At 54.6% G+C, this 57,671-nt stretch carries 41 protein-coding genes, 1 tRNA gene and 2 pseudogenes (2 of these 44 cut by a window edge); 26 read left to right on the top strand and 18 right to left on the bottom strand.

Annotated features, from left to right (window positions below; translation table 11 throughout):
- From VK574_RS04515 to VK574_RS04470, 10 genes are all read left to right on the top strand, one after another.
- On the top strand, nucleotides 1–1,057 hold the 3' portion of the coding sequence (locus tag VK574_RS04515; protein WP_472798614.1) for a GumC family protein. It extends 1,133 nt beyond the left edge of the window; the window shows 1,057 of its 2,190 coding nt (coding positions 1,134–2,190); its start codon lies off the left edge, out of view; its stop codon occupies nucleotides 1,055–1,057.
- A gap of 235 nt (nucleotides 1,058–1,292) precedes the next feature.
- Entirely contained in the window at nucleotides 1,293–2,543 is a 1,251-nt protein-coding gene (locus tag VK574_RS04510; RefSeq protein WP_472798613.1) for a glycosyltransferase family 4 protein, read from the top strand.
- Between the two features lie 212 nt (nucleotides 2,544–2,755).
- A complete protein-coding gene (locus tag VK574_RS04505) occupies nucleotides 2,756–3,490 on the top strand; it encodes a class I SAM-dependent methyltransferase (RefSeq protein WP_472798612.1) in 735 nt (244 codons plus the stop codon).
- Nucleotides 3,491–3,765: 275 nt separating this feature from the next.
- Nucleotides 3,766–5,091: an oligosaccharide flippase family protein gene (locus VK574_RS04500; protein WP_472798611.1), complete on the top strand. Its 1,326-nt coding sequence runs from the start codon at nucleotides 3,766–3,768 to the stop codon at nucleotides 5,089–5,091.
- Nucleotides 5,092–5,180: 89 nt separating this feature from the next.
- Nucleotides 5,181–5,741, top strand: a complete 561-nt coding sequence (locus VK574_RS04495; protein ID WP_472798610.1) for an acyltransferase — start codon at nucleotides 5,181–5,183, stop codon at nucleotides 5,739–5,741.
- A gap of 11 nt (nucleotides 5,742–5,752) precedes the next feature.
- Nucleotides 5,753–6,532 carry a class I SAM-dependent methyltransferase gene (locus VK574_RS04490; RefSeq protein ID WP_472798609.1) on the top strand — a complete coding sequence of 260 codons (780 nt, stop codon included), beginning with the start codon at nucleotides 5,753–5,755 and terminating at the stop codon, nucleotides 6,530–6,532.
- A 542-nt stretch (nucleotides 6,533–7,074) separates the two neighbouring features.
- A complete protein-coding gene (locus VK574_RS04485; protein WP_472798608.1) occupies nucleotides 7,075–8,037 on the top strand; it encodes an FkbM family methyltransferase in 963 nt (320 codons plus the stop codon).
- Nucleotides 8,038–8,103: 66 nt separating this feature from the next.
- Nucleotides 8,104–9,234, top strand: a complete 1,131-nt coding sequence (locus VK574_RS04480; protein WP_472798607.1) for a glycosyltransferase family 4 protein — start codon at nucleotides 8,104–8,106, stop codon at nucleotides 9,232–9,234.
- A gap of 83 nt (nucleotides 9,235–9,317) precedes the next feature.
- A complete protein-coding gene (locus tag VK574_RS04475; RefSeq protein WP_472798606.1) occupies nucleotides 9,318–10,628 on the top strand; it encodes a hypothetical protein in 1,311 nt (436 codons plus the stop codon).
- Between the two features lie 291 nt (nucleotides 10,629–10,919).
- Nucleotides 10,920–12,077 carry a glycosyltransferase gene (locus tag VK574_RS04470; protein WP_472798605.1) on the top strand — a complete coding sequence of 386 codons (1,158 nt, stop codon included), beginning with the start codon at nucleotides 10,920–10,922 and terminating at the stop codon, nucleotides 12,075–12,077.
- Nucleotides 12,078–13,497: 1,420 nt separating this feature from the next.
- Here VK574_RS04470 and VK574_RS04465 read toward each other — a convergent pair.
- The 3 genes from VK574_RS04465 to VK574_RS04455 all read right to left on the bottom strand — a co-directional run bounded on the left by VK574_RS04465 (nucleotide 13,498) and on the right by VK574_RS04455 (nucleotide 15,141).
- Nucleotides 13,498–13,725, bottom strand: a complete 228-nt coding sequence (locus VK574_RS04465; RefSeq protein WP_472798766.1) for a hypothetical protein — start codon at nucleotides 13,723–13,725, stop codon at nucleotides 13,498–13,500.
- A 331-nt stretch (nucleotides 13,726–14,056) separates the two neighbouring features.
- On the bottom strand, nucleotides 14,057–14,722 hold the full coding sequence (locus VK574_RS04460) for an FG-GAP repeat domain-containing protein (protein ID WP_472798604.1): 666 nt from the start codon (nucleotides 14,720–14,722) through the stop codon (nucleotides 14,057–14,059).
- A 254-nt stretch (nucleotides 14,723–14,976) separates the two neighbouring features.
- Nucleotides 14,977–15,141, bottom strand: a complete 165-nt coding sequence (locus VK574_RS04455) for a zinc-ribbon domain containing protein (RefSeq protein ID WP_472798765.1) — start codon at nucleotides 15,139–15,141, stop codon at nucleotides 14,977–14,979.
- Nucleotides 15,142–17,009: 1,868 nt separating this feature from the next.
- Between VK574_RS04455 and VK574_RS04450 the strand changes: the two genes are divergently transcribed.
- The 3 genes from VK574_RS04450 (at nucleotide 17,010) to VK574_RS04440 (ending at nucleotide 23,916) form a co-directional block, all read left to right on the top strand.
- Nucleotides 17,010–19,514: a hypothetical protein gene (locus VK574_RS04450; protein ID WP_472798603.1), complete on the top strand. Its 2,505-nt coding sequence runs from the start codon at nucleotides 17,010–17,012 to the stop codon at nucleotides 19,512–19,514.
- Between the two features lie 722 nt (nucleotides 19,515–20,236).
- A complete protein-coding gene (locus VK574_RS04445; RefSeq protein WP_472798602.1) occupies nucleotides 20,237–22,786 on the top strand; it encodes a Kelch repeat-containing protein in 2,550 nt (849 codons plus the stop codon).
- An 812-nt stretch (nucleotides 22,787–23,598) separates the two neighbouring features.
- The gene (locus VK574_RS04440; RefSeq protein ID WP_472798601.1) at nucleotides 23,599–23,916 is read left to right on the top strand and encodes a hypothetical protein; all 318 of its coding nucleotides are present in this window, start codon (nucleotides 23,599–23,601) and stop codon (nucleotides 23,914–23,916) included.
- Between the two features lie 103 nt (nucleotides 23,917–24,019).
- Here VK574_RS04440 and VK574_RS04435 read toward each other — a convergent pair whose 3' ends face one another.
- Nucleotides 24,020–25,783: a capsule assembly Wzi family protein gene (locus VK574_RS04435; RefSeq protein WP_472798600.1), complete on the bottom strand. Its 1,764-nt coding sequence runs from the start codon at nucleotides 25,781–25,783 to the stop codon at nucleotides 24,020–24,022.
- A gap of 231 nt (nucleotides 25,784–26,014) precedes the next feature.
- On the opposite strand from VK574_RS04435, the pseudogene VK574_RS04430 reads away from it, so the two are divergent.
- Nucleotides 26,015–26,227 (top strand): annotated as a pseudogene (locus VK574_RS04430) (integrase core domain-containing protein); the annotation flags it as partial.
- Between the two features lie 88 nt (nucleotides 26,228–26,315).
- Nucleotides 26,316–26,711 carry a Rap1a/Tai family immunity protein gene (locus VK574_RS04425; RefSeq protein WP_472798599.1) on the top strand — a complete coding sequence of 132 codons (396 nt, stop codon included), beginning with the start codon at nucleotides 26,316–26,318 and terminating at the stop codon, nucleotides 26,709–26,711.
- Nucleotides 26,712–26,897: 186 nt separating this feature from the next.
- On the opposite strand, the gene VK574_RS04420 is transcribed toward VK574_RS04425, so the two are convergent.
- Nucleotides 26,898–27,236, bottom strand: coding sequence for a hypothetical protein (locus VK574_RS04420; RefSeq protein ID WP_472798598.1), 339 nt, complete (start codon nucleotides 27,234–27,236; stop codon nucleotides 26,898–26,900).
- A 788-nt stretch (nucleotides 27,237–28,024) separates the two neighbouring features.
- Here VK574_RS04420 and VK574_RS04415 point away from each other — a divergent pair.
- Entirely contained in the window at nucleotides 28,025–30,607 is a 2,583-nt protein-coding gene (locus VK574_RS04415; protein WP_472798597.1) for a hypothetical protein, read from the top strand.
- Between the two features lie 67 nt (nucleotides 30,608–30,674).
- Entirely contained in the window at nucleotides 30,675–30,857 is a 183-nt protein-coding gene (locus VK574_RS04410; protein ID WP_472798596.1) for a hypothetical protein, read from the top strand.
- Between the two features lie 27 nt (nucleotides 30,858–30,884).
- Here VK574_RS04410 and VK574_RS04405 read toward each other — a convergent pair whose 3' ends face one another.
- Nucleotides 30,885–31,562 (bottom strand): class I SAM-dependent methyltransferase, encoded by a 678-nt coding sequence (locus tag VK574_RS04405; protein ID WP_472798595.1) that lies wholly within the window; start codon nucleotides 31,560–31,562, stop codon nucleotides 30,885–30,887.
- Nucleotides 31,563–31,888: 326 nt separating this feature from the next.
- Nucleotides 31,889–32,650 carry a chitobiase/beta-hexosaminidase C-terminal domain-containing protein gene (locus tag VK574_RS04400; RefSeq protein ID WP_472798594.1) on the bottom strand — a complete coding sequence of 254 codons (762 nt, stop codon included), beginning with the start codon at nucleotides 32,648–32,650 and terminating at the stop codon, nucleotides 31,889–31,891.
- Between the two features lie 444 nt (nucleotides 32,651–33,094).
- On the opposite strand from VK574_RS04400, the gene VK574_RS04395 reads away from it, so the two are divergent.
- Together VK574_RS04395 and VK574_RS04390 are read left to right on the top strand one after the other, a co-directional pair.
- A complete protein-coding gene (locus VK574_RS04395) occupies nucleotides 33,095–33,661 on the top strand; it encodes a ParB/Srx family N-terminal domain-containing protein (protein ID WP_472798593.1) in 567 nt (188 codons plus the stop codon).
- A complete protein-coding gene (locus tag VK574_RS04390; protein WP_472798592.1) occupies nucleotides 33,658–34,773 on the top strand; it encodes a hypothetical protein in 1,116 nt (371 codons plus the stop codon). The genes VK574_RS04395 and VK574_RS04390 overlap by 4 nt, the downstream gene beginning before the upstream one ends.
- 395 nt (nucleotides 34,774–35,168) lie before the next feature.
- On the opposite strand, the gene VK574_RS04385 is transcribed toward VK574_RS04390, so the two are convergent.
- The 3 genes from VK574_RS04385 to VK574_RS04375 all read right to left on the bottom strand — a co-directional run bounded on the left by VK574_RS04385 (nucleotide 35,169) and on the right by VK574_RS04375 (nucleotide 37,637).
- A tRNA-Ser gene (locus VK574_RS04385) sits at nucleotides 35,169–35,258 on the bottom strand.
- A gap of 75 nt (nucleotides 35,259–35,333) precedes the next feature.
- Complete coding sequence (locus VK574_RS04380) at nucleotides 35,334–36,077, bottom strand: HpcH/HpaI aldolase family protein (RefSeq protein ID WP_472798591.1); 744 nt, start codon at nucleotides 36,075–36,077, stop codon at nucleotides 35,334–35,336.
- A 48-nt stretch (nucleotides 36,078–36,125) separates the two neighbouring features.
- Nucleotides 36,126–37,637 (bottom strand): TolB family protein, encoded by a 1,512-nt coding sequence (locus tag VK574_RS04375; RefSeq protein WP_472798590.1) that lies wholly within the window; start codon nucleotides 37,635–37,637, stop codon nucleotides 36,126–36,128.
- Between the two features lie 160 nt (nucleotides 37,638–37,797).
- Between VK574_RS04375 and VK574_RS04370 the strand changes: the two genes are divergently transcribed.
- The gene (locus VK574_RS04370; RefSeq protein ID WP_472798589.1) at nucleotides 37,798–38,871 is read left to right on the top strand and encodes a LacI family DNA-binding transcriptional regulator; all 1,074 of its coding nucleotides are present in this window, start codon (nucleotides 37,798–37,800) and stop codon (nucleotides 38,869–38,871) included.
- Nucleotides 38,872–38,878: 7 nt separating this feature from the next.
- On the top strand, nucleotides 38,879–40,030 hold the full coding sequence (locus VK574_RS04365; RefSeq protein ID WP_472798588.1) for an MFS transporter: 1,152 nt from the start codon (nucleotides 38,879–38,881) through the stop codon (nucleotides 40,028–40,030).
- Nucleotides 40,031–40,277: 247 nt separating this feature from the next.
- Here VK574_RS04365 and VK574_RS04360 read toward each other — a convergent pair.
- Together VK574_RS04360 and VK574_RS04355 are read right to left on the bottom strand one after the other, a co-directional pair.
- Nucleotides 40,278–42,238, bottom strand: a pseudogene (locus VK574_RS04360) (S46 family peptidase).
- A 255-nt stretch (nucleotides 42,239–42,493) separates the two neighbouring features.
- Nucleotides 42,494–44,419: a CocE/NonD family hydrolase gene (locus VK574_RS04355; protein WP_472798587.1), complete on the bottom strand. Its 1,926-nt coding sequence runs from the start codon at nucleotides 44,417–44,419 to the stop codon at nucleotides 42,494–42,496.
- A 161-nt stretch (nucleotides 44,420–44,580) separates the two neighbouring features.
- Here VK574_RS04355 and VK574_RS04350 point away from each other — a divergent pair, with 161 nt between their 5' ends.
- The 3 genes from VK574_RS04350 (at nucleotide 44,581) to VK574_RS04340 (ending at nucleotide 49,345) form a co-directional block, all read left to right on the top strand.
- Nucleotides 44,581–46,383, top strand: coding sequence for a VWA domain-containing protein (locus VK574_RS04350; RefSeq protein WP_472798586.1), 1,803 nt, complete (start codon nucleotides 44,581–44,583; stop codon nucleotides 46,381–46,383).
- A gap of 11 nt (nucleotides 46,384–46,394) precedes the next feature.
- Nucleotides 46,395–46,796 carry a DUF1801 domain-containing protein gene (locus tag VK574_RS04345; RefSeq protein WP_472798585.1) on the top strand — a complete coding sequence of 134 codons (402 nt, stop codon included), beginning with the start codon at nucleotides 46,395–46,397 and terminating at the stop codon, nucleotides 46,794–46,796.
- A gap of 233 nt (nucleotides 46,797–47,029) precedes the next feature.
- Complete coding sequence (locus VK574_RS04340; protein WP_472798584.1) at nucleotides 47,030–49,345, top strand: TonB-dependent receptor; 2,316 nt, start codon at nucleotides 47,030–47,032, stop codon at nucleotides 49,343–49,345.
- A gap of 2,541 nt (nucleotides 49,346–51,886) precedes the next feature.
- Here the strand turns inward: VK574_RS04340 and VK574_RS04335 are convergent.
- The 6 genes from VK574_RS04335 to VK574_RS04310 form a co-directional block, all read right to left on the bottom strand.
- Nucleotides 51,887–52,804 carry a trypsin-like peptidase domain-containing protein gene (locus VK574_RS04335; RefSeq protein ID WP_472798583.1) on the bottom strand — a complete coding sequence of 306 codons (918 nt, stop codon included), beginning with the start codon at nucleotides 52,802–52,804 and terminating at the stop codon, nucleotides 51,887–51,889.
- 124 nt (nucleotides 52,805–52,928) lie between these two features.
- On the bottom strand, nucleotides 52,929–53,204 hold the full coding sequence (locus VK574_RS04330; RefSeq protein WP_472798582.1) for a hypothetical protein: 276 nt from the start codon (nucleotides 53,202–53,204) through the stop codon (nucleotides 52,929–52,931).
- Nucleotide 53,205: 1 nt separating this feature from the next.
- Nucleotides 53,206–53,688 (bottom strand): helix-turn-helix domain-containing protein, encoded by a 483-nt coding sequence (locus tag VK574_RS04325; protein WP_472798581.1) that lies wholly within the window; start codon nucleotides 53,686–53,688, stop codon nucleotides 53,206–53,208.
- Nucleotides 53,676–54,146 carry a hypothetical protein gene (locus tag VK574_RS04320; RefSeq protein WP_472798580.1) on the bottom strand — a complete coding sequence of 157 codons (471 nt, stop codon included), beginning with the start codon at nucleotides 54,144–54,146 and terminating at the stop codon, nucleotides 53,676–53,678. The genes VK574_RS04325 and VK574_RS04320 overlap by 13 nt, the downstream gene beginning before the upstream one ends.
- 239 nt (nucleotides 54,147–54,385) lie before the next feature.
- Nucleotides 54,386–55,372, bottom strand: coding sequence for an IS1595 family transposase (locus VK574_RS04315; RefSeq protein ID WP_472798579.1), 987 nt, complete (start codon nucleotides 55,370–55,372; stop codon nucleotides 54,386–54,388).
- Between the two features lie 350 nt (nucleotides 55,373–55,722).
- Complete coding sequence (locus tag VK574_RS04310) at nucleotides 55,723–56,058, bottom strand: hypothetical protein (protein WP_472798578.1); 336 nt, start codon at nucleotides 56,056–56,058, stop codon at nucleotides 55,723–55,725.
- Between the two features lie 213 nt (nucleotides 56,059–56,271).
- On the opposite strand from VK574_RS04310, the gene VK574_RS04305 reads away from it, so the two are divergent.
- Together VK574_RS04305 and VK574_RS04300 are read left to right on the top strand one after the other, a co-directional pair.
- Nucleotides 56,272–56,934, top strand: coding sequence for a TonB family protein (locus VK574_RS04305; RefSeq protein WP_472798577.1), 663 nt, complete (start codon nucleotides 56,272–56,274; stop codon nucleotides 56,932–56,934).
- 529 nt (nucleotides 56,935–57,463) lie between these two features.
- Nucleotides 57,464–57,671, top strand: partial view of a CHAT domain-containing tetratricopeptide repeat protein gene (locus tag VK574_RS04300; protein ID WP_472798576.1) — the beginning only. The gene runs 3,197 nt beyond the window's last position; the window shows 208 of its 3,405 coding nt (coding positions 1–208); its start codon is at nucleotides 57,464–57,466; the stop codon falls past the right edge of the window.

Below are 57,671 nucleotides of genomic sequence, written 5' to 3'. Positions count from 1 at the left end.
TGAGAAAGCAGTCGAGTACGAACTAGCTCGAAGCGAATACGAAACAAATCGACTGCTCTATGACGGTCTCCAGCAGCGTTTAGAGGAAGCTAGCATAATGGCTGGTCTGCATTCGACCTTGATTCATACATTGGACACTGCGGATGTTCCGTCTTTTCCAAGTAGTCCGCGCACGAGATTTAACCTCGCAATTGGTGTCGGGCTTGGATTTGCATTTGGTCTAGGATTGGCCCTCCTGCTTGAAGCAATGGACACGAACCTCAAAACGATGTCGGACATCGAGAGCAGTTTGCAGGCTCCCCTCATTGCTGCAATTCCCGAGGTGGATGCTGATCACCTTGTACCGGCCCAGTTTAAACAGCATGCAATGGCGCCGGGAGGATCTTCTTGGTCGAGGATTGCTGAAGCCCTCCGCGGCATGCGGACATCCATTCTTCTTTCGAGTCCCGGAGCCCCTCCGAAGGTGATCATGCTGGTCAGTACGCGCCCACAAGAGGGAAAGACATCAATTTCAGCGCTCACAGCAATAACCTTTGGGTTGAATGGCTCAAGAGTACTGCTGATTGACGGTGACCTCCGCCGGCCCGCCATTCATCTTCGATTTCGGATCGGCAAGGGGCTCGGACTGTCTTCGGTGCTCTCCGGCAAAGCCGCACTGAAGGATGCAATAGTTGAGTGGCCCGATCTGCCTAGTTTGCATATTCTCCCATCTGGGCCGGTGCCTCCTTTGCCCTCTGAATTGCTCGGCTCGAAACAGATGGAAGATCTGCTTAGGCAGGCGCGAGATGAGTATGACTTTGTTGTGCTCGATACTGCCCCCGTTTTGGCAGTTACCGATGCTTCCGTACTCGGGCGTCTTGTGGATGGTGTGATCCTGGTGCTCCGCTACGGTGCAGTGCAAAGGCAAGTTGCGAGGCGCGTTATCGATATGCTCGATCGATCAGGCGCACACCTGCTCGGCGTTGCAGTCAACGTAGTGAACTACTCTTCGCCAGACTATTCCGAATACTACGGTCGCAAATACTACGATTATTACGGCGAGCGTAATGCGGAATAGCTTGAACTAATCCGACTATAACTCTGGAGATTGTACCGTGGAGTGAGATTTAGAAACACTTGGCGCGGCTCTTCCTATGCGCGCTCAAGGGATTCATGAGGAGAAAGTGTATGGCGAAGGGGATCACGGCGCCAGACATTTTGGTTGTTTAGAACTATCCGTCCCACTCTCTGCCAAGCTGCTGTGAAGATGGTTTTGAGAGATACTCCGTGGCAGCGCTCACAGGAAACGAGCAATGAAAGTAATCATTTCAAGCGGCTTGGGCAAGCTTCACTTCCACGAAACAGTGAGGGCGGCCGCTTTAGCTGGAGTTGATGTTGAATTCATCGCCGGCTGGATTCCCTCCAGGAGTCAGTCTCGATGGGTAGATGCGCTGGGACATCTGCTTGGAGAGGTATCCCTGGCCTCGCGCATGCAGGCCCGAATCGTCGATCATCCACGAGTCACGATGAGATCAAATGCTCTTGCCGAGTTTGGTGGCAGAGCGATTACCTTTCTCTTGAAACCAATCGCCTCGAGCGAAGATCTCTCTGGAATTGCGTTCGCGATCACCGGAGCGCGTAGCCGCAAGTGGCTGCACGATGCTGACATTTTCCAAGTTCGCAGTGGTGCCGGACAGGGTGGCGCTATATGTACAGCCAGAGCGCATGGGATGCGAGTTCTGACGGACCATTCCATCGCACATCCCGCTTACGTTGACGAAATACTTGGTCCCGAGCACCGCCGCCTTGGATTGGCTTATAAGACGTGGGCGACGGATGGACTATGGACACGAGTCCTGCGGGATTGTCATGACGCCGATCGCCTTCTGGTGAATTCAGACTTCGTCAAGCGCACATTTGTCGAGAGGGGATTCTCTCGGGACAGGATCGACGTCGCTTATCTTGGTGTCAAGGAACAGTTCTTTTCACTAAAAAAAGACTACTCGATCAAGGGGCCGGTTCGCCTTCTCTTCACGGGTAATTTTGGCGTTCGAAAGGGGGTGGCGACCCTTCTCGAATCTGTCAGAATTCTCAGGCGCCGCGGGCTTGAGGTGCATTTGCGGCTGGTTGGCAATCTCTCTGATGGTTCGATCTGCCTGCGCGATTCCGATTCGGATTTTTTTACACATAGGCCATTCGTACCCCCAGAGCATTTGTCGCAAGAGTTGGCTGAGGCCGATCTGTTTGTCTTTCCAACCTTGGTGGAGGGCTCGTCTCGGTCTGCAATGGAGGCGGCAGCTGCCGGCTTGCCAATTGTGACCACAGAGAACTGCGGTTTACCTCTCAGGGCTGAAAAGCAGGAAGTCGTCTACGTGCCTCTGTCGAATCCCGATGCTCTGGCAACTGCAGTATCAGAACTGGCGTCCGATGAACAGCGGCGTTCGGAGATCGGCCGAAATGCAGCGTCACACATACAGCGGGACTTCACTTGGCCAGGATACGGTACACAATTGATGCAAGTTTATTCGAATCTACTTCGTTTGACCGAGAATCACTCGGCGTGAAATTTTTGCACGAGGTTTTCATTCTAGCGGCCGATCTTATCCACTGGCGAACGTCTTCGACGAGGACGGTAATTTGGGGGGCACAAACAAACTGAACTGCTTAGACACTCAGGAACAGAAGCAGCCAGTTCTCCCGATAAGAAACGAAATTGAAGCGGGGTTTGTGCCAATTGGCTTTGGTGAGATATGAACAGTATGGAGGACAGCAGGCGATGAGAGATCTTAAGGCCTCGACTGAGGCCGCCATTGAAATCCAAAGACGATATTATGCAGAAACCGCGGAACGGTATGACAACATTCACGGGAACAGTAATGTGGAGCATAATTTTGCCTTGCAGTTCATGATCTCGGCGTGCAGGTATCTGGGAATAAGGTCGATACTGGATGTTGGCAGTGGGACAGGCAGGGCGCTTTTGGAGGTCAAATCAGCAATTCAGGATATTTCAGTCGTAGGAGTTGAGCCCTCTCACGACCTTCGAAAAGTTGGACATTCAAAAGGACTAGGAGATACTGAGCTAGTCGACGGCGATGCGATGAAACTGAACTACCAGGACGGCTCATTCGATCTGGTTTGCGAGTTTGGAGCCCTTCATCATATTCCCGTCCCATCTGAAGCCGTAGCGGAGATGTTGCGTGTCGCACGAACGGCAATCTTTATTTCAGACTGTAATAACTTTGGACAAGGTAGTCGTTTATCTCGCCTTGTTAAACAAATGATCAACGCAGCCGGACTTTGGTCCCTATTGTACCGAGTAAGGACTAAAGGGAAAGGCTATACAATCTCAGCGAACGACGGATTAGCCTACTCTTACTCCGTTTTCAATGATTTTGCGCAGATCGAAAAGAGCTGTGCGTCGGTCCATATGCTGAACCCTTTGGCTGCCGGACCGAACCTGTATCGCACTGCCTCACATGTCGCGCTTTTGGGACTGAAGTTTCCATCATGAGATGCAGGCGATTGCGCGAAAGTAAATGACACACTGAGTGCTGAATCCGTTTCGATGCTCTTCTGCGGTTGGTTGGCAAACAATCAACACCATTTCGGATGAAGAACTTAACTTAACCAAATGTTCTTGACCTTGCTTCAGTTGCGACACAGATACCGACTATGGACAAATTCTCACTTATCCGAAGTATCGCTTTCCAGGTTATTTCTATCTTCCGTCGCCGGCCAGGGGATGCAGAATCTGCTCATTTTCGCTCGCGAGAGCGCTTTCGGAGAATGGCGCTGACTAGCGTTGCGTCCCTCGGGGCGCGTGCCGTCACACTCCTTACGTCGCTGGTTAGTATTCCTCTCACGTATCGGTATCTTGGAGCCGAGCGGTACGGAATCTGGATGGTATTGACTTCCATCATTGGAGCGATGGCATTCGCAGATCTCGGCATCGGAAATGGCGTTGTAAACGCGATTTCTGAAGCCTATGGCAAGGGAGATCGCGAGTTGGCTTGTCGTCACCTGACCAGTGCTATGACGCTCTTGCTCAGTATTGCAACTATCATCTGCGCGGCGGGTTTCGCATCCTATCCATTCATCCCGTGGATGCGTGTGTTCAATGTTGGCTCCGCCTCCATTGCACAAGAGGGCGCTAAGGCGTTCCTCGTGCTCTTTCTCTGGTTTGTCGTGAATATCCCGCTCGGAATCGTGGCGCGTGTGCAGGCTGGTTTCCAAGAAGCTTACTGGTCGCAAGCGGTCGCAGCGTGCGGTAGTGTGCTATCTCTCGCGGCTCTCGTGGTTGCGGTCATCATTCGCGGGACGCTTCCTCTTCTGGTTTTCGCCTCAACTTTCGGAACCATTCTGGGAGTCTTTGTCAATGCATGGCTCCTGTTTCGTCGCCGCTCCTGGTTGCTTCCTAGGCGGAGTGCCCTCAGCGCTGATTCAGCCATAATGATACTGAAGCTTGGCTTGATGTTCTTTGTGCTTCAATTTGCTTCCACTCTAGGTTTTGCCTCAGATAATATCGTGATCACGCAGATCCTTGGTGCCGCTGCCGTTGCCGTCTACGCCGTTCCCCAGAAACTCTTCAGCCTTGTTTCCGTTCTCGTTACGATCGGGTCGGGACCGTTGTGGCCGGCGTACGGCGAAGCCATTGTGCGAGGCGACGTCGAATGGGTGCGGAAGACGTTTTGGGGCTCGCTCCGTTGGGTGATGCTGGCTGTAGCTCCGATTTGTGTATTCTTGGCGTTGCTCGGTCCCTGGATCATTCGCGTGATGATGGGTAAGTCTCTTCTGGTTCCGGTCTCTCTCTTCATCGCCCTGGCCGTTTGGGGGGTTGTTTCCGCGGCGTCCGGTTTAGTGGCGGTTTTACTCAACGGTACAGGCGTTCTCAGAGGCCAGATGATAATCGCCGTCATAGCGGCGTTGAGCAACCTTGCCCTTTCTATTCTTTTGACCAGGCGATTCGGAGTCGTCGGTGTGTGTCTTGGCTCTATTATTGCCCAGTTGGCGATTACGCTTCCCGCCAGTGCATTCCTGATCCATGGTCTCTTTTCAAGGATGGCAGAGGCGCAGCCCAAACGGGCGTCCGGTGTTCTGCTGCCTGACAACTGAGTTTCACAATCCGACTTACAGCTGTTGTCGTGATGTGGAAAAATGAACAAAGTCTTAGGTAGGCGAGTCTGTTTATGAGGCGGCTAGCAATGTCGGTTCTGGATTGGTACGCCAAGATGCGCCTAAGAAACCACCAGCATCTCAAGATCGCCCCTTCGGCAAAAGTCTCCTATAAAAGGCTCAAACTCCGTCCCAACGATCGTCTGTCCGTCGGTGAAGGAAGTGTAATCGGGGGAATGATCTCCTTCGAACGAGATGGAGCAGAGGTCATAGTTGGAAGGGATAGCTGGGTTGGAGCTTCTCACATAGTATGTGCGTCGCGCGTGGAAATCGGAGACGATGTGCTAATCGCGTGGGGCTGCACGATCGACGATCACAACTCCCATCCGATCTCATGGTCCAAACGAATGAATGACGTTCGCGAGGCCTATCAAGGGAAGAAGGACTGGACACATGTCATCACGGGCCCCGTAAAGCTCGGAGATAAATGTTGGATCGGGATGCATGCGATCATTCTTAAGGGCGTGGAGATTGGCGAGGGTGCAATCGTCGCAGCTGGAGCCGTTGTCACAAAGAGCGTCCCTGCTTGGACAATCGTCGGCGGAAACCCTGCAAAGGTCATCCGCACGATTCCCCCCGATGAACGGTGAGGTCAAACAAAATGTCAGAGAAGTCCCCCGAGATTTGTAGGGTCTGCCACTCTCCGTCTCTCCTTCACGGAGAAGCGGCTGTTCTCAAGAAACACAGAGTAAGTTACTTCCGCTGTGTCGAGTGCGGTTTCATTCAAACCGAGGAACCATATTGGCTTGAAGAAGCCTACTCGGCTGCGATAGCCGGTCAAGATGTCGGTATTATAGGCAGGAATCTCAACAACTCGGAAGTGGTCTCGGCCATCCTTGGTCTCCTATTCCCTAACACCAAGGATGCGATCGATTTTGGCGCTGGACACGGCATTTTGGTCCGCATGATGCGAGATCGAGGTTTCAACTTCTTCTGGCTTGACCGATATGCTACCAATGATTATGCACGTGGATTCGATGCACCTCCAGGGAGGAGATTCGATTTCTTGACTGCTTTTGAAGTTCTCGAACACCTTACCGATCCGGTAGCTGAGATTTCTAACCTCATGGAACTGTCTGAGAATGTTCTGGTCTCAACTGGACTTGTGCCAAATCCGGCGCCAAGGGTCGGAGAGTGGTGGTACTTCATGCCCAGCTGTGGTCAGCATATATCTTTCTACACTGAGAAGAGTCTCCAGTTAATTGCGAGACGGTTCAATAGGCACTTGCTCTCCTGCAACACGTATCACCTTTTCAGCGCAAAGCCAAAAAACAGGATGCTGTTCAAGTTGGCTACACGGCCTCGCGCCGCAAGATTGGTGAATCTCTTCTTCCGCCGCCCGAGCTTGGTGCCCCGCGACCTCGCAACGATGACTCGGTAGCGTTCTCCGAATTTAGGGATCGCTGTCCGATCCCGTCATTATGCGCGTCTCTTACGATCAGCAAGTCCTTTCGAGCAATTTGAATGGATCTTTTCAAGGTATTTCATTGTGCTAGCCTCTCGATTATGCGAATTGTCGGAGATTCACCTAAAATTTTCGCCGCTCCTTTAACCGGATCACCCGAGCATCTGGAGCAGTTAGACGAGATCGGAAACGTAAGCTCGTGAGCTTTATTGGCAAGCGATGGCGCGATGCTGAAAGCTGCCGTTCCGAAAAGTGCTATGGTGACTGTTGGCGGAGACGATGCACCTTGGGATGTGCGCTGTCAGCTTAATTCGGCCCATGGATCATCCGAGTAGTCATGGTCAAGTCTCAATCGGTTTCCGTCTGTTCATTGTGCTGGGCGTTCGAGAAGTTGTCTCGGAAGCCGCCAATTTAGTAGCAGTGTTTCTTAATGTTCCAGATATACGTAGATGCCAGAAGATAAATGCCATCATTGTCGGCTGGAGCAAACTTGCCCAAACGATCCCTGAGGAAATCGGATGAAGGAATCACCTTTCGCTGAAGCAGTATTGAACTCTCTAGTTCAGACATGTCCGAATGGCCTAATCGGCAAGCTGAAGTATAGGTCCCTCTCGAAGGCGCGGGCAATGCTGGCGCACAATGAGAAACGTCTGGTGCGCTACCGGCTGGACGGAACAGAACTCCTATTGCCACTTTCGCATGAACTGCCGCTGTTCCGCCGCAGTCATCCCCAGTATTCGTGCAACATCGGTCGCATTACTTCCAGCGTGCTGCAAAAATATCCGTCCGCCACTATTATCGACATAGGGGCGAACGTCGGAGATACGGCAGCCATCATTCGGGCGAACAGCAAAGCCCCTATTTTATGTATCGAAGGCGATGCATATTTCTTCAGGCTGTTGCAAATTAACGTCGCGCGGAGCGGGATGCGTGACATAGAGGCCTGCTTTGCATTCGTTGGCGCCGAGCAATGCGAGATAAGGGGTGGCCTTCGGCACGCGAGCGGCACGGCGTCGTATTCATCGAGCGCAGCGCAATCTACCAACCAGATTCCCCTATCTGATATTCTCGAGAAGTTCCCGAACTTCAGACAGTCCAAATTACTGAAGATCGATACGGATGGATTTGACTGCCAGATTGTGGCTGCAGAACTCAAATGGATATCCGAGGCTCGCCCAGTCACATTCATTGAATACGATCCGTATTTGACGCGGGCCCAAGGTTATAGCTCCAGTAACATCTTCTCTGAAATGGCATCGGTAGGCTATGAGCTTGCTGTGTTTTGGGAAAATACAGGTGAGTATATGTTGACAGCCAAACTCGCTGATCATACGCTGATCGAGGATATTCACCTTCGCTACTCGCGCAGCCTGGGCCGCAGTTATGTCGATATTGCATTTATCCATGAGGAAGATCGGGAACTAGCCTGGAAAATCAGGGAAGCAGAAAAAGCCATCTCAATCGATCAAGTTAGTGCTTGATTACCTATAAGAGTACGGTTGGAGAATGGCTGTAATTCGTGCGGGAGAGGGGCCGCACTTGCACAGATGCGCGTCATCTACGATCATCAGGTGTTTTCAAACAACGGGAAATCAGGTATTTCACGGTATTTTGTTGAGTTAGCATCGCAATTGAGCAAATTTCCGGATGTTCGACTAAAAATCGTCGCTCCGATTAGCCGGAGTCCACTTCTTTCAGAGCAGCGCGGTCAGTGCGCAACCCTTGGGGTTGACCTTGTAGGCGTACCGATGGCGACGAGTTTGCCAGACAGGTTAGTCCGGCTTATCAATGAGCTTCTTGTGCGCGAGTACGCCAGATTCACCGTTCCCGATATTTTTCACGAAACATTTTATGCCACGGCACGGACGGCTCCCAGAGGCTCTCGGATCGTGGCCACAGTGCATGACACAATCCCCGAACGAGTGCCTGGTGTAACTTCGAACTTGATTCGTTATCATGCAGAGAGACAGAGAGTCCTTAGTCGTGCAGATTGGTTAATATGCGTGTCAGAGTCGACGCGAAGCGATCTGCTTGAACTTTACGATGTCGATCCTTTGCGGGTGTCTGTAGTGCGTCTCGCTTCATCTCTTACCATCTCAAGAGAAGGGCCTATCGACATCGGCGCGCCTTACCTTTTGCACGTTGGCAACAGATTTCCACACAAGAACTTTAATCGGATCATCCATGCATTTGGAGATGCAAAACTGCATCGGACACATAAACTCGTGAGTTTCACTAACAAGCAATGGAGTGGAGACGAGTTGAACGTGATGCGAAGCGCGGGCGTTCCGGAGAGTGCGATGGTGACAGTTAGTGGAAACGATGCACTCCTGGCACGATTTTATGCAGGCGCAGACGCCCTTGCTTTTCCATCCTTATATGAGGGATTCGGCATTCCGCTGGTTGAAGCCATGCGCGTTGGTTGTCCGATTGTAACTAGCAAAACCAGCAGCATGCCCGAGGTTGCCGGCAATGCAGCAATCTATGTGGATCCGAAAGACTCCAGCGCTATCGCAGATGCCCTTATGCAAGTAACATCGTCCGCGGAAACAAGATTGCATTTGATTGCACTTGGAAGGGCCCAATCCCTTAAGTTTTCCTGGGAGCAATGCGCCGCTGAAACATATGCAGTGTATAAGAATCTCCTCGCGGGCGACCTGAACACGAGCACAAAATGATGGGACGAAAACACTTCGGAATGAGAACCACTCGATCGAGATTCGTGCGCTCTGTGCAGTTTGCGAGGCCAGTCTCCCGCCTCATGATAGAGGGATTCCTTGTTGCTTTGGGCATTTCGAGCAGTGTGGTGGTTCGCCTCGTTGGGGATCTCTTTGTCGCTGAGATCGCGATGATCGTCACGTTTCCATTTGTGCTTGCTTTTTCCATCCGGCGATTGCAAAGACCCTACCTCATACGCCTCTTCGTACTGCTCGGCCTATGGTTTCTAGCTCAGGTCCTCTCCGACGCGTACAACCACACTGTATGGCTGGATCGGATGCGTGGAATGGCGGGGATCATCGTCTTCACTACAGAGATAGCCTTCCTTGCTATGGTTGTTGCTGAAAATGAGCGACGAAAGACCATTTTCATCACTGCATTTGCCATTGGATCCGTCGTTCTGACCCGGTATCAGCCAAACGTTGCAGCGATTGGCTTAGAGGGCGCAGATGCTTGGAAGTGGAGTTATTCATTCGGAGTCACTATACTTGCTTTGCTTGCGAGCTCTCTCCTCGCTGCGCGCGGAAGGCAAGTATTTGCTCTTCTCCTGCTCATCGGAGTTTCTGCCATTGACCTTTTGATGAATTCTCGATCCGCATTTCTAATGCTTCTCGTCTCTACTGTGCTGGCTTTTCCAATCATTCCCGATCAGATCGGTAGATTTGGACTTCTTCCCCAGAGGAACAATCTGTTCCGTGTTGCAATGGTCGTCGTGCTTGCCTTGGCGGCTGGATGGTCGGCCAACCAACTCTTGCGCCTAGTCACTCGATCCGGTCTCATTAGCGAAGAGGCTCAGGAGAAGAACGAATCGGAGGCGCAAGCGGGGAACCTTCTTCTGGGCGGAAGACCCGAGGTTTTCATCGGTCTGCATGCAGTGATGGACAGCCCAGTTCTTGGGCATGGTTCCTGGGCCAGGGACATGAAGTACACCGAGATGCAGTATGACCTGATGCAAGAATACGGAATTAACGGTGATTTGACCGATACCGAGGCAGACACACGGGGTTTGATTCCATCTCACTCTCACATCATTGGTGCTTGGGTCTATGCTGGGCTCTTCGGCGCCATCTTCTGGGGATATGTCATCTGGCTTCTGACGAACGCCATCGTCATAGTTGCAGTTCGCCGTCCACCTATGGCGCCGGTTTACTCATGGCTCCTCGTCGGTTTCTTTTGGAATATATTATTCTCCCCTTTCGGAAGCACCTCCCGAATCTTCGAAGCCTTCATCCTCATAGCCATTGTGGATCTTCTTAAATTGAGAGTCCCAGCGGATCGGACGTTACGCGGCAAGGCGAGTTGGCATCGTGTACCAATTACCCGTCCCTCACTCGCAGGTGGTCACGTTGGCTGACTACCGAGCGAGAGCATCAGGAACGTGAAAGTCCAAAACAAGCTATTATCAAAATGAACCTACTAAAGTCCTCGTCAATCTCCATCTTTTTCTATCGGCCTTCGTCCATGGAGCCCGCACGTCTCTCGTGGAAGTTCCGATGAAGAACATGAGTGGAAGAAGCCGCGATTACTACTTTTATCGGGGGTGCGTTGGGTGGACGACTGCGGCTTTCAAAGGCATCTAACTGTGGGAATTCTCGAGAATTTTTCAGCTGTCCCGGAAACTCAGTAATTCTTTAATCTGGAGCAGATGAGGCTATTACATTTAATTCATACCGCCAATCCCGCGAGCGGCGGCCCGATCGAAGGCATAAAGCAAATCGCCTCGGTTGGCTTGGCCCGCAACATCGAGATCGAAATTCTCACGCTCGATCCACCCAATGCCTCATATCTAAGGAACTTTCCTGTCAAGATTCGGGCACTCGGTGCCGTAGGGGCCAGCAAATATGGTTATTCAAGTCAATTCGTTCCTTGGCTCCGGCAGAATCATCGAAACTATGACTGCGTGATTATCAACGGCATATGGCAGTTTCATAGCTACGGCGGTTGGCTCGCACTACATAAAACGGAGACGCCTTACGTTGTTTTTACTCATGGAATGCTGGACCCTTGGTTTAGGCGTCACTATCCTATCAAGCATCTCAAGAAATGGCTCTATTGGCCATGGGCGGATTATCGAGTCCTGCGTGATGCCAGGGCCGTTTTATTTACAACTGAGCAGGAACGTTCGCTCGCGCCAGAGTCATTCTGGCTTTACCGGGCCAATCCGTATGTTGTGGGCTACGGAACCCGCGTCCCCAAGTTCGACGTCGAAGCGCTCCGTTATGAATTCTTCGCACGATTTCCTGATTTGCGCAATAAACGGCTGGCGATTTTTATCGGCCGCATTCATCCTAAAAAGGGCCTTGATCTGCTTATCGAAGCATTTCACCGTACCTTAGCTCGAGATCCGAATTGGCATTTATTGATTGTCGGGCCCGACCAAATTGGTTGGCAAGCTGATCTGCAGCGGCTGAGTGGGACGCTCGGCATAAAGGATCGCATTACGTGGACGGGAATGCTGCAAGATGAGCGGAAATGGGCTGCATTAGCCGCCTCAGAGGTTTTTGTACTACCTTCGCACCAGGAAAACTTCGGTATTGTGGTTGCAGAAGCGCTCGCCTGTGGCGTACCAGTCTTACTTTCGAATCAGGTGAATATCTGGAGAGAGATAGAGAGCGCAAATGCCGGTTTTGTAGAAGCTGATACTCTGAGCGGAACTGTCAACCTTCTTGAGGCTTGGAACCGTCTCGGAGAAGTCGAACGCTCAACGATGAGGGCCAATTGTCATCTTTGCTTTGAGCGATATTTTGAAATTGAGAGCAGTGCGGGTCGTTTGTTTGAATTGTTGGAGAGTTTCAGCAGTTGAAGACCAAACAGAGCAATCAAAAACCGGTGCAAGCAACGTCAGAGGAGGAATGACTCTCTGCGATCGGAATCTTTCTCATCAGCGTCTGCGCTAACCCATCGCGAGGAATTTGGATCGATTCGCAGCGAAGTGCTCGACAAAGTCCGCACTGGTTTAGGAACAAAATGAGTGATGAATAGCCTTGCGGGCCGCAAGGCCGACCGGACGCGCGACTTGAACACAGCAGATTGAAAGGCTGATAGCTGAGCCGTCTAGTAAGCATGGCTTTCCGCTTTACAAGTGATCGCATCGCGACAAGCTCGTGTTGTGGTGCAGCGCGAGGCTGAACCGCCGAGAGGTCTTTGACATAAGGGTGATTGAAGCTGTCGCCGGTACATGGACCCGATCAAACGATGAAAGCGAAGCGGCAGACGGGTCGAAGAAGAGCTGGCCTTCGGCGAGTTGGTGGCTGTCTTGGCGCGGGAACCTTTCCGCTTTATCGGCTCCATCTCTCTCGCGCCTAAGGGGTCTCGCTCCTCCTGCTCATACCAGCCCTCCAACGACCGACTTCAAATCGATTATTCGAAATGTAGACACGTTGTTTATCGGGACTGCAATATGGAGATCTAAGCGAGGCCGAAAATCCTTCGTTCTTGACTGATAATGTTGCCGGTTCGAGGACAAAAGGGAAGAATCAAATTCAACCCGACAACCTCCAACTCATTCCAACAATATCAAGAGTGCGAAAAGAGTCCCAACGTTAGCCGAAGAATATTACCGCCTTGAACTCTCCTCTCCCTTTCGGAAAACACGGAGGCTGCAATCTCTTAACTTGAAATCTGATATGTTTTTGGGTGTGGGTCAGCGCGTCAAGAACTGCTCGAACTATCCTATTCGCGTCTGGAATTTTGCCGAAAGGAGTTGCCTTTGTGGTCAGAGTCAAAGTCACGTGGTGCCCGCGTTTTCCAGTATTTGTCAAAGAATATCGCTGATGCAAAAATGATGATGAGAAGGAGTGCAAAACCCCCAAGGATGATTTCAATATTCGTCAAATGAAAATACATTGATTCTCCATTGCATCGAAAACTTGGAACGGCAAATAGGCCATTTCAGTCGCGGTTGGTAATGATTGTACTGGATGGTGGTTATAGCCAGATCGTTCAGAATTGATCCGTTCACAAAACTCGATTGTTGTTCGTGCATCGTCGTTTCTTTTCAGATGCGTGATCAAGTACTGCCGTACCAATCTTCACATTGTGACTTATTGAAAACGGGACATCTCGAATCTGTCTTCTCTGAATCTCGGGCGGAAATGCAATCGATGCTTACTTTGTACTTGAAGCGAATCGAACCGCACCATTGTTCAGATTCCAATCCGGTCAGAAACGGGTTCCAGACGGGCCAAAACGGTAAGTCAACCCGACGGTTATGCCTCGCGGATTCAGGGTGTGATTCTGGTTGGTGATACTACTGTGAAACCCATTAGGGCGTCGTAGGTGTAATCAACGCGCGTCCACCAATGTCCCCACGTGTGGTATTCCGCGCCTCCTCCGAGAAACCAAGTGTCGTACGTCGAGTGAAGGTTACCTGTGCCGTTTCCGGGTTGCGTCAGGCTGGCGAAGCCGAGTCCGCCTCTGTAAATAGGCTGGAACCTTCCCCAATAACCCATTGTGCACGTCAAACCACCCTCACCGACGAAGAGCTTGTAATTGGAGGATAACCGGGTGGAACCACAAATCCAGCAATGCCACACATCTGGGGTATTCTCTCTGTCTCGTCTGACCGAACACGGCCCGGCGCGGCGGCGAATCCCGCGATTCGTCATACTCGACGTTTAGCCGCGATGGAGTTGGTGAAGAAACATCGGGGCGCGCTCACCCACAACAATGGGGCGGGTCTTCTGAGCCGAACGGCTTGGGCGCACCACACTCAGATCCCTTTGGATTTGGCGTGGCGAAGTCTCACAGAATTCTGCCAAGGCTCAGCCGCAGGGAGATATCTTAGAGATGGAGTGCGATCGGTGGAGCGCGGGATAGGTTGGGTCCGCCCAGGTCCTTCTGGACGCGAACAGAAAACGACCAATGATACCCGCCGGGAGAATAGCGATGAGCCGTGGGCAGCTTGGCTGTTTGAATGCTTAACCTTTTGCCTCGGCGTACATGAGCACGGGACGGCGAATGGCGTCCCGTGGAGAGTGCCGCGACGGTGCACGACGCTCGCGTGTCCGGATTTGCAAAGTCGGCTACATTCGCCTTATGGAACCCCCCGTGCCCGTTATCGAGCCAGACTTGAATGCGACTTTGGGTGTATCGCTGCTCGACGACAATATCAGGTGAACCATCTTGGTTCACGTCGATGGCGGTGACTATAGGCGACGGTTCATTGGATTCGAAGGTGAGCAGGCTTACAGCCCGCCCGGAATCGCAGACGCGCACAGCGAATACATTTTGGCCACCGTGCTGCCCGAGACTCACTAGGGTTATGCTGTCTGGCTTTTGGTCGTTGTTGAAATCCGCAACGATGAATCGCTGACCGAAACGTTCACCTGAGAAGTTGCAATGATCGGCCCCGGCCGACGGAACACCGACGCTCTGGTCTTGTGCGCCAAGGGAAGGCGCGGACAGAGACAATGCTAAGAGGCCGATCTTTAGAAAGCCAAACTTCATTTAGGAATACCTGAGTAGGCAATTTCCCCTAGAGATGTTCGAAACAGTGTAACAAACGCACATTCTTGAGTAGGAAGTTTACTATCGCCTGACGGGACTCAGCCGTCTCGCAATGGCCCGTATAATTCTCGGCATTGTGAAATTCGACCGGGAGACGCTTATCCTAGAAGGATTTGCAGACACATCAGAAGTGTTGCATCGCGAACTGATGCTTTATCAGTTGCATTTTACCGCTGCCGGCAAAGACAAGCGTCTTACGGAAGACGAGATACAGAAGGCTGTTGAGCGCGGTCGGATGGAGGGATCAGAGACGATAAACGAAGTCTCTCGAGCGACCCATAGAACGGCTGTTCGGCAGACGAGAACGCGAATGTCTTGCTACACTCACTACACGCCAGCTCCCTGTCAACGAATTCCATAGGCCGGTGGTGGTTCAGTTTGGTTTCCACAGGCGAACGACACGGCCTAGACTTTGGGCATGACGACGAAACCGCAATTGCTAGTTGATAGCGAAGACTTTCATCGCGTCTCTGCAAAGTGTTCCGCCTGCGGCACTCAAATGCCGCTCATGCAATCTATGGGCGCTTCGTCAGTGGAAAGCAAGAAATGGTTCGAAATTCAATTCGATCTCCACGCAAGACAGAAGCACCGCCGAGAAGACGTGAGCCGGGCCGCCGCGCGGATCGTTAGGGAAGCAGCGCATCCCCAAGAGTAGTAGGAATTGATGGCTCATCCTGCCCGTCTGACCGTGCGCAGTCAATCATCCGACGAAATTCGGAATTGGTGTTACTGTCGTGGACCTCGGTCTCTGGATGCTGTAGATCAAAAGCCCAAAAAATCTCGTCGGCGAATGCCTGCCCCATGCAATGGACGGCCACGTCCTTAGAGTTGAAGACTACAACCAACTGCACCACTACCCATAGACCGTCCAATCCATTGAGGGAGTGCATGTCGCGCTGGTTAGCGATTGTGGACCCATTGTGCCAATGCGTCGGCGTGAGCGGTACCGGAAGCGTATCAAGCACCGATGGAAAGGCTAGCTGCTCTAATTCAGGTGGAAGTTGCGTTGCCAGCTATCCAGCGGCACGGCCGGCACGCTGAATGGAAACCATGTACTAACTGGATTGGAAGCGATATCGGTTTCGGGCTGGGTCCATGTGCTGCTCTGATGCCGACACACGGGAGTTCGTGCAAGACACGCGGCGGAAAGAAACACGCGCCGTGAATGAGCCTGCGAACGGTATGTCATGCGATGTAATGTTTGGCTTAGTGTACGACGTTGGATAGCTCGTCAGAGCATTTGGCAAACTCTGCGAATATCCGGATACAGCACCGTCGTTGAGAACTCCCTGACCTTTCGCTTCGAATACCAGGACAGTAGCGCCGTACCAAGCGAATGGATAAGTCAGGAAATTGCCTGGGGTCTGGGGTACACCATCCAATCGAATGAAACGGTGCTCGGTATATCGGAAGCGCGACCGGATTGGTAGTTCAGGTCTTGCATAGTTGGAAAGCCCGGCACAAGGCCAAAGGTCGAATACATTTGCGCAGACCAACCGTCACTCTCAACGATTCGCTTGCAGAAAGGCGGCGGACCATAAATTCCGGGTTGGTCAGTCGCCCGGAACTGCTCTCAGATCATTTCTTCCGAGCACAAATCAATATCGGACCGTCAATTTTGCAAAGCGGTTGATTTCAATTTCTATAAGCTATGGCATGAAGAGGAGATTCATGTGGTCCTTGCTCGTCGGTTTTGTGATAAGCCTCAGCATGCACGTCGCCTCTGCCACCGCTGGCGCAACGAGCAAGCTGGCCTCCGAGGAATGTACGATTTTGCCGTCATTCGTCCCTTTGGAACGGAAGGACCGCCCAAACTACACTCTGTCTGAAGCCTTTATTGCGTTCATCAATTCGACCTCCTCGGGAGAGCAACTATATGCGCCGCATATTTGTCAGCTGTCTTCTATTCGTGTTGTGTGCGGTATTACACGGACAGCAAAAGCAACATGCCAAGACTCAAATCAATTGGGCTCCGGTTTCGGGAGTGGGAACTCCTATTTCGCGGCGGGGTAGCTGTTCCGTGGTCAATTTCGGTATGCCCTACACGGAGATCAGCACCACTCGAAACAATTTCTATACCTGCGGCGCGGATGGTTGGGTCATCCGATCAGACGGCATTGGGTATCCACACAGCGGTGTGAATTCTGACGGTTCCGCTGGCCTCAACGTTCAGGCCAACGTGAAGGCCGCGACTGTGAACGCTTCCGTGAACACTCAACTCAACGTAATGATGTATGGCGCGACGGGTGCTTGCACTACAGACGATAGTACTGCGATTCAGAAAGCTGAAAACGTAGCTGCGACGACACATCAGGTTCTTTATTTTCCTCTGCCGCCTGGTGGCTGCTATTTGATGAGTATTACTTGGCATGGAACGACTTTCGTGGGCCAGCAGGCAGGAACTCAGGGGCAACCGGTAATTCTAAGGAGCAAGCCGGGCCTGGATGTGCTACACGTCCTTGATCCAACGTCAAATACTTTCATCTGGAATAAATTTTGGAAGATGGAGAACATCTTTTTCCTAGTCGATAACTCCTCAGCAGGTAATTTTCCGCACCGCTGGCCGGGACGCTGGTTCGATGACGCTACGATACCGTCTGGAAATCTCAGCACGCTCTACACCGCTAACAGCCAAATCAACTGTTCAGATATTGGACAGGCGATTCAGGTGAATGGCGCAGGGCCGAGCGGCGCCAACCTTGTCACGACCATTGCCTCAGTGGCACCCTGCTGGTCTTTAGGCGGCGCAAGCAACAGTTCATGGATAGCGATTACGCTGACAAGCCCGGCATCACGGACTGTGACTAACGCACATGCCTATCTATCGTTGCTTGGATTGCCGGTAACGACCAACATCGGCAACTGCGCAATAGGAATGGACGACGTGGATGGGAATACCGCAGATTGGACCAACCCTTGGCAGGCGGCGGGCTCTCTTTACTCATCAATGAGCAACATAAGTTTCTATGCGGTGAACACTGGGACGAACAATGTCTGCGGGGTTTACACACAGGGAACGTGGGGAATGTACGGACTGGACGTGCAGAATTTTGAATTTCGAGGACAAACCTTCGGGGTCGTTATTGGCAGTTCCGAATTGAATTCCTTTGATCAGTCTTCAGCTGGAGACTACATGAAGTTTAATCACGGATCGCTGGAGTCAATCACCTATCCGTGGATTCAGGTTAACGGCCAAGACCTCAAGATTGAAGACACGGAGATAACTGCTCAAAATGGTCCGCAGTTTGTTGGGCTTGGAAACGTGAACTTCGATGCCTTTAAAAGCGCGCAGATCAGCGTCCCCGAGTTTGAAGGCAATACCGGCACCTATGGTTATCGCGTGGAGGGGGCGCAGAACACGTTCACAAATACCGAACTCACAGGCGGAGCAGGCGCGACAGCCTATCTGGAAACTCAAGGCGCACGCTGCATCAATTGCAGCATGGGTGGCGGAACACTTAACGTGGGCGGTGCTGACAACAAATTGGATTTTTCAAGTCTTGTGGGAGTCACGGTCAACGATTTGGGACTTGGAAACCGGATTTGGTACGGAACGAATCCGAACCCATTCGACAGTATCCCGCAGGCTTATTCAATCCCCGCTGTTCCAACCAAGGGGCTTACGGATCAATCAGGACGAGTATCCGGCGATTTCATCCGCGACGGGAACTTTTCGACACCCTACAACTCCGAAAATCTGCTGATTTGGCCGAACGACATTCTGTTCAATAAATCGGGAACACCCGGCCTCTGGCCTTTGAGTGTCCAAAAGGACGCTGCTTCACCATCGGGTGCCTACGTGATTCTGCCGATAAACAGTGCTATCGCGAGCTTCGCTCAATTTTCAACAAACAATTTCAACCTGACGGTCGGCACCAACATCCCGGCGGGCTTGGTTACAGTCTCAGCAATGGCTAAATGCCCTTCTGCATACGCTTTGAGCGAGATTGCGATTGCTGCGAACGGGAGCCTGCTTAACGGGACTTCGATCACCTGCTCAACCAAATATCAGCTTTACAGCTTCACTGCAAATCTAGCCCCCTACAGTGGAAAGAACATTGGATTTGAAACGACTTCGGCAAATAGGCCTTACGTGGCGTGGATTGGGATTCAGCCAGCCGTGACTCTGCAACTAGGAAGCTCGACCGCAATTACACAGGCGGCGGACGACAACAGCACCAAGGTTGCGACCACTGCACAGGTGCAAGCCGCGCTCGCATCCGCATTTGCATCGCGATCAGCACTCGGAAATACAACGCCCGAGAGCGTCCATACGAAGCAGCTATTCGGCAACCCATCAACGGGGGTCGTCTCCGTTAACAAAACTTCTGCAAGCGACTACCTTGGTCAGTTTAATTTGAAGTGCGTCGGTTTTGTGAATGGAGCGGACGGAACGATGTGCGCTACCCCTCTATCTGGAAACCAGACTTACACTCTCCCCGATCTTTCGGGAATTGTTGTACTAACTTCGCAGCTTCCGCTTTCGGGCACGACAGGCCCAATCGGCGGTTCGGCTCTCGCTGCCGGGGCTTGTGCCACTGGGACGGTCTCCATCCGAGGTGCAACGGCCTCGATGGTGGCGGCTGTCTCTCCGGCAGGTGGAACTTCTCCGGGTACTGGCTATGTCTGGGAAGCACAGGTGACAAACTCAGGCACGGTGACCGTCTCCGTCTGTGCAATCGCAGCAGGGTCACCTACCCGCACAACATATAACGTCAGGGTCATTCAGTAACGGACCCGAGGCCGTGAACAGCCAGCCTTTCGTTCGCCGGAATCAATAAATTTCCAAAACGATACGCGCTGGAGGACCTTGATGAAGAAAGTGTCACAGACCTTCAATGGAACCCAAGAGCGCGCATGAAATAGAAAATTAGAGCGAAAGCAAACCAGCAAATCACAGCAATGATGTTCGCGCAATTCACTCGAACGGACCTCAACGGCTTGCCAATCATGAATGCGTGGCACCCATTGGAATTGGAATGTTGCATTCAGCTTGCTAGAGACAGGAAAGCAGGGATACCCTATCGAAGGTTTATGCCTGGGGCGCGCCAGCTAAACAACGAGCGACCTTGGAGCGTCGTTGGCGTTCCGCACCAGGTTATTTATCCGGCATCTGGTACTCAAACGCGCGTCACTACAGTTTAATTCTTTGAGCTAACTCGCCATGGCTCTCGTGATACGCTCTTCTACGTAGTTCCCCACGCAGTCAAGTGCGATGCTTTGCGCGGTTTCCGAGCACCCGGAGTTCTGTGTCCACGCATGTTGGTTCGCGTACGGTCAGTGACCGGCATTCAAACTCAACCCCAGGAATGGACCGACATGAATAGCCTCACGCGGTTTTATTCTTCGTCTAATTCTGAACTTGTCTCTCACTGGGATTGCCGCCGCTTCCAATCCTCGATTGGGGTCGTCGTTCTATTTTCCACTGTTGTCTTACTCATATGCGGCAGTGCAATGGGGGCAGTCGCGCAGACGGGAGAATGGACTTGGCTCAGCGGCAACAAGGTACTTGAGCATGGACAATTCGCATATGTGAGTTGGCCTGGTGTGTACGGCACTTTAGGCTCGCCATCTCCTACGAATCTGCCTGGCGGTCGAGGAACAGCAAACAACTGGACCGATAAAGATGGCAATCTCTGGCTGTTTGGTGGGATTGGTGCCGATGCAAACGGAACACAGGGGTATCTCAACGACCTTTGGAAATTCTATCCCACAACCAACCAGTGGTCGTGGATCGGTGGAACAAGCACCGTACCGGGTTATCACATGGGAACTCCGGGCATTTACGGCACCCTGGGAATTCCTGCTGCTGCCAATGCTCCTGGAGGACGAGAATCTGCAATTTCTTGGACCGACGGGGAGGGGAATTTCTGGCTCTTCGGCGGTTACGGTTTCGACTCCGTGGGCAATGTAGCTGGCGAGTTGAACGATCTTTGGAAGTTGGACGTGTCATCAAATGAATGGGCCTGGATGGGAGGTAGCAGCACGCTAGGTAGTAATGAGGCCCATGCTGGTGTGTACGGAACATTGGGTATTCCGTCGAGATCGAATATTCCTGGCTCCCGAGATTCGGCAGTTGGATGGACGGACACAAACGGCAATCTCTGGTTATTTGGGGGTTACGGAAACGACTCAACTGTTCTGCGAGGTGAACTTAGCGATCTCTGGATGTTTGACTGCTCGACGTTTCAATGGACGTGGCTGGGCGGGAGTAGCACGAGGAATCAACTCGGAGTTTACGGCGGTTTGGGAGAGCCGTCGTCCGCCAACAATCCTGGTGGTCGACAAAGCTCTGTTTCCTGGAAAGACACCTACGGAAAACTTTGGCTATTCGGCGGAGAAGGCTTCGATTCATCCACCCCAAGTGTCGTTGGTATTCTTAACGACATCTGGATGTTGGATCCCTCTACACTGCAATGGACATGGATGGGAGGCAGCAGCACGATAGATAGCACGGGAGGTCAACCGGGGATATATGGCACTTTGGCGACCGCTTCACCTACGAATGCGCCCGGGAGTCGCTACTCTGCAGTCGCATGGACGGATGACGGCGGAAACTTCTGGCTCTCTGGAGGAATGGGCTTCGATTCGACGAGCTACCTTGGCGCGCTCAATGACCTGTGGGAGTTTAGCCCTTTGACAAACGAATGGACATGGATCGCCGGGAGTAAATCGAGCAAGGGCGGAGCCTACAACTGCTACTCCAACGGAACAATTTGCGGACAGCTCGGGATCTACGGCACCTTGGGTACACCTGGTTCCGGAAACGTACCCGGCAGTCGACTCGCGGCCAGTAGTTGGGCTGATACACAAGGCAATCTCTGGTTATTTGGAGGAGCGGGTTTTGATTCCGCTGGAAATTTTGCCGATCTCAACGACATGTGGGAATACGCGTCCCTTTCCACGGAATTACCGACTCCCGCAGCGATGACTTCTCCGACCCCGGGCAGCACGTTGACCGGCTCAAGCACCACCTTCACCTGGACCGCTGGTTCCGGTGCAACCGCATACTATCTCTTCGTCGGCACCACTCCTGGCGGCTATGACCTGGTCAACATCGGACCCAAGGCCGCCACGAGCTCTACCGTCAGCCTGCCCACCAACGGTGCCACGATCTATGTCCGGCTCTACTCGGTGATTAACGGCGGACTGCAATACCACGATTACACCTACACCGAATTCACCGGTACTCCCGCAGCGATGACTTCTCCAGCACCGGGCAGCATGTTGACCGGCTCAAGCACCACCTTCATCTGGACCACTGGTTCCGGTGCAACTGCATACTATCTGTTCGTCGGCACCACTACCGGTGGCTATGACCTGGTCAACATCGGACCCAAGACTGCCACCAGCGCCACGGTCAGCCTTCCCACCAACGGTGCCACCATCTATGTGCGGCTCTGGTCGGTGATCAATGGCGGACTGCAGTTCCACGATTACACCTACACCGAGTTCGCCGGTAGTCCCGCAGCGATGACTTCTCCGGCACCGGGCAGCACGTTGACCGGCGCAACCACCACCTTCACCTGGACCGCTGGTTCCGGTGCAACTGCATACTACCTATTCATCGGTACCGCTCCCGGCGGCTATGACCTGGTCAACATCGGACCCAAGGCTGTCACCAGCGCCACTGTCAGCCTGCCCACCAACGGTGCCACGATCTATGTCCGGCTCTGGTCGGTGATCAACGGCGGACTGCAATACCACGATTACACCTACACCGAATTCACCGGTACTCCCGCAGCGATGACTTCTCCGGCGCCGGGCAGCACGTTGACCGACTCAAGCACCTTCATCTGGACCACTGGTTCCGGTGCAACTGCATACTATCTGTTCGTTGGCACCACTCCCGGCGGCTATGACCTGGTCAACATCGGACCCAAGCCTGCCACCAGCGCCACCGTCAGCCTGCCCACCAACGGTGCCACCATCTATCTGCGCCTTTACTCGGTGATCAACGGCGGATTGCAATACCACGATTACACTTACACGGAAGCCCATTGAAGCGTCGAACTATGCAATAAAACGTGACCATTCGACCCCGATTGCGCAATGGGGCCAAGGCCATCCGGCGTAAGAAAGAGGCCTTGGCCTTGCGCGATCACTGCCCAACACGGTTCTGGCGTGACGATGCTGTCGGGCACCCGTACACGATTGGCTCGCGCCTTAACCTTATTGCATGTCATTGGTCCCCAGCGTCGCAGGCAGAGGGACAAGTATTGTGCGGTCTGACAGTGAAGGAATTCGGCGAGCCTTACGTTCGAGAAGTGGTCATCCTCGCCCGTGTTCCATTAAGTACGTGGAAAATGACTTGCCGGTTCAGATCGATTTCCTAGCGACCCTACGCCTCTATAAGAGTGTTGAATAAGGCCGAAGCTGGATTTACCCGTGGCAGCTACAGACAGGTCCAGGCCACAGCGAAAAGTCGCTGCCCTCAAAACGGCGTGTCCGATTTGTAAAGGACGAGCCGACCCCCCTGTATCGGCTTTCCGTTCAAAACCCATTTCGGCAAGAAGAACGGAGGAACGATCTGCCATTGATTCCCACATCCAGAGAAGAAGGTATCCAGAAGCGCCACATTGACACATTGACGGCGAATTCTCTATCAGATTGCTGTCGAATTTAAGCCATAAACTGAGCCGCATTGAATTGGGAAGTGAGGGACGGGCGCAAGTCCTGGATTATAGCGATTGGGTGATCTACTGTACTGACACCCACAGCGAATGCATTCCATGCACCTTTGACTGTTTAAGAAACGCTTGGATCGAGAAGTGGTCAACTTGCTTGATCCTCAAACCGTATAATCTTCGATAGCCATGGAAATAAACCGAGAAACGCTGATCAAACTTCTAGAAGCTTTTGCCGATAGCTCCGAAGTGTTGCAGCACGAAATGATGCTCTATCAGATTCTCTTTACCGCCGCTTGCAAAGCCAAAGGTCTTACGGAGGACGAAATACACAAGGCTGTTGCTCGCGGACGCTGGGAGAACACTGAGAAAATAAATAAGGTTTCGCAAGCAACCCATCAACGTCTTCTGGCCAGGCTTCCTCGGTTAGTTGACTTGCTTGCCTCCGATGAAGACGCGGCGATGCAATTCTTGGAAGAATGGGATTCAGAAAGTCCAACAAATTAGCCCCACGCTCCATAAAGGCGGAGCCAAATGATTGCGCACGGTGAAAGCATATACGGGTTCACGAGAAAGGTTCTCGCGGACGCGCAATTTGGGAAGAAAGACCTCAGAAGATAACTTTGCCTTTGGGGTACCACGTAAGCCTGAAAGTGGTCGCTGTGACTGTTTGCTCGCCCGGTAGGTAAACGGGTGCCTTCCAGTGCTCAAGAGTGAAGTTGCCGTTGATCTCAAAATCCTTACCGATGCGCTTGACCACCTGCAAATTGACGTCGTTGATTGTGGTCCCGCCCTCAATCAGCCCACCCGTCGCAGTGTCGATCTCTGTGGTGGAACCCGGGATGAAGTCCTTCGCTGCTTTCCCGTTTCTCAAGCCAATCTGGATCCACTCGTCGCCGCTAAAGTGATACGTGATCCAACCCTGGCCGCCCTTTGCTTCGCGTCCGATCCAATCGCCGAAAATCTGACCATTATTCGTGTATCCCTCTCGTTGTACGGTCTCACGGTACATAAAGCCGCCACCCTGGCTGTTGACAATTGGAGGGTCGGTAGAAACAGCCTCGGCACGGATATCTAGTTTTGGTACTCCAGGCACGTGGGAAAGATATAGACCGGGGCGCCACGCGGCCCTCCGCGGCGCATCAATCGGTGATACGTCGTCGTGCACTTCTCCATCTGAATAGAGAGTGAGCCACTTGCGCGCGAACGGCAGGCGGTAGGAGAAATCGAAAGCACCGAAGCGTGCGCCGGGGTCCTCTCGGGTAAATTTTTGGTTACCGGGCGGGGATGCAAAACTGAAGAAGCTCTTCAGAAAGGTATGCATCGTGATGGGTCCATGGCCCTTTCCGCCCCAGATGACGGTTCGTTGGAAACCAAATTCTAGGTTCTCAGTCGGACGGAAGCTGGCTTTCTCAATGTGCATCCAAGGATCACCGGGATTGAAAACGTCAGGAAGTCCAGGCGGATAGGCCGGATTGGGTATGTATGCGTGGCCCTGAAGTGGGCCAATGACGAATTCATAGCGAAACGGACCTGTCACGGACGAAAGCAAGGGTATGTGCAAAGGCTCAATACGATTAATGCAGAACGAATAAATATTGGCGGCGTTATTAGAATATGCGAACCCCCCGCCCAGGCCGGGACCGAGCCAGTCATCCTGTCTGCCAAACGAAATCTCGTGATTAAGGACATGGGCGGAAGCGTATGCCTCGATCAGGCCGATTCGGATCGTAGAATCAATTGGTCCCAATGGAATTGTCGATTGATGGTAGGGTTGGCCTGTTTTGGGATCAAGGAAAGGAATTTGATCTATGGTTGAGAGTGTCCGTGCGAGCTGCGATGAATAGCCTGATGCGGAAGGTACTCCTTGAAACTCACCGCGCAGATAAAGCACAAAACGACCCGCCGATGCAAAACCGCTAAACCCCGTGTAGTTGTTGATTCCGCTCTCGTAGGGGCGACCGTAGTCATTGATTATGGTCTGGCCGAGATGGAAGCTGTCGCGGAGGGGGGTGCCGCGAATGCCCCGGAACATAGAATAAATTGACTCGACACGCGTATGCCCTTTCAGCATGCCACATGGGCCGCTGATCTCGGGATGAAGCTCGTAGTCGAGAGCTTCGTAGATCTGCACCGCTTCGGCAGTTGTTGGATCGGGAGAGTCCTGCGCGTCCTCGATGCGCGCGGCCGCTTGTTCGAGCATGCGACCGACACTGGCACGAGTCCACGGACGCATACCGAGATAGACCGTGTCAATGTAGCCAAGGCCATATAGGCGCAGAACCGCGGGATAGACCCAACTATCGACCGGAATGTAGGGAGAACCAAGATCTGCTGGCTCGCACACGGGAACCGGGCGCCCAGTGTCTGGCACGGCTTGCCCTCCGCCAACTACCGCTTTGGGTGTCTCTGCTTTCGCCCAGTTTATGTTTAAGCTGGAGAGCCCCATTAACCAGATTGCAGTCGAGACGACAGAAGCAGATACTGCGTGCCTGTTTACAACCATGTCCTCACTTTAACATTTGGGCTGTTCACAAGGAAGTAGAGAGCAGCAGCAAGGTCAACCTGATTCACATCCTGCCAAAGAGACCTCGGGCACGTCGAAAGCCTCGATGGACGGCTACGCGACGAGTGTCTCAGCGGAAACTGGTTTCGCACGCTTAACAACGTGCGGCGAACCCTTGACAACTGGAATCTCGGAGAAGCCGCTAGCGAACCTTGTGCCAACTGTTCAACCGCGAGTCGTGCTCGACTAGCGTCCGTTCCGCCAGCGTTTACTGCCGTGTCGACTACACTAGTCATCGCCGTCAGTGCTTGACAGTTGTTGAGACTCGCAGGCGGCGTCTAGCTGCTTGGGGCATTCAGAATCGAGGTACAATGCTTTGCGATACATTCAAGGAGAACTCATGAGAACCCTTGCACTGGTTGCGGTCTTCGTTGCTCTCGCCGCGTTTCCTGATCGTTCCGGAGCACAAACACTATCTGGTGCCGACCTCCTCAAGAATTGTCAAGTTGTGCTTGAAGGGAAACCTAACAACACAGCGATGCTTGATGGCGTGAGCTGTTTAGCTTATCTCAGGGGAATGTCCGACACATTCGATTTGTGGAAAGTCTTCAATGATCAGCGAAGACAGAACAATCCTCCCCCTGCGTGTGTTCCAAATGGGGTTACAGCCCGCGAAATCGCCATTGTTGTGATGAAGTTCATCAAACGACATCCAACAGAGATGCACCACGCGGCAAGTGACGTTGCTCTGACCGCATTGATGGACGCCTACCCTTGCGGCGGAATGTCTCCTTGACATTTCTGGCTCCAGGTTGTGCGCAGGGGAATAAGGCTAGGCATCAAGTTAGCTTGTCTCATTTTTCTTTAGGTTTGGAGATACGGGTTCAAGAAGTACGACGCAATCACGTCATCCGCAAACTGAGTCAGGCCGACGAAGAGTCACCGGTGCGGTCACGGGAGAGTTTGTTACCGAGACCTTCGACTAGGAGAGCCCACGGCAGATCACGATAAACGTTTCATCCGGGCCGCCCGAAGCGATCGTTTTCGCCGCCGGCAGTCGGGTAATCTCGACGCGTAGCCGGTTGCTGGAGAAGGCCCACGTAGCGTCCGCAATGATCGTCGGTGCAGATTGGACTGACCGGCGAGATGCTGTGCCTTCGAGATGCTCATCATCGACGTTCGCAGATGGACGGCGCCGCAGTTTGGCGTGTACTGTCCTCCTGAACGTACCGCAAGGTTCGTCGTGGCCTGAGGAGATCTGGCCCTTGGTCTTGAGCTTCGGCATCCACGGGTCTACGTTGCGGTCTTCTGCAGCGAGCATGGTGCCATTTACAACTCGCTTGATATTATGCCGAGTCCGCTTCCGCCCATATACCCTTTCGCTCGCAGATGGGAGCCGTCCTTCCTAGAGAACCTGGGAGGTGGGCGCACGCGTTGCGCAAGGCAGGTTGCGGATGTCGTTATGATTGAGCGAGTAGGAACTGTGGTGGCGCATCCTGGCGAGAAGAGTTCCCGCTGACCCCGGGGGCGCCCAGACTCCTGAATCCGCGGCCACGCCGCCGGCGGCGCACTTTCCCACGTAGCAAGGGAAAATGGCTTCGCACCAGCCACGTTACATACATCTTTATTGGAGATGAATATTCTGCAAGCTTACTTAGCGTGATAACCCCCTCCTGCAGCGCAACCAGTCCACCTCCCTTCGTTGAAAGTAATCTCCCTCAAAATTACTTTTGTGACTAATCGACACGTCGAGCAAGTCACCGCAGTTTCAACTTTTTTGTAGAGGACCAATCTCCGTTGTGCGTGCTACTCTCGTTTTCGAAGTTCCCCAACGAGAGTTATTCGGATGCTTTGCGCGGTTTGCGAGCCTCAAGAGTTTTAATGCCAGCACGTGTTCGTCCGCCGTACCTTGAGTGGCATGCATACAAGCTCGACCCCAGGGAGTAAACCGCCATGAACCCTTCGCTTCGGTTTGTTTCTGCTGCAATTCGTACGATCTTCTTTCCCTCTGTTTCTCATTTCGGCTTAATTGGAATGGGAAAACCAGCGAATTCCATTCCGTGTAGGTCAGGAACTTACCTGCTTGCCCCTCTAGCGATTGTGTCATTGTTGAATATCGTTTCCTTCGCTCAGTCGCAGACAGGCGGCAGCAGCACCCCCGAATGGGCCTGGATGGGCGGGAACAACACAGTTCCAGCCGGAAAGGGCCAGCCCGGCGTTTACGGCACCAAGTACCAGTTCGCGCCATCCAATGCCCCCGGAGGCCGCAACTGGGGGGCTCTCAGCTGGACCGATCAGAGCGGCAGACTCTGGCTCTTCGGCGGTTCTGGATACGACGCTTCAGGAACCGCAGGCTATCTCGGCGACATGTGGGTTTTCGACCCTACCCAAGGCGCGGATGGCGAGTGGGCGTGGATGGGAGGGAGCAGTACTCTCTCAACAAATAGTGTTGGCTATACTGGCCAGCCCGGTGTCTATGGTACGGAGTACCAGTTTACAGCGTCGAATTCTCCGGGCGGCCGCTATGTTGCAATCAACTGGACCGACGCGAGCGGCAGATTCTGGCTCTTCGGAGGAGACGGGTTCGACGGCGCAGGAAACGCGGGTTACCTCAGCGACCTCTGGGTCTTTGATCCCTCGCAGGGCACCTATGGCGAGTGGGCGTGGATGGGAGGGAGCAACACGGTTCCCTCAGCCCAATTCGCCTGTGGCCAGCCTACCCCTTACGGCACCGAGTATCAGTTTGCCGACTCCAACTATCCGGGACACCGCGACGGTTCTCTCACCTGGACGGATCAGAGCAGCAGACTCTGGCTCTTCGGTGGTGGAGGTTGCGACTCTGCAGGGGATCCGGCAGAACAGACTATGAACGACCTGTGGGTCTTCGACCCCTCCCAGGGCGCGCATGGCGAGTGGGCCTGGATGGGAGGAAATAAAGTTGGATATGCGAACGGAGCGTACGGCACTGAATATCAGTTCGCAGCTTCCAATGCTCCCGGTGCTCGTGCCAGCGCCACGGGCTGGACCGACACCAGCGGACGACTCTGGCTCTTTGGTGGTTATGGATTTGATTCTGCAGGAACCGCCGGTGAACTCAATGACCTGTGGGTCTTCGACCCCACTCAGGGCGCTAACGGTGAGTGGGCCTGGGTGGGGGGAAGCGAGGTCGCACGTGCGGTCGGAGTTTACGGTACGGAGTATCAGTTCGCTGAATCCAATGTGCCCGGGTCCCGCTACGAGGCCATGAGCTGGACCGATAAGAACGGCAAACTCTGGCTGTTCGGTGGTCTTGGGTACGATTCGTTGGGACACTACGGCTACTTGAATGACCTATGGGTTTTCGACCCCTCCCAGGGGGGCAATGGTGAGTGGCTGTGGATGGGAGGTAGCAATACGTTTATGCTTGGGTATGGCCGCAGCGGTATTTACGGAACTGAGTATGAGTTCTTGTCATCTAGCGTGCCGGGAGGCCGCAATACTGGTGCCACCTGGGTCGACCCGGATGGCAAACTCTGGCTCTTCGGCGGTGAAGGGTACGATTCCCTAGGGAACAACGGCCTCCTGAACGACTTGTGGGAGTTGGAGGTGCCAAGTTCGGTTGCTCCGGCAGCGATGGCTTCTCCGGCACCGGGCAGCACGTTGACGGGTTCACGCACCACTTTCACCTGGACCACCGGTTCCGGCGTGACCGCATATTATCTCTTTGTCGGCACGACCCCCGGTGGCTATGACCTGGTCAACATCGGACCCAAGGCCGCCACAAGCGCCACTGTCAGCTTGCCCACTAACGGTGCCACCATCTACGTCCGGCTCTGGTCGGTGATCAACGGCGGACTGCAGTACCACGACTACACCTACACCGAGTTCGCCGGTACTCCTGCAGCCATGACAAGCCCGGCACCGGGCAGCACGTTGACGGGTTCAAGCACCACTTTCACCTGGACCACCGGTTCCGGCGTGACCGCATATTATCTCTTTGTCGGCACGACGCCCGGTGGCTATGACCTGGTCAACATCGGACCCAAGGCGGCCACGAGCGCCACTGTCAGCCTGCCCACTAACGGTGCCACCATCTACGTCCGGCTCTACTCGGTGATCAACGGCGGACTGCAGTACCACGACTACACCTACACCGAGTTCGCCGGTACTCCCGCGGCGATGACTTCTCCGACGCCGGGCAGTACGTTGACCGGGGCAAGCACCACCTTCACCTGGACCTTCGGTTCCGGTGCAACCGCATACTATCTCTTCGTCGGCACCACTCCCGGTGGCTATGACCTGGTCAACATCGGACCCAAAGGCGCCACCAGCGCCACCGTCAGCCTGCCCATCAACGGGGCCACCATCTACGTCCGGCTCTGGTCGGTGATCAACGGCGGACTGCAGTACCACGATTACACCTACACCGAGTTTGCCAGTACTCCCGCATCGATGAGTTCCCCGGCGCCGGGCAGTACGTTGACCGGCGCAAGCACCACCTTCATCTGGACCGCTGGTTCCGGCGCAACCGCATACTATCTCTTTGTCGGCACCACGCCCGGTGGCTATGACCTGGTCAACATCGGACCCAAGGCTGCCACTAGCGCCACTGTCAGCCTGCCCACTAACGGTGCCACTATCTACGTCCGGCTCTACTCGGTGATCAACGGCGGACTGCAATACCACGATTACACCTACACGGAAGCTCATTAGAAATGGTCCGCTGAACGATCGCTTGGTGAACTCACTTGTCGAAGCACGAACGAAGGAGATAGGGACATTGAACGAAGTTCTTCTACTCAACAGTCTTGGCGCCAAATTCCTGTGGCCGTCGCGCATCACGCCACGCGAAAGCGCCGATCGACTGCGGAGCGCGGATCGCCAAACTGCGGATACGGGTGCGAAGTTCGTTAAGTTGGAAGCTGCAAGCGTCCCCGAAGCCAAGCAAATCGAAGTAACCTAGATTTTCCTGCCTCGTAACCCCTAGGTTTCACGCCCCCAGCCGACGCAGGAATATCGAACTGGGATAGTCGCCGTTCTTCCGAGTCAAACCTTCGTCAAACTCCCGTGGTTGCATATCCGAGAAGAAACGAACCAAATCCTCGAGTCTCAGGTGATGCAACATGGAAAGCGAGGCAGCAATTTCGTAATGATCGTTCATCGAAAGGAAAGCATAAAGGAGAGCAGTCTCATGCTGGAAAAATAACGCAGAAGAAAGTGTGTCGGGACCGTAGTCGTAAGGAAAGTGGATGTCGTGAAAGTGAACATAGGCACCCGCGGCAATCCTCGGCAGGACTTCGAGCAAAATCAGGTTCACCTCTCCCGCAGGTGCCAGCGTGTGGCTTGAGTCTACAAAGAACAAGTCTCCCGGTTTCAGAGAGGAACAACATTTTATACCCACTTCCTCAATCTTTCTAGGCACTAGAATCAGTCTACCTGCGGAATGTTCGCGCTTCAGGAACTCGGTAGGAAACGGCTCGATGCAAGTTATCTCCGGCGTGTAGCCTTCATCGGCGGCGGCGATCAGGCAAATGGCAGTCGAAACACCACAACCGATCTGCACGATCCTTTGCGGACGAATGCTCCGCACAAAGCAATAGAGAAAGTCCGCTTCAACCTGCCCATAACCTTCATCGCTTCCGTTAATTCGTACGGCGTTTTCGTGCATTTTGAAGTTTCGGAGCTTATGCCGATAAGGCTCAGTGCACTGGCCAACCCAGTGCACCTGGGCGTCGATGTCCGCGCGGATTCCATACATGCTTCGTGGGGTTCGCCAAGTCGAAGTGGACCGGAGTGTTCGAATGTCGGGAATCTCGGAGTAGAAATGTCGCGGAAGGATATCCACTCCAAGTCGCTGGCCAAGTTCGAAGCCGCTCCGCATCGCTCGCTTGCTTAGGTTCTTCAGGTGCCTGAGATAGGTGGGCATAAGACGATTCAGGTGCAGTCGTGAGCGCTCTCTACGGACAAGCATAACCCAAACAGCATATCTTGAATTCATCCCCACTGTGCAGTGTCAGCATATCCACATTGCGCAGCTGCCACTTCATCGTAGCCGGTGTCGCCATAAGGAGCGGCAGTGGTCCAAATGTTGTCTAGACCATAGGCCTGCTTGAGACGTTCCGTGCATTCATCATATTCGGCCTCGATGCTAACGGCCCACGGCCCGGCGCCACAGTTTGCGCCATCTGCAGAGCACTGATGCTGAGTGTGGTTCCCAATCTCTTGCCCGTCTCTCGCAGCTTGTAACCACAAGGAGGGGTCATGGTTCCAGCCGCAGGTCAGAAAGAATGTCATTCTCTGACCGGTCGCTTGCAACTCGGGGTATTCATCAGCTTGTGCAGCATCGTCAAAGGTGTACGTGACCGCGGCCCTGAAACCGGCCCAATCGACAACCTTCAAGCCACCCGGGGTCTTTACCGACCCAACCCTGAGATCGACGGATGTTGGAGGTTTGGGCAGACCACTGTCCGGTTGATAGTTGGAATCGAAAGTGTAATCGGCCGAAGCCACACTGCTTTGGGCATAGTATCTCGCCGCGGCGATCGCTTTCAGCGTCAAATTCGTCGGTACTGAGATCGGCCCGCCATACACCCTGGAGGACGTGCCTGGATCACCGCCATCGGTCGTGAAATAGCCGGTCTGCGTGTGGAATATCAGGTCCTCGCGACCGTCGTTGTTGAGGTCGGCGTGGTTGTAGGCGTAACTGCGTACGTCCGATGTCCGAAGACCGGCGTTTGCGCCTGCGCTGCGGCACACACGGACATCGCCGCAACCACAGTTAGGATAGGGATGCTTTTCATCTGGCCGCTCCTGAAACTTGCGATCGTTTTGTAATTTAGGATGCCGGGATCGATTCCGATTTAGTTCTAGATGCCACGTGCCGGTTCCCAAGTGGTCTCCGAGTACAACATTCTGGCTGCCTTGCACGTCACACTAGCACCGGGCCGCCCCAGATCCATGCGCCGGAAAATGCGCCGTGTACAAGGACAAATCTTGCCATTCGATCTCCGTTATGCCGCGCTCGCCGCCACAAAAGAAGCCAGCAAGAATTAGATTGCTGACCGAGTCCATGCCCAGCGGAGCTATTCCAGTAATCCGAGCAACGTCCTTGCAAACTCGCGAAGTGCTATAACAGAGGCAATCCAAAACACAATTTGAAAAGTCTATCCGAGCGAGAATTCCCTCCTCGTTATAGTAACTATGATTACTCAACGGAATTCCACTCCAATCATTGGGACAGGTGTCTCTTCAATTGTTGTAGAGGAGACTCCTGTCTCATCGCTGAAACCCTATCGAGCCAATGCACGAACCCATACCAAACATCAGATCAGACAAATCGCAAATAGCATCGTTGCCTTTGGCTTTACCAATCCAATCCTTATAGACAGCGGCAATCGCATCATCGCAGGGCATGGTCGCGTCGAAGCGGCCAAGCTACTGGGAATGGAGCGAGTTCCAACGATTCGACTTGAGGGTCTGAACGAGGATCAGATCCGAGCCTACGTTCTCGCCGACAATAAACTGGCTGAGAATGCTGGCTGGGATTCGCAGATCCTGGCAATCGAGCTCCAGTATTTAGTTGAACTCAACTCTGCGGATCTAGACGTAACCATCACTGGATTTGAGATTCCCGAAGTCGATGCGGTGATTACGGCAGTATCTGGGGAATCCGAGCCAGAACCGCCGGTCCCGGAACCGGACAGAGATGGGCAGGCCGTCAATCAACCTGGAGATCTCTGGAAACTCGACAAGCACCGAATTATATGATGGCGATCGGTTATTACGCGCATCTCGACCGAAGCAATTCCCTTCCCAACGAGAGTGTCGAAGCGTTAATCACAGCAGCGAAGAGCTATGGACCAGACCATGACGATCGCCGACAGGCTGCTTTTTGTGGTTCGGTTATAGTCAAGAAGTTTGACATCTACTTCAACAACGAGGAGAGCATCGGAGACCGTACTGGATTATCTATACCTCTGGAACGTGGCCTGCGAACAAACTATCCTCTTCTCGACTTTATTGCGGCGCACTGGACCGAGATAAAAGCTGCGTTCGGAGATGGCCTCTTGCAAAGGTTTACGCGTTTTTCCAGCGAGATAAACGCGTGGACTACACTTTTGTCCCTCGCACATCAGAACGCTGAGATGGCCTCTGATGCAGAGAAGGCGATGGAGAAATATCAAGAACTTCAAGCAACTGCACAGGGCTTGCGCTTTCTCGCGAAGACAAAACCGCGAGCACCTCAGCTGCGAGCCGCGGCTCTCAACGCCATAAACAGCTCAGGAGCATCGTGGGTGGAATTTCTACCAATTGACGCGGCATGCGAGATTCTTTTGGATCAGTTCAAAGACGAGCGGTTGGCTGCTGATTTAGAAGACCTCGTCCGCGAAGAGCGATTCACAAATGGACCAATGCTGGCATTATGTCTCGGGTGGCCCGAGAACGCTCTGGTTCAAGGTCTTCTAGCTCATCTTAATTCAATTGATCCGCTCGTCGCGGCCTATGTCTTCTTCGGTGCGGCGACGATTGATCGTATTGTCGAGAAGCTGCCTCTACAGCTCCATCGAGCTGCACACAGTTCGTATTGGGGGCGATATATTCGGCGCCCTTTGATTCTGCGTATCGGACGCGACCCCGAACTGGGGGCAGCGCTTTATGAGGATATGTTGCAGAACCCTACACCTTGGAAGAAATGCGCATATCCTCACGCAATCGCGCGAGCCCAAGGGCTGACTGAATCAGCCAGAGAATGGGTAGCTGCGGAGTACGACCGACAGAATTCGATAAAGCATTCCGAGTTCGGCTATGACGTCATTTACGGTGACTTGCGGTCTGTACGGTATTCGCTGAAGGACGCATTGCGAGAGCCACTGATTTGATCTTGTCTTTTTGCTCAGGAGGGGGAGAGGTCAGCCATTGTCGAAATGGCGGTGGAATTGCGTCTACTTGGATAGGGGGTGCACTTTTCCCGGCCCCTATCCCCCTACCCCACAAAAGCTTCATCCCGTCCTCGCGTTTTTCGAGACTCACCCGAGAAACGATAGACATTCTCCAGGCGGCAATGCAAAGCCTCCAGAGGGAAGACAGAAAACCTCGGCCTTCTCGAAAGGGCACTGGCACATTTGCGAACAGAGAAGAAGGGCTATTTCCCTCGGATTTTGAGACGAGGAGAGCTTTCTCCAGTCCCTTTCGGAGGTCGAGTCGAGCAAATTCGCCCGGGAAATTCGCAGAATCTCTGATTTTTTCTCTCAAACTGCTGATTCTACGGACTCAATGGCGGAGAGTGAGGGATTTGAACCCCCGATACCCTTTCAGGTATGTCGGTTTTCAAGACCGATGCAATCAACCGCTCTGCCAACTCTCCGTGGACTGATTATACGAAGAAAAGTCGATGACGAGTATTCCAAGGCACTCGCAACCGAAGTACGCCATGATCGCCTCATCGTCGGACAATCGCCTCCAGCACCGCCGTGTACCCGACCAGCAAAACGCTGCAGTCCATGCCAACGGCAATTAGATCGAATCCCGCCCCAGCGTAAGCTCTCGCTTTCTCCGCCGTCGCCGCAAAAATCCCGCATGCCTTGCCCGCATTCTTGCAGAGTGCCTGCACTGCGGCAATGCTCTCGACAACCTGCGGCGCCTCGATCTGGCCCGGAATTCCAAACGACCCGCTCAGGTCATACGGCCCAATCACCACGGCATCGACCGCGTCATGTTTGGCAATCGCCTCGGCATTCTTCACCCCGGCCACTGACTCGATCTGCACCACAATCGCATAATCCTGCTTTTCCAGGCACTCCGCAAACTTCGCTCCATAACCCTGCGCGCGTGCAATGCCCACACTGCGCTCTCCACGCGGCGGATAGAGCGCGGCCCGCGCAATCTCATCCACCTCCTCCGCCGATGAAACCTGCGGCAGAATGATCCCATCGCATCCAATATCCAGAAACCGCTTGATCGCTGTCGCCGATCGATCCGGCAACCGCACAAACGTCGGCCCTCCGCCCGCACCCACTGCGCACGCAATGGCTGCACTGACTTCGTTGAAGCGGCCATGCTCCCCGTCAATCCATAGCCAATCAAAGCCCGCCAGCCGCGCGATCTCCACAATGGCCGGATGATCGATCGTCACGATTGTGCCCAGCTTCATGCCGCCTGACTGCAGCCATGCCCTCGCGTCCATCTGCTCTCCGCTTTACCCGTTCCGGTTTCCCAAGATTCCAGTTGCCGCTCATTCCCGCGTCCCGTCCGTCAAATACTCATAACTCACAAATGCCACCTTCGTGCTGTCCGGCGACCACGATGGCACATTATTCGTCCCCTGCCCGCCAAACAGCTTCGCCAGCACCTTCACCTTCTTGTCCGCCAGCGACATCAAGTTCAGTGTCACATCCTTGTCTGGTGGATGCCCGGTCACACCCTTTTCGAATGCAACAAACGTCATCCACTTCCCATCCGGCGAAATGTGCGGAAACCAGTCGTTCGTTTCGTCCGTGATCACCTGCTCCTGCTCACTTCCATCCGGATGCATCCGCCAGATCTGCATATGCCCGGTGCGCTCCGAATTGAAATAGATCCACTGCCCGTCCGGTGAGTACTCCGGCCCGTCATCAAGCCCCGGCGCCGTCGTCAGCCGTTTCTCCTCGCCGCCATTTACCGGGACGGAGTAAATATCGAAGTTGTCCCCACGCTCTCCCACGAACGCCAGCGTCCCTCCATCCGGCGACCACCCATGCCAATACGATGGTCCCACGGGTGTAAGTTTCTTCGGCGTTCCACCCGCAATCGCCACCGTGTACACCAGCGATTTGCCCGTCTCCGTCGAATCGCTGATCGCCAGCATCGTCCCGTCCGGCGAAATCCCATGATCGTTGTTGCACTTCACTTCAGGATCAGTCTTGATCCGCGCTGGCTCACCGCCCGTCACCGCCAGACGATAAATCCCGCCGTCCTGGTTAAACAGGAAATATGACCCATCCCGCGACCAGTTCGGCGCTTCAAAATGCGCCCGCGCCACATATGTCACGCGCCTATCCGCCGACGCAATCGGCACCGTCTCCAACGTGCTGTACAGCACCGGCTTCTCGCTAGTCGCGGCGAGCGCCTCAATCTTCACGTTTGAAAACACCGCCGTCTCCGTCGCATCCTTGTCGTGCGCCGAAACGCCGATCCCCACGTAAAACGGCCCGTTCAACTCCAGCTTTGTTGAGGCACCTGCCGGCTCCAACTTCCCGTCCGAGCCCGAAACGAATGCGTAGAAATAGTCCCCGCGTTTCTCCAACCGCACCCGCAACGGCCCATCCACAGTCGACTGCACCTCGTGGTCATCCGCGCCAGCCGCATCGCGAAACTGCAGCGAAGTCAGTCCAACCCCGTGCCGCGCAATGTCCACCGCCGGCGCGTTCCCGTCCAGACTCTGCCTGATCATCAGCACTGCCTTGCGATGCGCGTTCCCCTTGTCTCCCATAAATGCGATGTCCGCCGAGATCGCCACATCTCCGCTCATCTTCTTCCAGGCAAACTGAAAATCATCCATGCCGAACCACATGTTGTCGCCGCTGCCCATTACCGTGTAGCTCTGCTTTGCCGCGTCGTAACTCGCCGATCCCGGATGCAACACCGTCCCCACATCCTGGTGTCCGTCAAACACGCCCACAGGACCATACCCCACCTGTCCCGTCGCGCATCCCGCGCTCAATCCAAAAACAAGAACAAAACAAAATGAAGAGACCCACCGATTCATTTCACCCTCCACTGCAATTGTCAGGCGCGATCATTCTCGCGCATTCCCCTTCCGCGCGTCTTGCCGCAGTCAAACGCACTGCCCGCATCCATGGTCATTCCGCAGGGCTCGCGGCAAAATTCGAGCGCGTTCTAGCTCCATGGTGTTAAAACAAGGATGCATGCCCAAGCGAACGAAACCAGGCGCGCCACCGCTCCCCGGCCAGCCCATTAGCCTGCGCACCTTGGGCGAGTACCTCAACCTCTCGCCAGCCACCATTTCCCTGGTTTTGAATAATGCTCCCGGAGTCCGCTCTATCCCGCAGGAAACCCGCGACCGCGTCGTTGAAGCTGCAGCCAAGTTCGACTATCGCCCCAGCTTCTTTGCCCGCTCCCTGCGCAAGCGCCAGACGTTCACCGTCGGTGTCCTCGTTCCCGAACTCAGTGACAGCTACGCCATGCAGGTCCTCAGCGGTGTCGAAGAGCACCTCATTGAAGAAGGCTACTTCTATCTCACTGCGAGTCACCGCCGCAAACCCGATCTCATCGAAGAATACCCGCGCCTCTTCATGGATCGCTCCGTTGAAGGCTTCATCTTCATCGATACGGGCCTCGAAAAGAGCCTCGGGATTCTTCCCGTCGTCGCTGTCGCCGGACACCGCAAAATCGCGGGCGTCACCAACGTCGTCCTTGACCAGAAGCGCGCCGCCGAGCTAGCCCTGCGTCACCTCTACCAGCTCGGCCACCGCAAAATCGCATTCATGCGCGGCGGCAGCCATAGCTCCGACGCCGATGATCGCTGGAACTGCCTGATGGCCGTTGCCCGAGACCTCAAGCTGGCTGTACCGCCCGAACTCGTCGTGCAACTCCAGCTTCGCGTCTCCACTCCCGAACTCGGATTCGAGCCCGCCAATGAACTCCTCCAGCGCGGAGCCGATTTCACTGCGCTCCTTTGCTACAACGACATCGCCGCCATCGGCGCCATTCGCGCCTTCATGAACCACGGCCTCCACGTTCCTGCAGATATTTCCGTCGTTGGCTTCGACGACATCCAGACTGCTGCATTTCACAACCCGAGCCTCACCACAATTCGCCAGCCGCTAGCTCAAATGGGAACCACCGCCGCCCGCATCCTGCTTCAGCGCATCCGCGGGCAAGCAACCTTCCCTGACTTCGTCCCCATTCACCCCGAACTCGTCATTCGCGAGTCCACCAGTCCGCCGAATCCCAAACGCAACCGCATCAAGCGCACCTGAGTCTTCGATGCCAGTCCTGCCCAGGTCCCCATCTGTTCGCACCCTCGCTGTTCTTCATCCGGTCTTCGCGCTAACCGGCGTCCTCCACACGGTCGGTGGCGCTCTGCTTCCTTCCCTTGCCGCGCGTTTTCATCTCAACGACTCCACCTCCGGCCTGCTCTTTCTCCTCTACTTCGCCGGAACCTCGCTCGGTGCACTTCTATGCCGTGGCAACTATGCCCGTCTCATCACCATCGGTTTCGCCGCGATGGTCTGTACCTGCCTTGCAGTGTCTGTCTGCCCGCGCTCGTTGCTCGCGCCGGTGTTTTTGCTCCTGGGCATCAGCGTCGGCGTTCCCATGTCTGCCGTCACGCTCTTCGTTGGACACACCTATCCCGCACGCTGTGCACCGCTCCTCACCTTCCTCAATTTCAGTTGGAGCATCGGAGCACTCGCCGCCCCGCTCATCGCCGCACGCGTTCTTATGCACCACTCCTACCAGGCGTCGTACGTCCTCTTTGCCTCCGCTTCGGCCGTCGCCGCTTTCGCCTCCGCGCTTGTTCTTAGTGACCCGCCCGAACCCGCACGAGCACCATCGGACACCCGCAGCAACACCGCGTTCTACCTCATCGCTATCTTTGCATTCGCGGCGTTCCTCCAAGTCGGCATCGAAAACACCGTCGCCGCCTGGCTCCCTACCTACGCACTGCGCACCGCAGCCGCCGGACTCGTCCTGGCCGCCGCCTCCACCTCGTTTTACTGGGCAGGATTCCTCTGCTCACGTGGTCTCTCTTCGCTCCTCCTGCTCCGCGCCGAACCCATGCGCGTCTTCCGCATCGCAGTTGGAGTCGCCTTCGCCTCAGCCCTGCTTCTTGAGTTCGCGCCTTCTCTAGCCGCCCGTAATATCGCCATGTTCCTCCTCGGCGCGTCCCTGGCCCCGACCTATCCCCTCGTCCTCGCCGCCTTCTTCGCTCGCAGCCGTCACACCGCCGACTCTCGCTGGATCCTTTTTACCGCCGGCTTCGGCGGCTCCGTTCTCCCCTGGATCGCCGGCTTCGTCTCGACCCACACCGGCAGCCTGCGCACCGGAATGCTCACCATTCCCGCTGCCCTGCTCGTCATGGCTTTTCTTCTCCTTGCTCTCCGCAACCACCAACCCCCCGTACCAACAACTCAGTAACAGTCCGCCGCTGGAGTTTCCCAACTGCGAACAAGAAGCGCGCCGGAGGCGCACGGTTTGTTAGCCCCGCGCTTCAGCGTGGGGAAATCGGATTCCCAGGAGAGGGCGAGTCCCGTAGGGACGGTGCTTTCCCAATTGTTCTTTCTTGTTATTCCGTGAATTCAACCGCAAAAAGGGAAGGGAAGCCACCAAGGGCTCCCCTTCCGCTACAACGTTGAACTACGAACCGTGAACGAAGAACTCTGAACTATCGTTTCCCCTCCACCTCATCCGCCAGCGCATCCGCTCCATATAGCTTGCGCAGACCTTCAATCATCCCCGCGGAGTGCACGGCCACCGCGCGATTCTTCGAGCCGTCATACACAAAATCCCCGGCCAGCGATTCAATGTTCCCGTCAAAAACCAGCCCCACCAGTTCACCCTCGCGATTCACTACCGGAGAGCCAGAGTTCCCGCCAATAATGTCGCCCGTCGAAACAAAATCCAGCGGCGTCGACAAATCTAGTTTGCCAAGCCCCGCCGCTTCCTTCGGCGTCAGGTTGAACGGCGCCTTATCGCCAAAGCTGTCTGCGCGATCGTACAGACCATAGAACGTCGTAATCGGTGGCGCGATCGTACCGTTGTATGGAAATCCGTCCACCGTCCCATAGCTCAACCGCAGTGTGAACGTCGCATCTGGATAAGCATTCTTTCCATACACCAGAAACCGCGCCTTCCCCAGCTTCTCGCCCGCCGGTGTCAACACACTGTCCACGGTGTCCCGAATCTTGCGGTTCATTTCGCGGACAACAGGGTCCACGCGCCGCGCCGCCACAATCATGGGATCCGTCGACGCCGCAACAGCAGCTTCGCCGCCATCCATCAGCGCTTTGCGCTCTGCAACATCGCTCAACTTCGTGCCGTCAACCAGCGAATTCACGGTCGTGTCGACACTCTCGCCATGCGTCAAAGCCTGAATATATGGATCGTCTTTTCCGAGCTTCTCTACGCCCAGGTTCAGAGCCGTTGTCATGTACAACTTATCCGTCGCCTTCGAAATCGCCGCCGGCGACAGCAGCTGGAACTTCATGGACTGCAGATTCGCATCGTGATACTGCGCCATCCGCTCGCCATCCGGCTTCTTGATCTCGTTCACGTACTGCACCAGTTGAAACGCGATCGCAAAAAGCCTGCTGTCAGTCCTGCGAAAAACCTGGGACTTGATCAACGGCTTCTCTTGCTCCTCCGCCTTTGCAATCGTGTCCCACGCGCTGCCATACTCCTTCTGCCACTCCGGATTCGCCGCAACCTTCTTTCGGAAGTCATCTTCGTCAGCCTGCTTTTTCGCAATCAGGCTCTTATCCGCCAGAGCTTCCGTCCGCCCCACGTACACCTTCAGGCTGTTCTGCAAGCTGAAAATCAAAGTACCCACCTGCCGCGCCTGCTCCGGTCCCTGTGCTCCATAAGCCTGGGCCGCTGCAATCCGCCGTTTCAGATACTCCGTCACCGCCGGCTCTATGATGTCGCGTTCTACAAGCAGTTCCGCCATCGTGTCCTGCCGCGATGTCGATCCCGGATGCCCCGAGATAAAAATCAGTTCGCCCGGCGCCGCGCCCTTTGCGCTCCACTTCAGAAAGTTGTCGGTATGCAGTGGCTTCCCGTTGTCGTACACCCGAAACAGCGCCATATCCAGGTCATATCGCGGATAGGTAAAGTTATCCGGATCACCGCCGAAAAACGCCGCCTGCTCTTCCGGTGCAAACACCAGCCGCACATCCGTGTACACCTTGTATTGATACAGCCAGTACTCGCCGCCGTTGTAAAACGTCACCACATCCGAGCGCAATCCCGTCTTGTCCTTGCTCTCCTTCGTGATTGCCGCCACCTCAGCCTCGCGCGCCTTCAGCGCTTTCCCATCATCGGCGATACCCTTGGCCGCGCCCTGCACGCGCGCCGTCACATCCTGCATCCCCACCAGCACGTTGATCTCGAGGTCCGGCGACTTCATCTCCTGGTCCGGCGTCGCCGCGTAGAAACCATTGAGCAGATAGTCATGCTCGGCCGTCGAGTTCTTCTGCAACTGTCCCCGCGCCACGTGACAAACGATCCCGAGCCGCCGTCATTCAGCCGCACACTCGAAAGCCGCAGATGATCCAGCCACTCCTGCGTCGGATGAAAGTTGTACTTTGCCGCCAACTGCTTCAACGGCGGATTATCAAAGGTCCACATCCCCTCTTCGGCGCGGATCACAGGCGTACCAGCCACCACGGCCGCCGCCAGACAAACAACAGAACACTTCATCCAACCAACCATCGAACACCTCACAAATGTTGAACAACTACTTTGTTAATAATTCAAACTGTTAGCCTTCACTGAGCACTGAGCACTGAGCACTGAGCACTGAGCACTGACCACTGACCACTGACCACTGTCCACTGACCACTGTCCACTGACCACTGACCACTGACCACTGACCACTGTCCACTAGTCCCTCGTCATCACCAGCACCTCAACCCCCGATGCCGCGTCCTTCTGATGAAACACCTGCTCCGTCGCTTTCGTAAACTGCTCCGGCGGCGTGTTGGGAATATCCCCAAAAATCTGCGGATTCCGGTCCGTCAGCGGGAACCACGAGCTCTGCACCTGCACCATGATGCGATGTCCGCGCCGGAAGGTATGAAACAGGTCCGGCATCACGAAGTTGATCTCCGTCATCTTCTCCGGCACCAGGGGCTCCGGCTTTTCCCAGCTGTTTCTGAATTTCGCACGAAACGGCTCGCCCCTCAGCAATTGCTGGTACCCGCCCATATGCAACGGCGGCGCATCCAGAATGCGCTTGTTAGGGGCGCCGGCTTCTGCTGGGTCTGGATAGTTATCCGGATAAACATCGATCAGCTTCACATCGAAATCCGAATCCGTACTCGAACTCGACACCTTCAGCTTAGGCGAAATCGGCCCCGCAATTGTCACGTCCTCTTCCAGCGGATCGCTCACATAGGTCAGCACGTCCGGCCGCTCGCTCGCGAATCGCTGATCGTCCACCATGTACCGCTGCGGAACCGTATCCGTCGTATAACCCACAAACGGCACCGGGTGATTCGGATCGCTCTCATAATCGTCCCGGCTCTGCGCCTCCGTCGGCGCATTGAAGCTCAGCTTTCCCCCCGCATGGAAATACAGCATCTTCGGCGTCGCCTGCTTCGGCGGCCACTCATCAAAGTGCCGCCACACATTCGTCCCTGTCTCAAACACCACGGCCTTTGCCGGAGCCGCGCCTTTGCCCTTCAGATAATGTTCGAAGAAAGGGAACTGAATGTTCTGCCGAAAATACTCGCTTGTCTTCGCGCCGAACTGCACATCGCCCAGGTGCGTCCCGTCGCCGCGCGCCCATCCGCCATGCACCCAGGGACCCTCCACCAGCGTCGTCTGCGTCTCCGGATTTAGTTTAGAAGTCGCATAAAACGTCCGGTACGGCCCGCTCAAATCCTCCGCGTCATACCATCCGCCCACCACCAGCACAGCGCACTTCACATTCTTCATGTGCCGCGACAAATCCCGCTCATGCCAGTAAGCGTCATACGTCGTGTGCTTCGCCTGGTCGTTGAACAGCCAGTTCGACCCCTTCAAATACTGCTTGTCCAGGTTAGCGATGTTCCCGGCCTTCAAATAAAACTGGTAGCTGTCCGGCGTTCCAAAATCAAACGGCGCCGTCTGCTTGGGCGTTTGGGGTTCAGTTTGCGGATGAAAGAACGCATAGAATCCGAAATTCGCCGACAGCATGAACGCCCCGCCGTGATACCCGTCGTCTCCGAGAAACAAATCCGTCATCGGCGCCTGCGGACTCGCCGCAACCAGCGCGGGATGCGAATCGATCATCGAAGCCGACGTGTAAAACCCCGGATACGAAATCCCCCAGATCCCCACCTTGCCGTTGTTGTTCGGCACGTGCTTCAGCAGAAACTCGATCGTGTCGTAGGTGTCCGAGGCATCGTCCACATCCTGCGGCCCCTTTTTGTTATCGATGTGCGGCCGCATTTCAACAAACTCGCCCTCGCTCATCCATCGCCCGCGCACGTCCTGGTAGACAAAGATGTACCCCGCCTTCTCAAACTCCTCTGAAGGCCCGAGATTCTTTGGATACTGATCCTCCCCATACGGCCCTACGCTATAAGGTGTCCGGTCCATCAGAAACGGATAAGGACCGGCGCTCTCATCCTTTGGCACATAGACGGCCGTAAAAAGCCGTTTACCATCCCGCATCGGGATGCGAAACTCATACTTCGTGTAGTGCGCGCGAACAAAGTCTTCGGTCGGAGCCTGGCCTGTGACGGGCTGGGTTCCAATCACACACGTGTAACAAAACGCAATTACGGCCAGAACCGGGAAGGGAAGTCGTTGCAGCTTGAGCATTGTTGTCTGGATTCTCCTGAAGGGCTAGGGTACCGCATTTGAAACCTCAACCAGTGAACCACATCCTTGAGCCCATGCGCATCAGCCAAACATTCCTGCATCCATCACTGCCCTCCCAACCGTCTAGTGCTATAGTTTCCAGTTCCAGCGAGGCGCACTCCATGCTCTGCTTCCGGAATCTTGCTCCTGCTCTCCTTGCCATCCTCGTTGTTGCCATAACTCCCTCATCCGCGGTGGCACAGGCCGACAACAATCAGCCAATCCAGGCTCCGGTCTCCCCGCTGCAGATCAACGTGCGCAACGTCCTTGTCGACGTCGTGGTCACCGACAAGAAGGGCGCGGCCGTCCCCAACCTCCACAAAGAGGACTTCGAAGTCCTCGAAAACGGCAAGCCGCAGGCAATCGAATATTTCGAGCCTCACTTCCCGTCCGCATCGGCTCCTGCACAACCAGCGCCGCCTCTCCCGCCTAACACCTTCACCAATGTCCCTGCCGCCGAGCCCAATCAGGCCATCAACCTCCTGCTCATGGACGCCCTCAACACCACCACGCAAGACCAGGCGTTTGCCCGCCAGCGCATCGTCAAGTATCTCGGCACCATCCCGCGTGGCCTTCGCATCGGCGTTTTTCTTCTAGGCGATCGTCTCCGCATCATCCAGGGATTCACGGATGACTCGACTCTCCTCCGCACCTCCGTCGAGCGCCTCGCCGGCAATCCCGTGGCCGTCGCAATGGAAGCAACCCCCAACGAACTCGCCTCCCAATCCACGTCCATGAACAATCTCTACTCGATGGCCGCAGACCCCGGCGGCCCAGGGGCCAACGGCGGCGCACAACTCGCCGAGATGATCGGCCACCTGCAGGACTTTCTTGCTACCTCTACAGCGGAACAGCAAAACCAGCAGCTCCTCATCACGCTCGACGCTCTCCAGGCCATCGCCCACTACGTCTCCGCAATCCCCGGACGCAAGAATCTCATTTGGTTTGTCGGATCGTTCCCACTCTGTTTCCCCGGCATCACAACCTCAAACATCAACTGCCCCTACGAAGACCAAATCAAGAAGACCGTTGATGCGCTTGCGGCAGCGCGGGTCTCGGTTTATCCAATCAGCACCGGTGGCGTCGCTGCTCCCAACGCCGATATGGGCAGCATTACTGGCAGTAGCAGTAACGGATCGAGTCCGCTCCAGGCCGCCATGAAAAACTCCGGCCAGGATAGCGGCGCATTCGAACTCATCGCCAGCGATACATGGGCTGAACAGACCGGCGGCGTAGCCACGCATCACAACGACCTCAAAGGCGGCCTCGCCGAGGCCATTCAAAATGGCTCCAGCTACTACACCGTTGCTTACACGCCCACCGACTCCAAAGAAATCGGCCGCGAGCGCAAGATCGCCATCCACCTCAAAGAAGAGGGCTACAAGCTCTCCTACCGCCGCAACTACTTCGAACGCACCGCCGGCGAAATCAAGACCAATGCGTCGAAACCCATGACAGATCCCCTTCGCCCACTCATGGATCGCGGCATGCCCAGCTTTTCTGATCTTCACTTCCGTCTCCACGTCCATCCTGACACCGCGCCGCCGACCCCGGGCACGCCGCCCAATGGCGATAATGCGGCGCTCCAGCCGCCTTTCCGGCACTACACCGTCCGCTTCTTTCTCTCGCCGCAAAATCTCAACCTGATCGAAAGCGCCGACGGAACCCGCCGCGCCCCTGTCGAAGTCGCGCTCATCGTCTACAGCCAGCGCGGCGAAAGTCTTAACTGGCTGGTCCGCTCCGTCAATCTCGCCATCCGCGCCGACCAGTGGGCCTTCGCCGAAAGCAACGGCATCCCCTTCCACTTCGACTTCGATATGCCCCCCGGCGACGTCTATCTCCGCGCCGGCATCTACGACGCCAGCACAGAACGCGCCGGAACCCTCGAAGTTCCCGCCGCTGCCATCCACGCCGCTTCAAAATGACCCGAGCGACCATGAAATCCGAATTGCTGCGATTCAACGGCGCTGTCGAACATGATCCAGCGATCGATGCGTGGATGAAAAAGCATCCAGGCGAATTGGGATCCATCGCCCATCACTGGTTCGAGGTCATGCGCAACTGCGGCGACGAAGTCCGTGAGCTTCTGCACGACGGTTGCCCCGTCGCATGCCTGGGGGACGTGCCTTTCGCTTATGTCAATGCATTCACCTCGCACGTCAACGTGGGCTTCTTTCAAGGCGCTACACTGACCGATCCAGCCCGCATGCTGCAAGGCGACGGCAAATTCATGCGCCATGTAAAGCTCAAACCCGGAGCCCCCACAAACGCCGCAGCGCTAAGCGAACTCATCCACGCTGCCTACGCAGACATCAAATCCCGCGTCGAAAACGGCTAAAGCGATTCCCGGGTTGCCCTCTTCCGAATTCCTGGCAAGTAGACCAATTGCGCCATCGCACGCCAGCCCTGCAAAAGTGTCTCCAGAGCCCTTCTTTAAGGCCGGAATCGGCATCTAAGTGAATAGTCTGATCAAAATCCATACGAAATCGAATATTCAAGATAGCCGGACCAGAGCAAAACACTGAATCAGACTGCGTAGCGCAATGTCCAGGATTTCTTGAGGCAAAGTCCTTGAAACCATACCTCCTCCTCGTGTTGTTTGCCGCCCTCCCTGCTCTTTGCCAAAACAACAGCGGGGAATTGAAACTCCACGTGGCCGATCCGTCAGGCCGAGGCATTCAGGCAGCAATCCACCTCCTCAGCCAGGCCAACCAGTACAGCGCCCAGCTTGAGACTGACAAGCAGGGAAACATCGACGTCGCAACGCTTCCCTACGGCATTTACCGATTGCAAATTGGTCAGTCGGGGTTCGCATCCGTCACTGAAACAATTGCCATCCGTTCCTCCATTCCAGTCGTACATTCGGTCTCGCTTGAACTCGCCACCGTGCAGCAGACCGTTGCGGTCCAGGCGGCCAACACCCTCATCGACCCCGAGCAACCCGGCAATGTAGATCAGGTGGGATCCTCTTTTATCGAGCACCGGCTTGGCTCGATTCCTGGGCGTTCGTTGCAGGATCTGGTGAATTCGCAACCGGGTTGGCTTTACGAGGGGAACGCCGTGCTCCATCCGCGGGGCTCGGAGTATCAGACGCAGTTTGTGGTGGACGGCATTCCACTGACTGACAACCGCTCTCCCAGTTTTGGCCCCGAGATTGAAGCCGACGACGTGCAGTCGCTGAGCATCTACACCGCGGGAATTCCCGCCGAGTACGGCAGAAAAATGGGCGGGGTGATCGAGGTGAACACGGTCCAGAATACGCAGCCCGGGTTTCACGGCGATCTGGCCCTGGCAGGAGGCAGTTTCGATACCGGAAGCGCCTTTGCCAAGGGGCAGTACACAGCCGGCAAGAACACGGTGGGCGGCAGCGTGAGCGGGAGCATGACCGACCGCTACTTGAATCCCGTGGTTCCGCAGAATTACTCGAACACCGGCATGCTTGGTGACTTCTCCGGCCGTTACGAGCGCGATCTATCGCCAAACGACCGGCTCAGCCTCAGCGTCCGCCACGAATTATCCCGCTACGACCTTCCCAACGAGCTCGTGCAACAGGCAGCCGGCCAACGTCAATCGGCAGACAACATCGAAACCATGGGCATCGCCTCGTTCCAGCACACCTTCTCTCCGAATACGCTGGCGAGGTTCGGAGGCATGGTGCGCGACAATGCCAACGACTTCAATTCGAACCCACGGTCGACTCCTGTCGAAGTCTTCCAGCAAAACCGATTTCGCGAGGGCTACTTCAAGGCGCTGGTGATTGCTGACCGGGGCCGAAGCGAATGGAAAGCCGGAGTCGAGTCTGACAATACCTTCCTGCGCGAGAACACAAGCTACGTCATCACCGATCCTGACCAGTTTGACGATGGGACACCTCTCACTTTCGCCTTCACCGCGCAGAGGCCAGACTTGGAGCAGTCCGCATTTGTCGAAGACTTCGTTCATCTGGGGAATTGGTCAATCAATGCCGGTCTTCGATGGGATCATTACCAACTCCTCATCAACAAACAAGCCCTCGAGCCGCGATTTGCCATCTCGCGATATTTCCCATCCTCCAATCTGGTTCTGCATTTTTCCTACGATCGTATTTTTCAAACGCCATCGTTCGAGAACATCCTGCTCTCCAGCTCAACGCAGGTTGAGTCGCTGGATCCCACGACCTTCGTCCGTCTACCCGTGCAACCTTCGGTGGGCGACTATTTCGAAGGCGGCCTGACCCAGGGCCTGTTCGGGAAAGCAAAACTCGATATGAATTATTTCCGGCGCGTGGTCAATAACTACGCCGACGACGACCAGATCGACAATACGACCGTCAGCTTCCCAATCGCTTTTCAAAAAGCCATCATCTATGGCGCTGAAGCCAAGCTCGATCTACCCGACTGGAGAAGATTCTCCGGCTTCCTCAGTTACTCCTATCAAGTGGGCAATGCGTGGAATCCCGTGACCGGAGGACTCTTTCTTGGCGATGACGCGACCGCCGCGGAAACGCAGCTCTCGGGCCACTTCCCTGACTCGCAGGACCAACGCAACACGGTGCGCGGCCGTCTTCGCTACCAGGTGCATCCCAGATTCTGGCTGGCCGCCGGAATCCAATATGACACGGGCCTTCCATTCGAATTTGTCGGAGACCCGTCTACCGTACTCGCCCAGTACGGGCAACAGGTGCTCAACCGCATTGACTTCGATCGCGGACGCATTGATCCTTCTTTCCAGGTGAACGCTTCAGCCGGAGCCGATCTTTATAACTCAGAAAAGGTCAAGGTCCGGCTTCAAGCCGACGGGCAGAACCTGAACAATGTTCTTGATGTGATCGATTTTGGTGGACTGTTCTCCGGGAACGCAATCGGGCCCCCCAGAAGCTACCTGCTCCGCTTGACGACGAGTTTTTGAGTGGCTATTTTTCGGCGCAGTGGCTATTTTTTGGCGCAAAGACCGCTCCCTTAATTGCCCCTGAGATTCGCAAAAAGTCATAAGTCCCCCCGTCACGCGTGTGACCGATGGACACCTTGCGGCTTTACCAACTCCCTTTGAATGTTGCTGTCGTGCTGTCACGCGTGGAACGATTTTGAATAGTACCTAAGCCGTGGTTACTAACGAAAAGGGAGACCGGTTACTGAAGAACGAGCAGGATCGCCTCTTGCCTTGGACAGGGGTAAGAAATTTCTCTACGGTTGTGTCAGTCCAACTTGGGTTGGTTGGGTGAGCGAACGTGTTGAAGAGGGCCGCGCGAAGCGCGGCCCTTTGCTTTCGGTAAGTGCCCGATTCGAATGCGATAAGTTACTTTGATGGGATTGATACGAGTGGAGCGCGGGCGTACGGTCCGATACTAGAAGTATGAATTAGCAGGTGTTAGAGACCAACCCAGGGCCAGGAGCTCACCGCAGAATGGTGGGCTCTTTCAATGTGCAGAGGCGCGCGCAGGCGCGGCTCGGCATCTAATTTTGGTGGGCCCCGGACTGAAGCAGCAGGTGTTGATGATTTCGGTCCAACCAAGCGCTCGCCGCGAGGCGGGCGCTTGGCTTTTGTGGTTGCTGTTGCTTTTGCTTCTGGCCCAGCCCCGGGATTGTTGGGCTTCCGGAGCGCGCCTCGTCACTGAGATTTAAAGTCGCTAGGCGATTCGCCTTCGGTTCGCATCTGGACTTCGAGTTGGGACATGGCGCGACCGAGGGAGCGCTGCAATTCGCTTAGTGAGGGGTCGTGCCCGGTGTAGCCGTAATGTCCCAGGAGAAACGAGGCGCTGCGAAGTACGCTAATGAGAATCTCTGGCGAGTTGTAACTATGCATACGAGCACATACGAGCACCTTCTTCTACTCGGAGCCTAGGCTCGGCCTGGGAGAGAAGCTGTGTCGCATTGCTCACATTAGGGATTGTGTTCGATGGCGGCAAAGCGATTAAAGGAGGTCTAGGCGGTCGAGGACGTCGGCTAGGCGGCGGGCGGCGGGGAGCATGTAGGCGAGTGTCCTGATGCTGCAGCCTCGGGTGCTGGCGTCTCTTCCTTGGCTGCTTTGTGGTCGAGGCGGTCTGACTCTGCGATGGGTTCCACGGCGGGAAAATATACCAAGGGTTGTTTGTGGAGAAACTACTTGAAAGCATCCAACACCTCTGGGTGCCCCATCCATGCCGCGAGGCATGGGTGGGAAAGCAACGAACCCCACACCAGCCGACTACCAGCCACCCCCACCGCCCCGGGGCGGCCCACACTTGGCTGCTTTGTGGTCGAGGCGGTCTGACTCTGCGATGGGTTCCACGGCGGGAAAATATACCAAGGGTTGTTTGTGGAGAAACTACTTGAAAGCATCCAACACCTCTGGGCGCCCCATCCATGCCGCGCGGCATGGGTGGGAAGCAACGAACCCCACACCGCCCCCACCGCCCCGGGCTTTGTATTCATCTCACCGAAGGCGCTTGGCAGGTTTCATCCTTCCAAACCGGCTCGCACATCTGACCTACTCACCGATGTCAACCCCATTCCGTCGAATTCTCCGCCCAACCCCAACAAAACAAACAAAGAAAAACTCCGCAGGATTTGCAGATAATTTCCCCTTCTCGGCGCACAATCAACTTGTGTCACATCCGAGACTGCAAACCTCTCACAAGCAAATCCGACCGCCTCAAGCGCCTCAACCGGAAATCGTCAAATAAGGCCCTTAACGATGGCGAAATCGTGCCAAAAACGACCAAAATGCGCCACTTTGTTAATGCTATAGTCTTTTGTATCAATCACATCGCTCTAAAATCGGGCCCGACTCAATATACAACTGTGAAACTGCGAAACTGTGAAGCCCGACAAGCCGCTAAGTCTTTTTTTATGAAGACTCTACAGCTAACTCCAATCGACAGAGGACTCTTGCTGCCAGCTTGCTCAGTAAGGATGATTATGCACTTGACACATATTTGAGTTAGACTGGGTTTGCCGTGACAGGGCAGGCCGCGCACCCTTGGGCCGGTAATTCCCCCTAAAACAGCCCCACACCTTCTGGAAGGTTAAAGTGGTGCGCGGTAGCCGATTGTACCGCGTAATTATGTTCGATAGCGTACAAAACGAGCAGCAGGACTGCGGGCCGTGACAGGGTGGTCCTTTGTATTGACACATCGTGATACATCGATGGATTACGATAGACTTACGCTAGCTTGCATCTTAAGCTGCAATTGATTGCGCTTTTGGCAATCTTTTAATTGGCCGGATTACAAAAACGGTCTATGTGTTGTCAATATTAAACGGGATGGGCTAGAATGCCGGTTCTCCTGGTTGGAGCGCATCGGAGATGCTGAAATGAATAGATTGCTACTCCTCGCGTGCATAGGAATGTGCTCAATTTGCGCTTTTGCGCAGGGTACAGATGAAGCAAATACCACAACCATCGCGGGTACGACCTCAGTAGTGAGAGTTGCGAGGCCGGAAGATAAAGTGGTGGTCAATGGCCGAGTTCTCACCGTTTCTGAGGTGATGGCGGTCGTTTCATCTGGAGATAGCTTACGGGAACAGCGTCTCCGTAGCCCGGAGAAGCAAAGTCATGGAGTATTGAAGCAAGGTGGGCAGTTGCCGCTGCGAGATCGATCGTGCCCGGCGGCATCTGGCTCGGCTGCGAATCCCTCATGCGCTGAAATTCCGTCAGCTGCTCAAGATCCTGACGCCAAACGCCCGCAGTAGTAACGATTCCGATAACTCTATTTTCGTCATCTATGATTGGCGCGCCTGAGATGCCTGGTGATATTGGCATCTGCACACGCAGGTAGTCATTGGAAGGCTTCAACGGCGTTCCCTGAAGCGTTGTTCCTATAATGATTTCCGCTTGTAGCCGTGAACTGAGTATGCCCGTATAAAGCGCCAATGATCCAAATGCCAGCCCCGGAAAACCGAGCGTCACCAAATGTTCCCCAACCCTTGCAAGTTTATCGTCTCCGATTCTCAACCAACATTTCGTGGGTCGATTGGAATGTAAGATTGCAAGGTCGTAGGCCCAGTTATCAACATTCCCATCAACCTGTGCTAGCGGTACTGGATACTGCCCTGCCGCGTCTTTCATCATGAAGACGAACGGAATCCCTTGAAGCATAATCTGCATTTTTCCGTCGGGGAGTTGGTTGAAGAGCCTGTTACCGAGCACGTGGCTTGCAGTGACAATATCCCCCTCCGGGTCGATATAAAAGCCAGTTCCCAAGCGAGGACCAGCTTGAATCAGGACAAGAGCACAGCGAAGATCGTTGAATCGCCGCGGCAGATTATCATTGTCGCGATGCGTAGTAAAAATATGATGCAGCCTTGATTCGCGTTTAGGCGCCGCAACTTGTGCCGATGCAACGCAGACAACCGCAATCATGGACAAAGTAATCGATATATTTTTCACCAAGGTCCTCCCAAAATTGCCTAAGATAGGGTTTGGTACGGAGGGCGGGAGAATCGAACTCCATTGGCGCACACCAATCCCAGGGTATAAATCCCGGTCCTAGCACCTACTAGTCACCCTCCGTCTACTGCTTCACGGCAGTAGTGGGGATGACTATTTTCGGATTAACTTTTGCAGCATCCACGGCGATATTGCTTTCCTTGTCCATCTTCTGCAAGCCGATTTCGAGGACGGGGATAATCGCTGCCGGTTTAAGAGCAGCGTCATTCTCTCCTACGTTCGCGGCGCTCAGTCCAAACTTAAGAAAGAGACCCCAGATGCCCTCATGAATCCCCTGGGCTTTGATAAGGTTCTCCGCGATCTCTTTGTAGGTGAAGGTAATTAGAGTCGGCTCAGGCATGTCAGTGGATTTTCTCCGTGCAGGTTGTTTTCGCTATTGCTATCGGCCAATCGTTCAACAACTGCATTGTTGTGGCATTACCAGCGATGTCTGGGAGTGGATTGAGTTGGTGAATAGTTCCAGCCATACATTGCCCCAAAGCAAAGAAATTGCGTGGAGATCCGGCGCGCTGCCAGCAAGTTTGGAATATCTCGGGGCTGACCGGGCCTCTTTGGTTGCCGGGATCTCCATCATCGTAGGCCACAAGAGCCACTTTCATATTCAGCGCTCTCGTCCACTGCACTGTGCTCGTGAGTGTCAAATTACCTGGATTGTTGAGAAGCTGAGAGACGCGCCCTTGAGATACATGTGCGATGTCCGCAAATTCTTTATGGCTCAAACCCTCTTTGTCTAATTTCTTTTCTAGTTGCAGCACAAAGTCGGCGGAAATTCGGTATACGAAATCCGCGATATTTCTTTCAGTCCAGTGTTTCATTGCACCCATTCTTTCCTGCCATTTCGTGCGTATTCGGGATATGTCTCGCTTATCGCCTTGGTTGTTTCCGCGTGATTCCGCAATCGGTTCACATCATCCAGAATTCCAAAATCGGTGTCGTCATCCTTAACGCCATAAAAGGTGAGAACGCACAACTCGAAACTAGGATTGGAAATTGGAATAGGATGGCATAGAAACCCGTAAAGCCGTTGAGGCTTATGCCGCTCCTCCCACTTGAACTCAAAGCAGTATCTGTACTCAGGTAAGTTCCACCGATGGAAATACTTGTCATATACGTTCCCTTGAAGCCAATGATCCATCCGCGATCTGACTTTGCGTTCAGTGTCCGCCTTTAAACCATCGAAAACAGCGCCTGCGTCTAAATCCTTGTCTTCCTTGTCTTCTAGGAAGCCGATGCCGCGATCATCCTCAGAAAACCCTGAAGACATTCTGAATGTTTTGGGCATCGCTTTTATGACGCTCCTTTACTTTAGATGCAACTAAACTAGATGTCAAACTTACTTTAGTTCAAACTAAAGTTGGAGTCAAGCCATTCAGGGCCGATGACGAGAGTGTAAGCTCTCGTATATGAAGGTTGATAAGGACAAATTCGACACTCTTCTAGGTCGGCTGCTCAATCAGAAACCAGAGAAAACGAGCACGATAAAAGGCTCTCCCGAACGACAGCCGAGAGGGCCGATAATCCCTAAGCCTCGCCCTTCGGAACCCCGATAAGCTCCACGTAAGGCATAGGTGCGATTCCGGCCAGACGGCGTAGTGTGCGCGTGAATTTATCTGCGTCTTTGCGCATATTGAACCTGAATTCAAACTCGCTCAGATAGCGGTGTAGATGCTTTATGGAGACGCGATGGAAGCTCCCTATCAAGCCGCGCTTCAAGAGTGAGAATGACGATTCCACCGTGTTTGTGTGGATGCGCGTGTTCGGCACAACCCATTCCCTAGAGTGGTTCACGGTGCGATGCTTGAGAGCCATCTGCGCATCAAGGGCGAAGTTGTAGACCGCCGCTGAATCGGTGTAGAGCCGCTCGGGATTCGGTACAACGTGCTTCGTGACCGCCTCGCGGATCGTGGCCGCTTTGCCATCGGGAATGTGGACGTATTTCACGCGACCGCCGCGCTCGCGCATACCGAGAACCATGTCGAACTTCTCAGCGCGTGACCGTTGGTTTTCCTTGCTGCGTCCGAAGCGGCGCTTGGTTTTTCCGCCGATGTACGTCTCGTCCACTTCCACGATGCCGCGTAGTTGGTTAAAAGGGCCATCCTCTTCAGCCATTGCCTTACGAATGCGGTGCGCCAGGTACCACGCGGTGCGATAAGAGCCGATGCCGAGATGTTCTTTCAATTGGTTCGCAGAGATACTTTTCTTCGCGTCTACAACGATGGCAAGGGCCATGAACCACTTGTGCAAGGGGAGATGCGAGTCATTAAAGATCGTGCCGCTAGTGGCTGAGAACTGCTGTTTGCAGGTCTTCTCTAGGCATTGAAAGACGCTTTTGCGGACGTTCTTTGAAGCCTTGCCATCCTTGCGGACGTTGGTGCGCGTGATCTTGCTGATCTTATCCGCGCCACAAGTAGGGCAGCGAACCACGCCATCAGGCCAGCGCATAAGCTCGATGTACTTCAAGCATTCATCGTCTGTCGGGAACTGCTTGGTGACGTCTATCAAGTTCATCGTTCATTTCCCTTGTCTTTCCCTAATTCGGCTTCCAGTGCCTCAATCTTGGTCTTCATTGATGCAAGGCTTGAAAGCATCGCAGAGCGCTGCTCGGGGGAAATATCATCAGTCGCAATCTGTGATTGGAGTTGTTTCCGTAATCTTTCGAGAGCACGTTGCCAAATCGCTAGCTTTTGTCCGCCGCGCTCCCATTCCATCTGTGCTAGTACGCCCATAAACCAACTATAGGACTAATCTTGTTCTGTGTCAAGTGCATAATCATCTCAGTAAGTCATTTAGAATGAACGTGTTTCATCCAGAGTACGGTGGGGGGGAGGGGGTACTCACTGATAACTAGGAACTTGCCCTCAGTACTCCGCAACCAGTTCCCTGTAGCTGGCATTAGCCGCATGGCACCGTCCCTGCGCGTGTCCGAATTCGTTCTCCGTCACATCCATGATGAATCCGGAGATCGGACCAACCGTCGCATTTGTACCCGCGCTCGAGCCCCGCTTATACTGTCGCTCCTGGTCGTCCGCCTCCCAGCGCAACCCAAGCTCCTGGCAAGCCTGCCGGCGCTGCTCCGCATAGCTCGCCAGCCGTTTCATCTGGTGCTCTTCCACACCGCAACGAAAAGCGAATCCGCTGTTGCCGGCCAGCAAAACCGCCGCCGCACACAGCGCCGCCACTTCAGCAAACTTCAATCGTCTACTTAGAAATCGCAAAGGATCGGTACCACCACTGCATAGGAATCTGGGGATTGTCGTGTGCCCTTATTATAGCCAAATCTCCGTTTCTCCAAGGGACGAACCGCACTCCAATTTCGCTCACCGCGTTCCTGAAGTCACTCAGCAGGCATCGGCAAACCTGTGCGACAATCGTTTCACCGGACCGTCCCCGTCCCCGGCGAGGTCTCCATGCGATCTCCAGCCGAACGCTCTCGACTCCTCTATCGCGCGCTTACCTTTTCTCTCGCCGTGCATTGCGCCTTCTTCGCCTTGGTGTTTCTATTCGGAACCCGCGTATTCGTTCGGGTCATTCCGCCCGTCAAGACCCAGTCCGTAGCGCAACTCAATTTCTCCGGCGGCTCCCACGCCATTCGGATCGAGTTGCCCGTCGATCAGTTCTCAGCTCATACCCGCGAGCCCGCAAAAAATGCTCCCGCCGCCAAAAGGACCGACATCCCCATGCAAGTCCCCGCCCTCAAGAAGTCCGGCGGCGGCTCCACGCGTGCTCCTCACCACGGCGATGGCTCATCAACCGCCATGACCGGCAATGGCAGCGACGCCCAGGACATCCACCCCGCCTTCCCCATCTTCTCCCCTCACCCGCCCGTCACCGACCGCGCCCTCCTCCCAACCTCCGAACAAAAGATCGTCGTCGATGTCAGCGTCGACGCCTTCGGCCAAGTCGTGAGCGAGAATCTCGTCAAGGGAATGGGAACCAGGCTGGACAAGATTGTCCTTGAGACCGTCAAGACCTGGCGCTTTCAGCCCGCAACCATAAACGGCAAACCGGTCGCTACCGAAGCGGAGCTGATCTTCCCGTTCAACCTGGACTACCCAATCACAAACTCCTAAGCTGCGCACCTGACTCGATTTTTCCGGTAAGTGTTGCTTCTTGTTCCAGCTGGAGGCATCAAACTTACTGGGCGTATCGAGTCTTCAGTTGATTGCAGTAAGATAGCCGCAACCGGGAACATGTATGGGATCCTTCCCCTAGTCGGCGTGGGTTTTCAACCCAGAGGAGTGTATGGAAAGAGGCAAGAAGGAGAAGCATACAACCGACCACTTAAGAGGCGTTCTTCGGGGAGTAGCCTTCGAAAGCGATTGCACTGTGGCGCTTGTAACCAAACTTGATCTTGGAAGGCCAACCGTTGCCGTCTGGACCAGCCTTCGCATAACCGCTGCATCGCAAACCCCACCCGATGGGACGTATAGGCTTGAGGTTCACGGTCGAACCTTCAACGTGAAACGCGTTGGGGGCAAGTGGCCGACACTAAATCTATAGATTCCTGATATTCTCTGTTGCATCGATCCGCAAATCAGGCGGAATATAATCCCTTCCCCTTGAAGTAGATTGCCTCACACGCCAGGCGGGAGGTCGCCGATGTTCCACATGCGCCGCGTTGCGTTGGGACTTCTGAGCCTTCTGCTCCTCGACTCTGGCCCAAAAACAGGGGCGCAGCAGGCGAAATGGGAAGAACTCAGGGCCCGCGTCGAAGAACTCTTCAAAAAGGGAGACTACGCTGCGGCAATTCCTGTTGCCAAAGAGGACCTTCGCGTGGCGGAGGCAACTTTCGGCGCGACTGATCCAA

Source organism: Occallatibacter sp., assembly GCF_035317045.1.
In the GTDB taxonomy this organism is placed as follows: Bacteria; Acidobacteriota; Terriglobia; order Terriglobales; family Acidobacteriaceae; genus Telmatobacter.
The sequence above is the reverse complement of the archived record's forward strand: the minus strand, read 5'-3'. Positions and strand labels throughout refer to the sequence as shown.

Bases quoted from the DNA above. Each gene is read 5' to 3' on its own strand.
- VK574_RS04510 (WP_472798613.1), top strand. From the start codon at position 1,293: ATGAAAGTAATCATTTCAAGCGGCTTGGGCAAGCTTCACTTCCACGAA.
- VK574_RS04505 (WP_472798612.1), top strand. From the start codon at position 2,756: ATGAGAGATCTTAAGGCCTCGACTGAGGCCGCCATTGAAATCCAAAGA.
- VK574_RS04500 (WP_472798611.1), top strand. From the start codon at position 3,766: ATGGCGCTGACTAGCGTTGCGTCCCTCGGGGCGCGTGCCGTCACACTC.
- VK574_RS04495 (WP_472798610.1), top strand. From the start codon at position 5,181: ATGTCGGTTCTGGATTGGTACGCCAAGATGCGCCTAAGAAACCACCAG.
- VK574_RS04490 (WP_472798609.1), top strand. From the start codon at position 5,753: ATGTCAGAGAAGTCCCCCGAGATTTGTAGGGTCTGCCACTCTCCGTCT.
- VK574_RS04485 (WP_472798608.1), top strand. From the start codon at position 7,075: ATGAAGGAATCACCTTTCGCTGAAGCAGTATTGAACTCTCTAGTTCAG.
- VK574_RS04480 (WP_472798607.1), top strand. From the start codon at position 8,104: ATGCGCGTCATCTACGATCATCAGGTGTTTTCAAACAACGGGAAATCA.
- VK574_RS04475 (WP_472798606.1), top strand. From the start codon at position 9,318: ATGATAGAGGGATTCCTTGTTGCTTTGGGCATTTCGAGCAGTGTGGTG.
- VK574_RS04470 (WP_472798605.1), top strand. From the start codon at position 10,920: ATGAGGCTATTACATTTAATTCATACCGCCAATCCCGCGAGCGGCGGC.
- VK574_RS04465 (WP_472798766.1), bottom strand. From the start codon at position 13,725: ATGGGTTATTGGGGAAGGTTCCAGCCTATTTACAGAGGCGGACTCGGC.
- VK574_RS04460 (WP_472798604.1), bottom strand. From the start codon at position 14,722: ATGAAGTTTGGCTTTCTAAAGATCGGCCTCTTAGCATTGTCTCTGTCC.
- VK574_RS04455 (WP_472798765.1), bottom strand. From the start codon at position 15,141: ATGGAATTCGTTGACAGGGAGCTGGCGTGTAGTGAGTGTAGCAAGACA.
- VK574_RS04450 (WP_472798603.1), top strand. From the start codon at position 17,010: ATGATGTATGGCGCGACGGGTGCTTGCACTACAGACGATAGTACTGCG.
- VK574_RS04445 (WP_472798602.1), top strand. From the start codon at position 20,237: ATGGGGGCAGTCGCGCAGACGGGAGAATGGACTTGGCTCAGCGGCAAC.
- VK574_RS04440 (WP_472798601.1), top strand. From the start codon at position 23,599: ATGGAAATAAACCGAGAAACGCTGATCAAACTTCTAGAAGCTTTTGCC.
- VK574_RS04425 (WP_472798599.1), top strand. From the start codon at position 26,316: ATGAGAACCCTTGCACTGGTTGCGGTCTTCGTTGCTCTCGCCGCGTTT.
- VK574_RS04420 (WP_472798598.1), bottom strand. From the start codon at position 27,236: ATGCTCGCTGCAGAAGACCGCAACGTAGACCCGTGGATGCCGAAGCTC.
- VK574_RS04405 (WP_472798595.1), bottom strand. From the start codon at position 31,562: ATGCACGAAAACGCCGTACGAATTAACGGAAGCGATGAAGGTTATGGG.
- VK574_RS04395 (WP_472798593.1), top strand. From the start codon at position 33,095: ATGATTACTCAACGGAATTCCACTCCAATCATTGGGACAGGTGTCTCT.
- VK574_RS04390 (WP_472798592.1), top strand. From the start codon at position 33,658: ATGATGGCGATCGGTTATTACGCGCATCTCGACCGAAGCAATTCCCTT.
- VK574_RS04380 (WP_472798591.1), bottom strand. From the start codon at position 36,077: ATGGACGCGAGGGCATGGCTGCAGTCAGGCGGCATGAAGCTGGGCACA.
- VK574_RS04375 (WP_472798590.1), bottom strand. From the start codon at position 37,637: ATGAATCGGTGGGTCTCTTCATTTTGTTTTGTTCTTGTTTTTGGATTG.
- VK574_RS04370 (WP_472798589.1), top strand. From the start codon at position 37,798: ATGCCCAAGCGAACGAAACCAGGCGCGCCACCGCTCCCCGGCCAGCCC.
- VK574_RS04365 (WP_472798588.1), top strand. From the start codon at position 38,879: ATGCCAGTCCTGCCCAGGTCCCCATCTGTTCGCACCCTCGCTGTTCTT.
- VK574_RS04355 (WP_472798587.1), bottom strand. From the start codon at position 44,419: ATGCTCAAGCTGCAACGACTTCCCTTCCCGGTTCTGGCCGTAATTGCG.
- VK574_RS04350 (WP_472798586.1), top strand. From the start codon at position 44,581: ATGCTCTGCTTCCGGAATCTTGCTCCTGCTCTCCTTGCCATCCTCGTT.
- VK574_RS04345 (WP_472798585.1), top strand. From the start codon at position 46,395: ATGAAATCCGAATTGCTGCGATTCAACGGCGCTGTCGAACATGATCCA.
- VK574_RS04330 (WP_472798582.1), bottom strand. From the start codon at position 53,204: ATGCCTGAGCCGACTCTAATTACCTTCACCTACAAAGAGATCGCGGAG.
- VK574_RS04325 (WP_472798581.1), bottom strand. From the start codon at position 53,688: ATGGGTGCAATGAAACACTGGACTGAAAGAAATATCGCGGATTTCGTA.
- VK574_RS04320 (WP_472798580.1), bottom strand. From the start codon at position 54,146: ATGCCCAAAACATTCAGAATGTCTTCAGGGTTTTCTGAGGATGATCGC.
- VK574_RS04315 (WP_472798579.1), bottom strand. From the start codon at position 55,372: ATGAACTTGATAGACGTCACCAAGCAGTTCCCGACAGACGATGAATGC.
- VK574_RS04305 (WP_472798577.1), top strand. From the start codon at position 56,272: ATGCGATCTCCAGCCGAACGCTCTCGACTCCTCTATCGCGCGCTTACC.